The 56,032-nt window shown below is 75.7% G+C and carries 53 protein-coding genes and 1 pseudogene (1 of these 54 cut by a window edge); 23 read left to right on the top strand and 31 right to left on the bottom strand.

What is annotated here, in order from left to right; all coding sequences use genetic code 11:
• The 8 genes from IEY75_RS13940 to IEY75_RS13905 all read right to left on the bottom strand — a co-directional run.
• Positions 1-548: the 5' portion of a helix-turn-helix transcriptional regulator gene (locus tag IEY75_RS13940; RefSeq protein ID WP_189114766.1), read on the bottom strand. Its footprint begins 94 nt before the window's first position; the window shows 548 of its 642 coding nt (coding positions 1-548); the start codon lies at positions 546-548; its stop codon lies off the left edge, out of view.
• Positions 549-630: 82 nt separating this feature from the next.
• Positions 631-1,236, bottom strand: a complete 606-nt coding sequence (locus tag IEY75_RS13935; RefSeq protein ID WP_189114765.1) for a TetR/AcrR family transcriptional regulator — start codon at positions 1,234-1,236, stop codon at positions 631-633.
• 49 nt (positions 1,237-1,285) lie between these two features.
• The gene (locus IEY75_RS13930; protein WP_189114764.1) at positions 1,286-2,407 is read right to left on the bottom strand and encodes an insulinase family protein; all 1,122 of its coding nucleotides are present in this window, start codon (positions 2,405-2,407) and stop codon (positions 1,286-1,288) included.
• Positions 2,404-3,462: a M16 family metallopeptidase gene (locus IEY75_RS13925; RefSeq protein ID WP_189114763.1), complete on the bottom strand. Its 1,059-nt coding sequence runs from the start codon at positions 3,460-3,462 to the stop codon at positions 2,404-2,406. Before IEY75_RS13925 ends, IEY75_RS13930 begins: the two co-directional genes overlap by 4 nt.
• A 5-nt stretch (positions 3,463-3,467) precedes the next feature.
• Positions 3,468-4,232: a DUF5944 family protein gene (locus tag IEY75_RS13920; RefSeq protein WP_189114762.1), complete on the bottom strand. Its 765-nt coding sequence runs from the start codon at positions 4,230-4,232 to the stop codon at positions 3,468-3,470.
• 8 nt (positions 4,233-4,240) lie between these two features.
• On the bottom strand, positions 4,241-6,418 hold the full coding sequence (locus IEY75_RS13915; RefSeq protein WP_189114761.1) for a YcaO-like family protein: 2,178 nt from the start codon (positions 6,416-6,418) through the stop codon (positions 4,241-4,243).
• Positions 6,415-8,187 carry a SagB/ThcOx family dehydrogenase gene (locus IEY75_RS13910; protein WP_189114760.1) on the bottom strand — a complete coding sequence of 591 codons (1,773 nt, stop codon included), beginning with the start codon at positions 8,185-8,187 and terminating at the stop codon, positions 6,415-6,417. Before IEY75_RS13910 ends, IEY75_RS13915 begins: the two co-directional genes overlap by 4 nt.
• Positions 8,184-9,170, bottom strand: coding sequence for a hypothetical protein (locus tag IEY75_RS13905; protein WP_189114759.1), 987 nt, complete (start codon positions 9,168-9,170; stop codon positions 8,184-8,186). Before IEY75_RS13905 ends, IEY75_RS13910 begins: the two co-directional genes overlap by 4 nt.
• 214 nt (positions 9,171-9,384) lie before the next feature.
• Between IEY75_RS13905 and IEY75_RS13900 the strand changes: the two genes are divergently transcribed.
• The 4 genes from IEY75_RS13900 to IEY75_RS13885 all read left to right on the top strand — a co-directional run bounded on the left by IEY75_RS13900 (position 9,385) and on the right by IEY75_RS13885 (position 15,798).
• Positions 9,385-11,355 (top strand): methyl-accepting chemotaxis protein, encoded by a 1,971-nt coding sequence (locus tag IEY75_RS13900; RefSeq protein WP_189114758.1) that lies wholly within the window; start codon positions 9,385-9,387, stop codon positions 11,353-11,355.
• Positions 11,356-11,612: 257 nt separating this feature from the next.
• Complete coding sequence (locus tag IEY75_RS13895; protein WP_189114757.1) at positions 11,613-13,127, top strand: S8 family serine peptidase; 1,515 nt, start codon at positions 11,613-11,615, stop codon at positions 13,125-13,127.
• Positions 13,128-13,294: 167 nt separating this feature from the next.
• Positions 13,295-15,031 (top strand): hypothetical protein, encoded by a 1,737-nt coding sequence (locus IEY75_RS13890; protein ID WP_189114756.1) that lies wholly within the window; start codon positions 13,295-13,297, stop codon positions 15,029-15,031.
• A 161-nt stretch (positions 15,032-15,192) separates the two neighbouring features.
• Positions 15,193-15,798, top strand: a complete 606-nt coding sequence (locus IEY75_RS13885; RefSeq protein WP_189114755.1) for a hypothetical protein — start codon at positions 15,193-15,195, stop codon at positions 15,796-15,798.
• A gap of 42 nt (positions 15,799-15,840) precedes the next feature.
• Here the strand turns inward: IEY75_RS13885 and IEY75_RS13880 are convergent, their stop codons facing one another.
• The gene (locus IEY75_RS13880) at positions 15,841-16,854 is read right to left on the bottom strand and encodes an ABC transporter ATP-binding protein (protein ID WP_189114754.1); all 1,014 of its coding nucleotides are present in this window, start codon (positions 16,852-16,854) and stop codon (positions 15,841-15,843) included.
• Positions 16,855-16,857: 3 nt separating this feature from the next.
• Between IEY75_RS13880 and IEY75_RS13875 the strand changes: the two genes are divergently transcribed.
• The 5 genes from IEY75_RS13875 (at position 16,858) to IEY75_RS13855 (ending at position 20,321) form a co-directional block, all read left to right on the top strand.
• Positions 16,858-17,556 (top strand): ABC transporter permease, encoded by a 699-nt coding sequence (locus IEY75_RS13875; RefSeq protein WP_189114753.1) that lies wholly within the window; start codon positions 16,858-16,860, stop codon positions 17,554-17,556.
• Complete coding sequence (locus tag IEY75_RS13870) at positions 17,553-18,233, top strand: ABC transporter permease (RefSeq protein ID WP_189114752.1); 681 nt, start codon at positions 17,553-17,555, stop codon at positions 18,231-18,233. Before IEY75_RS13875 ends, IEY75_RS13870 begins: the two co-directional genes overlap by 4 nt.
• Before the next feature lie 173 nt (positions 18,234-18,406).
• On the top strand, positions 18,407-19,438 hold the full coding sequence (locus tag IEY75_RS13865; protein WP_189114751.1) for a glycine betaine ABC transporter substrate-binding protein: 1,032 nt from the start codon (positions 18,407-18,409) through the stop codon (positions 19,436-19,438).
• Between the two features lie 54 nt (positions 19,439-19,492).
• Positions 19,493-19,834, top strand: a complete 342-nt coding sequence (locus tag IEY75_RS13860; protein ID WP_229789678.1) for an ArsR/SmtB family transcription factor — start codon at positions 19,493-19,495, stop codon at positions 19,832-19,834.
• A gap of 1 nt (position 19,835) precedes the next feature.
• On the top strand, positions 19,836-20,321 hold the full coding sequence (locus IEY75_RS13855) for an SRPBCC family protein (RefSeq protein WP_189114750.1): 486 nt from the start codon (positions 19,836-19,838) through the stop codon (positions 20,319-20,321).
• 76 nt (positions 20,322-20,397) lie between these two features.
• Here IEY75_RS13855 and helR read toward each other — a convergent pair whose 3' ends face one another.
• Positions 20,398-22,554, bottom strand: a complete 2,157-nt coding sequence (helR, locus tag IEY75_RS13850) for an RNA polymerase recycling motor ATPase HelR (RefSeq protein ID WP_189114749.1) — start codon at positions 22,552-22,554, stop codon at positions 20,398-20,400.
• A gap of 340 nt (positions 22,555-22,894) precedes the next feature.
• Here helR and IEY75_RS13845 point away from each other — a divergent pair, with 340 nt between their 5' ends.
• A complete protein-coding gene (locus IEY75_RS13845; RefSeq protein ID WP_189114748.1) occupies positions 22,895-23,050 on the top strand; it encodes a hypothetical protein in 156 nt (51 codons plus the stop codon).
• A gap of 13 nt (positions 23,051-23,063) precedes the next feature.
• On the opposite strand, the gene IEY75_RS13840 is transcribed toward IEY75_RS13845, so the two are convergent.
• Complete coding sequence (locus IEY75_RS13840; RefSeq protein WP_189114747.1) at positions 23,064-23,558, bottom strand: YbhB/YbcL family Raf kinase inhibitor-like protein; 495 nt, start codon at positions 23,556-23,558, stop codon at positions 23,064-23,066.
• Positions 23,559-23,862: 304 nt separating this feature from the next.
• Between IEY75_RS13840 and IEY75_RS13835 the strand changes: the two genes are divergently transcribed.
• Both IEY75_RS13835 and IEY75_RS13830 read left to right on the top strand, forming a co-directional pair.
• Entirely contained in the window at positions 23,863-25,539 is a 1,677-nt protein-coding gene (locus IEY75_RS13835) for a GGDEF domain-containing protein (protein ID WP_189114746.1), read from the top strand.
• Positions 25,540-25,567: 28 nt separating this feature from the next.
• The gene (locus IEY75_RS13830) at positions 25,568-26,023 is read left to right on the top strand and encodes an RICIN domain-containing protein (protein WP_189114745.1); all 456 of its coding nucleotides are present in this window, start codon (positions 25,568-25,570) and stop codon (positions 26,021-26,023) included.
• 128 nt (positions 26,024-26,151) lie between these two features.
• Here IEY75_RS13830 and IEY75_RS13825 read toward each other — a convergent pair whose 3' ends face one another.
• The 6 genes from IEY75_RS13825 to IEY75_RS13800 all read right to left on the bottom strand — a co-directional run bounded on the left by IEY75_RS13825 (position 26,152) and on the right by IEY75_RS13800 (position 32,538).
• Positions 26,152-27,300: an RNA polymerase sigma factor gene (locus IEY75_RS13825; RefSeq protein WP_229789698.1), complete on the bottom strand. Its 1,149-nt coding sequence runs from the start codon at positions 27,298-27,300 to the stop codon at positions 26,152-26,154.
• An 8-nt stretch (positions 27,301-27,308) separates the two neighbouring features.
• Positions 27,309-27,716, bottom strand: a complete 408-nt coding sequence (locus IEY75_RS13820) for a YciI family protein (protein WP_189114743.1) — start codon at positions 27,714-27,716, stop codon at positions 27,309-27,311.
• A gap of 111 nt (positions 27,717-27,827) precedes the next feature.
• A complete protein-coding gene (locus IEY75_RS13815; RefSeq protein ID WP_189114742.1) occupies positions 27,828-28,580 on the bottom strand; it encodes a class I SAM-dependent methyltransferase in 753 nt (250 codons plus the stop codon).
• Between the two features lie 83 nt (positions 28,581-28,663).
• On the bottom strand, positions 28,664-29,815 hold the full coding sequence (locus tag IEY75_RS13810) for a DUF418 domain-containing protein (RefSeq protein ID WP_229789676.1): 1,152 nt from the start codon (positions 29,813-29,815) through the stop codon (positions 28,664-28,666).
• The gene (gene katG, locus IEY75_RS13805) at positions 29,808-32,087 is read right to left on the bottom strand and encodes a catalase/peroxidase HPI (RefSeq protein WP_189114741.1); all 2,280 of its coding nucleotides are present in this window, start codon (positions 32,085-32,087) and stop codon (positions 29,808-29,810) included. Before katG ends, IEY75_RS13810 begins: the two co-directional genes overlap by 8 nt.
• Before the next feature lie 22 nt (positions 32,088-32,109).
• The gene (locus tag IEY75_RS13800) at positions 32,110-32,538 is read right to left on the bottom strand and encodes a Fur family transcriptional regulator (RefSeq protein ID WP_189114740.1); all 429 of its coding nucleotides are present in this window, start codon (positions 32,536-32,538) and stop codon (positions 32,110-32,112) included.
• Between the two features lie 187 nt (positions 32,539-32,725).
• On the opposite strand from IEY75_RS13800, the gene IEY75_RS13795 reads away from it, so the two are divergent.
• Positions 32,726-34,987 carry a catalase gene (locus IEY75_RS13795; RefSeq protein ID WP_189114739.1) on the top strand — a complete coding sequence of 754 codons (2,262 nt, stop codon included), beginning with the start codon at positions 32,726-32,728 and terminating at the stop codon, positions 34,985-34,987.
• Between the two features lie 28 nt (positions 34,988-35,015).
• Here the strand turns inward: IEY75_RS13795 and IEY75_RS13790 are convergent, their stop codons facing one another.
• Positions 35,016-36,032, bottom strand: a complete 1,017-nt coding sequence (locus IEY75_RS13790; RefSeq protein ID WP_189114738.1) for a DUF2867 domain-containing protein — start codon at positions 36,030-36,032, stop codon at positions 35,016-35,018.
• A 54-nt stretch (positions 36,033-36,086) separates the two neighbouring features.
• Between IEY75_RS13790 and IEY75_RS13785 the strand changes: the two genes are divergently transcribed.
• The 4 genes from IEY75_RS13785 to IEY75_RS13770 all read left to right on the top strand — a co-directional run bounded on the left by IEY75_RS13785 (position 36,087) and on the right by IEY75_RS13770 (position 38,972).
• Positions 36,087-36,665, top strand: coding sequence for a TetR/AcrR family transcriptional regulator (locus IEY75_RS13785; RefSeq protein WP_189114737.1), 579 nt, complete (start codon positions 36,087-36,089; stop codon positions 36,663-36,665).
• A gap of 92 nt (positions 36,666-36,757) precedes the next feature.
• Positions 36,758-37,282: a YlcI/YnfO family protein gene (locus tag IEY75_RS13780; RefSeq protein ID WP_189114736.1), complete on the top strand. Its 525-nt coding sequence runs from the start codon at positions 36,758-36,760 to the stop codon at positions 37,280-37,282.
• 68 nt (positions 37,283-37,350) lie between these two features.
• Positions 37,351-38,196 (top strand): DUF4097 family beta strand repeat-containing protein, encoded by an 846-nt coding sequence (locus IEY75_RS13775; protein WP_189114735.1) that lies wholly within the window; start codon positions 37,351-37,353, stop codon positions 38,194-38,196.
• A gap of 254 nt (positions 38,197-38,450) precedes the next feature.
• Positions 38,451-38,972: a DUF1360 domain-containing protein gene (locus IEY75_RS13770; RefSeq protein WP_373290277.1), complete on the top strand. Its 522-nt coding sequence runs from the start codon at positions 38,451-38,453 to the stop codon at positions 38,970-38,972.
• Positions 38,973-39,044: 72 nt separating this feature from the next.
• On the opposite strand, the gene IEY75_RS13765 is transcribed toward IEY75_RS13770, so the two are convergent.
• A complete protein-coding gene (locus IEY75_RS13765) occupies positions 39,045-39,410 on the bottom strand; it encodes an anti-sigma factor antagonist (protein ID WP_189114733.1) in 366 nt (121 codons plus the stop codon).
• 218 nt (positions 39,411-39,628) lie between these two features.
• A complete protein-coding gene (locus IEY75_RS13760; protein ID WP_229789675.1) occupies positions 39,629-41,263 on the bottom strand; it encodes an ATP-binding SpoIIE family protein phosphatase in 1,635 nt (544 codons plus the stop codon).
• A gap of 241 nt (positions 41,264-41,504) precedes the next feature.
• On the opposite strand from IEY75_RS13760, the gene IEY75_RS13755 reads away from it, so the two are divergent.
• The 3 genes from IEY75_RS13755 (at position 41,505) to IEY75_RS13745 (ending at position 43,002) form a co-directional block, all read left to right on the top strand.
• Entirely contained in the window at positions 41,505-41,975 is a 471-nt protein-coding gene (locus IEY75_RS13755; protein ID WP_189114731.1) for an Hsp20/alpha crystallin family protein, read from the top strand.
• A 79-nt stretch (positions 41,976-42,054) separates the two neighbouring features.
• Positions 42,055-42,417: a MerR family transcriptional regulator gene (locus tag IEY75_RS13750; RefSeq protein ID WP_189114730.1), complete on the top strand. Its 363-nt coding sequence runs from the start codon at positions 42,055-42,057 to the stop codon at positions 42,415-42,417.
• Between the two features lie 54 nt (positions 42,418-42,471).
• Positions 42,472-43,002, top strand: coding sequence for a histidine phosphatase family protein (locus tag IEY75_RS13745; protein ID WP_189114729.1), 531 nt, complete (start codon positions 42,472-42,474; stop codon positions 43,000-43,002).
• A 48-nt stretch (positions 43,003-43,050) separates the two neighbouring features.
• On the opposite strand, the gene IEY75_RS13740 is transcribed toward IEY75_RS13745, so the two are convergent.
• The 5 genes from IEY75_RS13740 to IEY75_RS13720 all read right to left on the bottom strand — a co-directional run bounded on the left by IEY75_RS13740 (position 43,051) and on the right by IEY75_RS13720 (position 48,394).
• Positions 43,051-44,817 carry a sensor histidine kinase gene (locus tag IEY75_RS13740; RefSeq protein WP_189114728.1) on the bottom strand — a complete coding sequence of 589 codons (1,767 nt, stop codon included), beginning with the start codon at positions 44,815-44,817 and terminating at the stop codon, positions 43,051-43,053.
• A 123-nt stretch (positions 44,818-44,940) separates the two neighbouring features.
• A complete protein-coding gene (locus tag IEY75_RS13735) occupies positions 44,941-45,723 on the bottom strand; it encodes a signal peptidase I (protein ID WP_189114727.1) in 783 nt (260 codons plus the stop codon).
• Between the two features lie 8 nt (positions 45,724-45,731).
• Positions 45,732-46,331, bottom strand: a complete 600-nt coding sequence (locus IEY75_RS13730; protein WP_189114726.1) for a hypothetical protein — start codon at positions 46,329-46,331, stop codon at positions 45,732-45,734.
• Positions 46,332-46,333: 2 nt separating this feature from the next.
• The gene (locus tag IEY75_RS13725; RefSeq protein WP_189114725.1) at positions 46,334-46,945 is read right to left on the bottom strand and encodes a hypothetical protein; all 612 of its coding nucleotides are present in this window, start codon (positions 46,943-46,945) and stop codon (positions 46,334-46,336) included.
• Positions 46,946-47,155: 210 nt separating this feature from the next.
• Positions 47,156-48,394 (bottom strand): serine hydrolase domain-containing protein, encoded by a 1,239-nt coding sequence (locus IEY75_RS13720; RefSeq protein WP_189114724.1) that lies wholly within the window; start codon positions 48,392-48,394, stop codon positions 47,156-47,158.
• A gap of 104 nt (positions 48,395-48,498) precedes the next feature.
• Here IEY75_RS13720 and IEY75_RS13715 point away from each other — a divergent pair, with 104 nt between their 5' ends.
• Both IEY75_RS13715 and IEY75_RS20915 read left to right on the top strand, forming a co-directional pair.
• A complete protein-coding gene (locus IEY75_RS13715) occupies positions 48,499-48,930 on the top strand; it encodes a VOC family protein (protein WP_189114723.1) in 432 nt (143 codons plus the stop codon).
• A gap of 131 nt (positions 48,931-49,061) precedes the next feature.
• Positions 49,062-50,612 (top strand): GAF domain-containing protein, encoded by a 1,551-nt coding sequence (locus IEY75_RS20915; protein WP_308425705.1) that lies wholly within the window; start codon positions 49,062-49,064, stop codon positions 50,610-50,612.
• Between the two features lie 17 nt (positions 50,613-50,629).
• Here the strand turns inward: IEY75_RS20915 and IEY75_RS13705 are convergent, their stop codons facing one another.
• Positions 50,630-51,856 (bottom strand): RCC1 domain-containing protein, encoded by a 1,227-nt coding sequence (locus tag IEY75_RS13705; protein WP_189114721.1) that lies wholly within the window; start codon positions 51,854-51,856, stop codon positions 50,630-50,632.
• A 468-nt stretch (positions 51,857-52,324) separates the two neighbouring features.
• On the opposite strand from IEY75_RS13705, the gene IEY75_RS13700 reads away from it, so the two are divergent.
• Positions 52,325-53,161 (top strand): serine protease, encoded by an 837-nt coding sequence (locus tag IEY75_RS13700; RefSeq protein ID WP_189114720.1) that lies wholly within the window; start codon positions 52,325-52,327, stop codon positions 53,159-53,161.
• 104 nt (positions 53,162-53,265) lie between these two features.
• Here IEY75_RS13700 and IEY75_RS13695 read toward each other — a convergent pair whose 3' ends face one another.
• The 5 genes and pseudogenes from IEY75_RS13695 to IEY75_RS13675 all read right to left on the bottom strand — a co-directional run.
• Positions 53,266-53,601 carry a hypothetical protein gene (locus IEY75_RS13695; RefSeq protein WP_229789673.1) on the bottom strand — a complete coding sequence of 112 codons (336 nt, stop codon included), beginning with the start codon at positions 53,599-53,601 and terminating at the stop codon, positions 53,266-53,268.
• A gap of 195 nt (positions 53,602-53,796) precedes the next feature.
• Entirely contained in the window at positions 53,797-54,363 is a 567-nt protein-coding gene (locus IEY75_RS13690; RefSeq protein WP_189114719.1) for a hemerythrin domain-containing protein, read from the bottom strand.
• A gap of 178 nt (positions 54,364-54,541) precedes the next feature.
• Positions 54,542-55,159: a DUF3618 domain-containing protein gene (locus IEY75_RS13685; protein ID WP_189114718.1), complete on the bottom strand. Its 618-nt coding sequence runs from the start codon at positions 55,157-55,159 to the stop codon at positions 54,542-54,544.
• Positions 55,156-55,587: a phage holin family protein gene (locus IEY75_RS13680; RefSeq protein ID WP_229789671.1), complete on the bottom strand. Its 432-nt coding sequence runs from the start codon at positions 55,585-55,587 to the stop codon at positions 55,156-55,158. The genes IEY75_RS13685 and IEY75_RS13680 overlap by 4 nt, the downstream gene beginning before the upstream one ends.
• A pseudogene (locus IEY75_RS13675) lies at positions 55,584-56,032 on the bottom strand (hypothetical protein); the annotation flags it as partial. The gene IEY75_RS13680 and the pseudogene IEY75_RS13675, both read right to left, overlap by 4 nt.

Raw genomic sequence — 56,032 nt, 5'->3', positions numbered from 1 at the left:
GTGTTCTCGGTGACGTGCAGGGTGCGGGCGATGTCGCGGTTGCGCAGCCCGCGCCGGACCAGGTCGAGGACTTCGCGCTCGCGCCGGGTGAGGTGCGGCATGGTGCCCGCCGCCCGCTCCTGGAGCGTCTGGTGGAACGCCCGGTCCACGACGTTCACCTCCAGCGTGTGTGCGGTGTGGATCGCGCGGGCGGCCCGGCGGAGGCTGATCGACTCCTCCAGGTAGGCCCGGCAGCCCCGGCGCATCCAGCGTTCGCAGCGCCGCCAGTCGTGGCGTTCGCCGAGGATCGCCAGCCGGACGTCCTCGCGGATCGCCTTCGCCGCCGCGAGCGCGCCCTGGATCTGCCCGTCGTCGAAGTCCTGCGCCGCCAGCAGCCACTCCGCCTCGATCATCATGACCGTCAGCGACACGGAGTCGATGTCGGCCTGCCGCACGAGAACGCCGTGGCACCGGCTCTCCGGTGCGTTGCGGGTGGCGCGCCACGAGCCCAGGAGAACCACGCCGTGCGCGTGGGTCCTGGTGGAGCCTGGATCCGGCAGACTGTTCAATCGTGTACCCAGCACGTTGTCCCCTGTCACGGGCTAGTGGAAAAGGAGAACTCGCGCGCCCGGCGTCACCCGGCGCCGACGGTCAGGGACCTTTCATGATCGCGCGAACCACCGCGTCGCCGACTTCCGCGTCGTTCTCGGGGAAGGTCAGCGGCCACGGTTCCCACGGCAGAATGCCCACCATTCCGGTGAGCGAGACGACCGCGATCTCCGCCGCCAGCCGCGGAGTCAGGCCGTCCCGGAGGTCTCCGGTCCGCGCCGCCTCGTCACACAGCTTCTCCAAGCGGGTGGCGAGACCGTGCAGTGCGTCGTGCTTGCGGCTCAGGCCGGCGTCCGCGGGCAGGTCGCGGGCACCGATCGTCAGCGTCAGCAGCAGTCGCGTCTCCTCCTGCCTCAGCGAGCGGCAGAAGGCGCCGACCAGTTCGCGGAGCCGCGCGGCCGGCGGGGCGGGGGAGTCCAGCGCCACCCACATGTCGGCGGCGATGCGTTGCCAGTGTGCGGACACGCACGCGACATAGAGATCGGACTTGCGCGGAAAATGGTGATAGATGGCACCGCGGGTCAGGCCGGCCGTTTCGCTGACCTCCGCCATCGTGGTGGCGACGTAGCCTTTCGCAGCGAAAACCCGAAGCGCGACGGAGCACAAGGTGGCGCGGGTGCGCGCCGCCTCCTCCGCCGTCCGCTTCATGATCTAATGATACACGGGGACACGTATCGATCTGTGACAATCTCAGTCCCTATCGGATACCCGACAGAACTGTTGCCGTGGTCAGTGCGGCGGCAACCTCCTCGGCGGTAACCTGATCCACTGTAGACGGATATGCCACCAGATCGGCCGGGGACAGGCCCGCCGCCTCGTACCGGGCCGCCCGCTCGGTCACCCCGCGGCCCGTCTCCAGCGCCGCGTGGTGCGCGACGACCAGGCGCTCGGCGGCCCCCCGCACTAGGTGCGCCGGTACACCCCCGCGCGCGGCGTCGAGGACCGCCTGGACCCGGTCGGCGACCTCCCCGGCGGTTCCCGGCGCGCAGGCGGCGTAGACGACGGCGTACCCGCCCTCGGCCAGCTCCCGGCTGAACGCCGCCAGGGAGTAGGTCAGGCCGCCGTCCAGCCGCAGGCTGCGGTCCAGCATTCCCTCCCGGCCGCCGAGCAGGGACCACGCGACGTGGTGCGCGCACTTCGTCGGCGCGCCCAGGGCCACGCCGGGCAGGCCCAGGACGTAGTACGCCGCGGCGCGCTGCTCGGTGGCGGCCGGCCGCGGCGCCGGCGGGCCGGCCCCGGCATCCGGCCCGCGGTGGTCCAGGGCGGCCAGGCCCGCCGCGAGCACGTCGACGTGCGTCCCCTCGGCCTGCGCGGCCAGCACCGGCGGGACCGCCGCCAGTGCCCGGGCGGCCCGGCGCAGGCCGCCGGGCCGCTGGGCGGCCCGCGCCCGGTCGGCGGGCGTGAGGCCGTACCGGTGGCCGGACCCGAACAGCGCCCGCCGCACCGGGTGCGACCAGCGGTCGTCGGCCGGCGCCCGCGGGTCGGCCGGCGGTGCCAGCGGGTCAGGCAGCGCCGCCGCGGCGTCCCGGAACCACCGGGGCACCGCGGCGAGCAGCGCCGGGTCCAGCGCCTCGACGGTGAACCCGGCCGCGTCCGGCGTACTCACCGGGTCGACCCGGACGACCGCGTCCTCGGCCCGCGCGGCCGCGCGGAGCTCCGCCGCCCACCGCGCGGCGACCGCGGGCGCGCAGGCGGCCGTCTCCAGCGTGACGCCCGCCAGCGGGACGGCGACCGTCGCCGCCACCACGCCGGGGCGCGGGGGGACGACCACCAGGCGGGCGCCGTTGGGCAGCGCGCGCCGGGTGCCGTGGGCGCTCACCGCGGTACCCCCGCCGCCGCCCGCCAGCTCCCGACCAGCGCGGCCACCGCCGCCGCGGTCGGCCGGCCCGCGTCCGGGCGGGCGGCCCGGGCCGGGTCGGCCAGCGCGCTCGCCGTGCCGGCGGCGCGCAGGGCGGGGATCACCGCCTCGGCGGCCAGCCAGGCGTCCCCGTCCGGCGCCGCGAGCCGGTGCGCGCAGGCGTCCAGCGCGCGCCGCAGGTCCGCCGCCGCGGCGCGCCGGTCCCGGCCGCGCAGCATGAACCACAGGCAGGTGTCCCGGGCCAGGTCCAGCCGGTGGACCACCAGGCCGGAGGCGGCGCGGACGGCCCGGCAGGCCAGCCCGAGCCAGTCGGGCACCTCGGGCGCCGGTACCGCGAAGGCGACGCCGTGCACCGGGGTCGGCCCGGCCAGGGACGCCCACACCGCGCCGCGCCGCGGCCGCCCGTGGTCCGGCCGCCCGGCCGGCCGGGGCGGGACGGCCGGCGGCACCGCGCGGGCCGCGTCCGGGACCGGGCCGGGGGCGACGACGAGCACCGCGTTGTCGGGCCGGTACCAGCGCCGGTGCAGTTCCCGGGCGACGGCCACCGTGCAGCGGTCCACGACGGCCGGGTCGCCGAGCGTCGGGTGCGCGTGCGAGGTCCCCGCCCACAGCGCCGCGAACAGCTTCTCCTGGAGTACCCAGGCCGGCTGGGCCAGCCGCTCCGCCCGCTCGCGCCGGATCCCCGCCCGCTCGGCGTCCAGCGCGGCCGGCGAGTCGGCCAGCGGCGCCAGCGCGCGCAGGAGCATCCGCGCCGCCCGGTCCGCGTCGGGGGACCGCACGAGCAGCGAGTAGTGCGTACTCTCCCGGCCGGTGCGCGCGGTGACCATCGGGCCGTCGTCGACCCGCCCGCCGGCCATGGCGCAGCGCACCACCAGGTGCTCCAGCACGTGGGCCAGTCCCTCCTGCCCGGGCTGCTCGTCGGCGCTGCCGTACCGGATCTCCAGCCGCAGCGCCGTCAGCGGCCCCCGGGGCGCGTCGACCAGCGCGACCCCGAGCCCGCTGTCCAGGTGGCGCACGCCGGTCAGTCCACGATGGGCTGGAGCGTGACCAGCGCCTGCGCGAGGAAGCGCTCCTGGTCGTCCACGGCGACGACCACCCAGTCGCCGGGCGCGAGCGCGGGGTTGTCGTCGAGGGCCAGCTCCCGGTGGACCTCCGGCCGGTCCGGCGTACAGATGAGCGTGGCCCGGTCGATCCGGCCGATCGCCTGCCAGGCCAGCACCACGGGCTGCGGCCCGGACAGGCCGCGCAGGGCGACGGCGAACCGCAGCGCCCGCTGCCCGCCCGCGGTGCGGGTCTCGGACAGCTCCGCCCGGTCCAGCGCGTGCGGGGAGACGTACCTGTCCGTGAACGGGTAGGGCACCGTCCGGCCGGCGCTGTCGAAGACGACCGCGTCGGTGGCGAGCAGCCGGTTCTCGCTGTCGTAGACCGACGCATGGCAGTAGTCGCGGTCGGTGCCGTCGAACATCACCAGCAGTTCGGAGGCTCCCTCCGGCTGGTCGGGGGTCAGGTGGTGCAGGCGGGTGCGGACCTCCTCGCGGTCGATGAAGAAGACCTTGTGCACGACCGTGGTCGGCCGGTCCAGGCCGGCGACCCGGCTGCGGAAGGTGAGGCGGACGCCGCCCTCGACCGCCTCCGAGGTGGTCCGGCACGTCACGGGGTACCGGTCGGCCGGCAGCACCCGGCTGACGACCTGGTCGCCGAACACCTCGGAGATGCTGGCGGTCGCCGCGAAGTGGTCGTTGCGCGCGACCGCGCTCGAAAGGTAGGCGGCAAAGGACGGCGTCACGGGCGCTCCTACGGGAGAGGGTGCGGGAACGGGTTGTCCGGCGCCGAGGCGAGCGCGAGCCGCTCGGCCACCTGCGCCAGCCGGGGGGAGCCGAGGAAGCGCTGGCGGTGCGTACCGGACAGGTGCTGGAGCCCGGGCACCAGCACCCGGACGACGTGCACGCCCAACTGCCGCACGTCGGGGGTGCTGAGGTCGAGTACCGCGATGTCGTGGCCGGCGGCGCGGACCGCGCCGGCCACCGCGGCCAGCTCGTCGGCGGGGCCGAGGTCCGCCGGCACCTCGGTGACCGACGGCGGCCGGGTGCAGGCGACGGGCTCGGTCGGGTGGACCAGGTACCCGGCCCGGGTGCGCAGCTCCGGGTACCTGGAGTAGAGGATCGCGTGCAGGTTGAAGTCGTCCACGTTGCTGAAGTCGGGCGCGACCTGCCAGTCCTCGTGCTGGCGCAGCAGCCGGCGGACGTAGGTGAGACCCTGGGCCGCCTCCAGGAACGCCTTCTCCACCGCCCGCACCGGCGACCACCGGCACGCGCTGCCGAACGACATGATCGCGCCGTGCGCCCCCCGGTGCTCCATGACGGCCGCGACCACCGGCGCGCGCAGGTCCAGCGACAGGTCGTAGAAGCGCACCCGCCACGACGTGGCCTCCCGGAGCAGGTGCGACACCGCGGACGAGGCGGCGACGACCCCGGGGGCGACGGGCCGGGGCGGCAGCCGGTACAGCCAGGAGACGGCCAGCGCGTCGCGCTCCACCACCTCGCACAGGCCGCCCAGCACCGCCTGCTCCCAGCTCGGCCCCGCGGCCAGGCCGGTCGAGATCGAGGGGCCGATCGCCGCCTCGCCGGGGACGCGGCGGTAGTGCAGGTGGGCCTGGGAGGCGGGCACCCACACCGGCTCGTCCGTGCCGAGCCGGGCGGCGCGGGCCCACCGCAGCGGGGTGTCGGCGGCGAAGGGGACGAACGGGAAGTCGGGCTCGGCGTACTGCGCCGGGCTGAACAGGCCGAACCGGTCCGGGTGGACGGCCTCCTCGCCGGCCGCGGCCAGCGCGGTCCAGGTCGCCAGCCGCAGCGTGTCGCGGCGGTACAGGCCGGCCGCGTACCGCTCCAGCGACTCGCCGACGGTCGACGCCAGCGCCGCCGCCCGGGTGAACCCGGCGCCGCCGTTGCGGGTGACCCGCATCGGCTCGCGCAGCAGCGCGAAGTTGGCCGAGGTACTGCCGCCGAGGTAGATCGCCGGCCCGCTCTCGGCCCGGCGCACGCTGACCGCGTGCACGATGCCGACGACCGGGTCCTCGGCGTCGGCCAGGCCGGCCACGGGCTCGGGCGGCGGGGCGCCGTCGGCGCAGGCGCAGGTGGGTACGGGCAGCAGCCGGCGGGTGCCCCCCTCGTCGTCGGGGCCGGCGCACCAGCGCAGCTCCTGCGCGTCGTCGGCCTCCGGCGCGGCCGACCAGGCCAGCGCCCGGCGCGCGACGGCCCCGATCAGCCGGGCCACCGTCCAGGGCGGCGCGGCCTGCGGCACCGGCGCGGCGCCGGACTCGGCCAGGAAGCGGGCGTACGCCCGCAGCGTCGGCCCGTTCACCGCGTGCGAGAACAGGCGGGTGCGCAGGCAGTGGAAGCAGGCCGACAGCCGCGTCGGGGTCCACAGCGGGCCGACGAAGGCGGCGCCGTCCTGCGCGAGGCCGTACGCCAGGTGCGGCCGGCGCTGCGCGACCAGCGCGGCGTGCAGGGCGCCGGTGCGGGGGTCGAACAGCGAGGTGGTCCCGACGACGGCCAGTTCGCCGTCGCGGGCCGGCGCCGGCTCCTCGCCCGCGGACCGCACCTCGGTCCCGGGCAGCCGGCCCAGCAGCGCGACAAGCTGGTCGGTCAAGGCGGGCGGGCCGTGGACCGCGAAGCGCCCGGCCGGGCGACCGTCCACCGGCCGGGCGCCGGTGCTCAGCACGCCGTGCGCGGACAGCCCCCGCAGGAGCATCGTCAGCTCCTCCTCGGGTACCTCGGCGGCCAGGTCCCGGACGAGCTGGCCGACGGCCGTCGGGGTGCGCAGCCGCGGCAGCAGCCGCTCGGCCAGCACCGTCAGCCGCGCGCCCCGGATGCGCCGGACCTGGGCGGCGGTCTCCAGGAACCCCTCGCGGTCGTCGAGCACGTGCAGGCGTACGTCGTCCGCGACGTAGACCACGTCCGATGGGGCGGTCACGGGTTCTCCTTCCTGGCGGGAGTGCCGGCCGGGCCGAGCAGCGTGAGGTACAGGGCGGCGTCGTCCACCCCGTCGACGCCGACGAGGCGGTTCAGGTCGTCGTCCACGAAGGCGACCATGGGGTGGGCGGCGAGCCCGGCGGCGTTGGCGGTGAGCACGACGCTCTGCGCCAGGTGGCCGCAGTCCAGCAGCGCCATCCGGTAGCCGCGCTCCCAGTACTTCCACTGGGTCCGGCGCAGCGCGGCGACGTACACGACGACGGCCGCGGCCTGGGTGACCCGCGCGCCGTAGCCGGTGGCGCCGGCCAGGTCGGCGAGGCGGACGTCGGACCGGACGAGCTGGAGTTCGCCGGCCGCCGGGTGGAAGTAGTAGAGGCCCGGCGCCACGCCCTCGACGCGCTCGACCAGCAGGAACAGGTCCACCGCGTACAGCCCGCCCGCGGCGGGGGTGGCCCGCAGCGGGAGGGTGACGTCGTCCCCGGTGGCCCCCGCGCCGGTGACCCCGTAGGTGAGGTGCAGGACACCGGCCAGGGCCGCCCGGTCGATGGACCCGCCCGTCATGGGCGTCCACGAGCGGCGGCGCAGGATGGTCTCCCGCAGCCCGCGGACCGGCAGGTCGGGGTCGGGGCGCAGCCGGTACCGGAGCCGGGCGTGCCGGAAGTCCCGGTAGGCGCGCCCGATCAGCAGGCGGGTCGGCCGGCCCATGTCCCGGATGTCGACCCGCGGCAGGGTGCCGAAGGCGGCGCGGACCTTGGAGTGCTCGTGGTAGGTCCGGCCCGCGGCGACCCGGGAGCCGGCGAAGGCCAGCGAGAGCTGCGTCGGGGCGGTCAGCCGCAGCGCCGGTACGTCCGGCTCGTCCCAGGGGCCCGGCTGCCCGTCGCCGTCGGCGTGCCGGCCCGGCGGGCCGGGCCGGCACGGGGTCGGCGCGCCGTCGTCGAGCCGGACCTGCACGAGGGCGGCGTCGTCGGCGGCGCGCAGCACCCGGGCCGAGGGCCGCAGGCCGTGCCGGCGCAGGAGGTCCCCCAGCTCGGCCCGGTCGGCCCCGTCCTGCCGCAGGCCGCCCAGGTCGACCTCGCCGGCCGCGCCGGGCGCGGCCCGGCCGCGCGCCGTCGGGTCCTCGCCCCGGGCACCCCGGTCGCCTCGGGTGCCCCGGTCGGCGTGGTCGGCCCGGTCGGTGTGGTCGTTGCGGTCGGTGCGGGTCAGGTCGGCGACCGCGAGCGCGCGCCGCACGCCGTCGAGGGCGGCGGCGACGGCCCCCGGTACGCCGAGGTCGCAGGCCAGCGCCGCGTACCCGCGCGGGTCGCCGTCGAGCCGGGCGACCGCCCCCACGACCGGCACCCCGCACACGTCGCCGAGCAGGTAGCACGCGACGCTGCCGGCGACGTCCGCCGGGTGGCGCCAGGGCCCGGGCAGGGCCGGCTCCCAGCCGGTGAGCCGCCGGACCGGGCCCGCGCCGGGCGCGAACCGCCGGGCGAGGGCCCGGTACAGCGCCCGGACCACCGCCGCGTCGACGTCGCCGGCCGCGGCCACGGCGTCCGCGCCGGGGGTGCGCAGCCGGGCGGCCGCGGCGGCCAGGTCCCAGCCGACCGTGCCGGCGTCGGCGGCGGCGGCGACCTCCAGCACGGGGACGGGGTGGCCGTGCAGGTCCAGGTCGCCGCCGCCGTGGGCCGCCGGGACCAGCGCGGCGGCGTGGCCGGCGCGGTACAGCGGCACCGGCAGGTCCCGGACCGCCAGGCCGAGCGCGGCCACGCACCGGGCGGCCGGGGTCACGCCGGGACCCACGCGTCGGTGACCGCGCCGGCCGGCGCGCAGTCGGGGCAGTACGGGTCGCGCCAGTACGCGACGGACGCCTGCTCACCGGTGAGCGCGTCGAGCGTGGTCGCCCGCCCCCACGGGTGGCTGTCGCCCATCGGCACGTACGTGCGGAACGCGAGGTGGCTCAGCAGCCCGGCCAGCCAGCGGACGCAGCCGGGCTGGAGCGTGAGCCACGTGTCGGCCACCCCGACCGGCCCGCCGTCCCCCGGCGCCGCGCCGGGCGCCGGGGCCGGCCGGCCGTCGCCGGCCGCGTCCTCCGGCGGGCGGTGCGGGTCGGCGGGCAGGCAGCGCAGGCAGGCCGTCTGGCCCGGCATGATCCACGGGCCGAGGCGCACCCGGCGCGGGTCCACCAGGACCGGGACCCAGGCGGCGCCCGCCGCGCAGTACCCCTTGTTCGCGGCGCGCAGGCCGGCGGGCCCGCCGGTCTCGAAGACCACGGTCAGCGCGGTGTCGTCGCCCGGTCCGGCCGCGGGCGCGACGGTCAGCCCCTGCGCGGCCAGCGCCTCGGCGGCGGGGCCGGTCAGCGCCGCCGGGCCGCGCAGCGCGACGGGCCGGGCCTTCACCGACGTGAACAGCGGGTCCGGCCGCGCCACCCGCCGGGCCAGGAAGGTGTACAGCCGCCGGTCGCCCTCGGACTCCACCGGCGCCGTGCCCGGGGCGGGGGTGAGCAGCACGCCGAGCTTGACGAGCTGGGTCACGTACGGGCGGATCCGCGCGACCTCGGCCGGCTTGAGCTGGGCGTCGATCGGCCGGCTGCGGCGCAGCCGCGGGACCAGCGCGGCGACAACGTCGCGCAGCGGCCCGACCTGCTCCGGTGCCATCCGCAGCACGTACCGCGCCGCGCCCACGCGCAGCTCGACCTGCCCGCGGGCGGCCGGCGCGCAGGCCACGTCGGTGGCGCCCACCGCGATCGTCCGGCAAACCTCGTCACTGGTCACGTACAGACCGTAACGACGGACCACAGTGGCGCTCGACCTGGAAAGCCTCAGCCCTTTCCTACGGATCCCCGTGGGCGTTGCTGTCCAGGACCCCGGTTGTCTGATGAATTGTCCGGTATCTGGGACGGGTGCCCGGGGCCCGCGGCCGGGAGCCGGTGCGGCGGGATTCGGTGAATGCCGGGTATCCGTGCGCTGGAGCGGCGAGGCTGTGGGCATGGACGCCCTGTTCGCGCCGGCCGCCGCCCTGCTCGGCCGCCTGCGGTACGCGCAGAAGGCCATGGTGGTGGCCGCCGTGCTGTTCCTGCCGCTGGCCTTCGTGACGCTGGGTTACGTCAACATCCAGCGCGGGCAGGTGGCGTTCAGTGCGCTGGAGCGGGAGGGGATCGCCTACCTGCGGCCGCTCCAGGAGCTGGGCGCGCGGGCGGTCGACGCCCGGCACCGCGCGGTCACCGGCGCCGCCCCCGCCGGGGCGGAGGTGGCCGCGGCGGTCGCCGCCGTGGACGCCGTGGACCGGCGCCACGGCGCCACGCTGGAGACCACCGCGGCCTGGACCGCGGCGAAGGAGAAGCTGTCCGCGGCCGGGCGGGCCGCGCCGGGCCAGCCGACGCTGACGGCCTACGGGGAGGCGCTGGACGGGCTGCTCGGGCTGGTCGTGCGGGTGTCGGACAAGTCGAACCTGACCCTGGACCCGGACCTGGACACCTACTACATCATGGACGCCCTGATGTTCCGGCTGCCCGTGCTGCTGGACGCGACCGGCCGGGCGGTCGACACCGCCGCGGTGCACGCGGCCGGGCCGGAGCCGGCCCGCCGGGCCGCCCAGTTCGACCTCGCGGTGGCCAGCGGCGCGATCCGCGGCACCCGCGACGCGGTCGCCACCGGCATGGAGACCGGGATGGCCAACACCGCCAGCGCCGAGTTCCGGGCGGCCGGGCCGGTGGTGGAGCGGACGCTGGCCGCGGTCACCGCGGTCCTGGACGAGATCACCGCGGCGGCCCGGACCGGCGAGCTGAACCGGGTGCGGCCCGCCTCGGCCGACCGGGTGCGCACGGAGGTCGCCGGCCTGGCGGGGCTGCTCGCCCCGCTGGAGGACCGGTTGATCGCGGTCCGCATCGACGGCTTCGAGGCCAACGCCGCCCTGGTCATCGGCGCCGGCATCCTGGGCGTGCTGGTGGTGGCGTACCTGCTGGTGGGGTTCTACCGGTCCTCGACCGCGCCGCTGCGCCGGATGGTGGCGGCCCTGCGCGGCCTGGCCGAGGGCGACCTGACGGTCCGGGTGGAGAGCGACACCCGCGACGAGGTCGGCGACATGGCCACCGGGCTGCGGGCGGCGATCGACCGGGTCCGCGACCTGCTCACCGCCCTGCGCGACAACGCGCGGGACCTGACCGGGGCGTCCGCGGAGCTGTCCGCAGTCGCCGACGGGCTGGGCGGCACCGTCACCGACACCTCGGCGCGGGTCGCCCAGGTCCGCGGTGCCTCGACCCTGGTGGGCCACAACGTCGAGACGGTGACCGAGGGCACGGCGCAGATGAGCAACGCCATCACCGAGATCTCCAGCGCCGTCACCGCCGCCCGGGAGGTCGCCGACGACGCGGTGCGCGCCGCCGGGGTCTCGCACACCTCCGTCGCCCACCTCGACCGCAGCACCGCCAAGATCGAGGATGTGGTGGCGGTGATCAGCGGGATCGCCAACCAGATCAACCTGCTCGCCCTCAACGCCACCATCGAGGCGGTCCGGGCCGGCGCGGCCGGCCGCGGCTTCGCCGTGGTCGCCGACGAGGTCAAGCAGCTCTCCAGCAACGCGGCCCGGGCCACCGAGGACATCACCGGCCGGGTCCGGGCCATCCAGCAGGACACCGGCGCCGCCGTCGACGCCATCGCGCACATCACCGCCGTGATCGGCCGGATCAGCGACATCCAGGCCTCGATCACCTCCGCGGTGGAGGAGCAGACGGCCACCACCGCCGAGATGGCCCGCAGCGTCCGCGAGGTGGCCGCCGGCTCCCGGGCCATCAGCGGCGAGCTGGACGGCGTCGCGCACAGCGCCACCCGGACCGCCGAGTCCGCCACGGTCACCCAGCAGGCGGCCACCCGGCTCACCCGGGCGGCCCAGAGCCTGGACGAACTGGTCGGCCAGTTCCGCACGGGACCGCCCGAGGACGGCGGCCGCACCCGGGGCTGAGCCGGCCCGGCGCTCCGGCATATGTATGTCTGTGAATATCTGAGCCTCCGGCAGACATCGATGTCGGTCTAACCTACGAGCACCGCCGGATCGGCGACGCCGCGCTGGCAGCGCCCCGCGCCCGCATGCCGACCACGCTGTGGGTCGACGCCCGGGGCGGGGTCGCCCGGGTCGGCGTGCCTGTCCGGCCGTCGCCGTCCGCGGGCCGCGTCCCGCCACCCCCGGACGCGGTCGATCCGATCCCTGGAGGAATGGACATGACCCGCGACTTCCGCCGCCGCGAGGCGCGCCGCACCCGCCGCCTCGCCCTCCTCGCCGTCCTCGCCGTGCTGGCGCCGACCGCGGTCCTGCCGGGGGCGGCACCGGCCGGCGCGGCGCCCGGCGCGGTGTACCGGCCGTTCGACAAGCCCGCCCGCACGGTGCTGCACACCGGCGACAGCCGCAGCCACCTGCACGTCAAGTTCGCCGAGGGCACCGACGTGCGGCTGCGCGCCGGCCGGCTGACCGCGCCGGGGGCCGACCTCGGCGCCGTCCGCGCGGTGGTGGGCCGGTCCACCCGCGCGGTGGAGCGCCTGTTCCGGCAGTCCGAGCAGGACCTGGCCGACCTGACCGCGACGGCCGCGCAGCGCTCCGGCCGCCGGCAGGCCGACCTCAACCTGTGGTACCGCGCGGAGCTGTCCCCGGGCGCCGACCCCGCCGCCGTGCTGGACGCGCTGAACGCGCTCCCGCAGGTCGAGATCGCGGTGGCCGAGCCGCTGCCGACGCCGCTGCCGGCCGCGCCGGTCGCGGCGCCCGGCGCGGCGGCCCGCCCCACCCCGGACTTCGTGCCGACCCAGCGGTACCGCAACGCGGGCGACGGCATCGACGCCGACTACGCGGCCACCGTCCCGGGCGGGACCGGCCGCAATGTGCGCGTGCACGACATCGAGTACGGCTGGACGATGGACCACGAGGACCTCACCAAGCTGGCCCGCCCCGGGGCGCTGGTGCCCAACGGCACGCCGAAGATGTCCGACCCCAACCACGGTACGGCGGCGATGGGCGAGCTGATCGCCGACGCCAACGCCTTCGGGGTCACCGGCCTGGTCCCCGACGCCCAGGCGCAGCTCACCAACGCGATCAACGAACGCGGGCTGGACCTCGCCGCGGCGATCGTCACCGCGACCCGGGCGCTGCGGCCCGGCGACGTCATGCAGTTGGAGCAGCAGATGAACGGCTGTGCCAACCAGTACGTGGCGGTCGAGTGGAGCCCGGCGGTGTACGACGCCATCGTCGCGGCGACGTCCTCGGGGGTCATCGTCGTGCAGGCCGCCGGCAACGGCGGCGTCAGCCTGGACGCGGCCTGCAACGGCAGCCCGTTCCCGCGCGGCAAGCCCGACTCGGGGGCGATCATCGTGGGTGCCGGCGGCGCGGGCGCGGGCCAGAAGTGCGGCAAGCCGCGCGAGCGGCTCGGCTTCTCCACCCACGGCGCCCGGGTGGACCTGCAGGGCTGGGGCGAGTGCGTCGTGACGGCCGGGTACGGCAACCTCCAGGGCGGTGCGGTGACCAGCCAGTACACGGCGCGGTTCTCCGGTACCTCCAGCGCGTCGCCGATCGTCAGCGGGGCCGCGGCCGCGCTGTCCAGCGTCGCCCGGGAGCGCGGCCGGACGCTGCGGCCGACCGAGGTCCGCGACCTGCTCAAGCGCACCGGGACGCCGCAGGTCGGCGGTACCGGCAGCAACAACATCGGCCCGCTGCCCAACCTGAGGGCGGCGATCGCGGCCCTCGGCTGACCTCGGCCGACCCACTCGGCGGTGCCGGCGAAATGGTCGTGATGCGGTAGTTCGGTCCCAGGGTCGAGCCGCCGGCGGGCTGTTCGGCGCGGTATTGGGGCCGCGGGCGGCGGAACGCCCCGGCCCGGCCGACAGACAGCGGCGGGCGCGCCGTCGATCGTATGGCGATGCGAATCACATTCGCGTTCATCGGTCGACGGCTCGCCGCGACGCTGGCCGCGGTGGCGGCGGCGACCGCCGCGGGCGGCGCCGCGGTGCCGGCCGCCGCCGCGGCCGCCGGCACGCCCCGGGTCACCCTCACCGCCCTGCCCACCACGCTGGTCGTCGGCCGCAGCTACCCGGTGACGGTCACCGTCACCGGGCTGCCCGCCGCCGCCCGCACCGTGTCGCTGGGCCTGCGCGGCACCGGCCACACCGGCTGCGCGCCCGCGCGGGTCGCCGCCGCGCGCCTGCGGGCCACACTGAGCTGCCGGCTGCGGGTGACCCCCGGCGCCACGCTGTTCGCCCAGGCGGCGGCCACCGTGGGCGACCGGCGGTACGCCGGCAGCGCCGTGCGCCGCACCGTTCGCACCCCGGTGACCACGACGATCGCGGTACCGGCGACGCTGCGCTGGCGGACGGGCGCCACCCTGCGCCTGACCGTGGACGCCCCCCTGCTGCGCGCCGGCACCCGGCTGACGGTGGGGGTCGGCGGGAGCGGGGTGCACCGCTGTCCGACCCGGACGCTCGCCCTGCCCGGCACGCACCGGCTGACGGTCGCCTGCGCCGTCCTGCCCATGCAGGTGGCCGTCGCCCGCCTCCGGGTGGCGGTCACCGCCCCGGCCGCGACGCTGCTCGCCACCGGCAACACCGAGCGGCGCCCGGTGCACGACGCGGTCGCGGTCAGCGCGGAGGCCGCGCGCGCCGAGTGGGAGGAGCGCACCGACAGCCAGCTCGCCCGGGACCTCGCCGCCGCCGGTGCGCCCGTCCTCACCGGGATCGGCCAGGTGGCCATGTGGCTGGAGCTGCACACCGGCGGCGCCGGCTGGCGCAACGCGCGGGCCCGCGACCTGCGCGACCGGCTGCTGGCGCTGCGCACCCCCGACGGCGGGTACGGCATCGGGCGGGCCTGGGACGCGTTCGGCGACGGCTCCACCAACCCCGCCGACACCACGTACAGCTACACCATCGCCAACGTCGCCGGCCCGCTGCTGCTGCGCGCGTGGCTGGCCGGCGAGCTGCCGGACCGGTACCTGCGCGAGCCGGTGGACGCGCTGCTGCGGGCGCCGGCCGCGCCCACCCGCACGCCGGGCGGCGCGTGCATCGGGTACTCCGCCCTGCCCGAGGACGCCCGGGTGTGCGTCCCGAACGTGTCGTTCGGCAGCGCCCGCTTTCTCGCCGACGTGGCCCGGGAGACCGGGTGGGAGGTACCGGGCCTCGCCGACCGGGTGGCGGCCGTGACGCGGACGATCCCCGAGCTGTACCTTCCGGCCTCCGGCGCCTGGCCGTACCTGGCGGGGCGCACGAGGCCGCAGGACCACTCGCACAACGCGTACACGATCCGCTCCGTCCTGGCGCTCGACCCGGCGTTCGGGCGGCGGGCGCTGGCCGCGTTCACGGCCCACCCGCTGTGGTGGCTGCCCGCCACCGCTACCCAGGGCTCCAGCACCCCGTACCACCGGCACATCGGACTGGTGCAGGTCGCGTGGACCGACTGCCGGTACGCCCGGCACGCCCAGGTCCGCGACGCGTTCGCGCAGATCTCCGCGCAGTACTCGGGCGCGAACGTGGCGCTGTGGGGGTACCGCGTCCTGGAGACGTGCGGCTACCCGCCGCTGACCGCCGTCCGCGGGACGATCTGGGAGCGGGCCGGGCCGGCCGCCGCCGCCACCGCCCGCCCGCGGGCACCCGCCCGCCCAGGCTGACCGGTCCGCCGGGGCTGGGTCGGCGCCGCGCGGGGCCGGTGTCCTCGTAGGAGTGGTCGGCCGGCGCCCCGGTGGGAGAGTCGCGCGTTCGCCCGCGCGGCCGGCGGGGGCGGCGTAGTGTCCGCGCTGGCTACGGATGCCGATCCTGACGTGGAGGTGCCATGTTCATCCAGTTCATCCTGGGAAAGGCCGCGGACCGCGCGGCCCTCAAGGAGTCGTTCGCGCGGTGGGCGACCGAGCTGGGGCCGGGCGCCGGGGGCTGGCTCGGCAGCACCGCCGGCATCGCCGCGGACGGCACGTTCGTCGCGACGGCCATGTTCGACTCCGCCGAGGCGGCGCGCCGCAACAGCGAGCGCCCCGAGCAGGGCCAGTGGTGGAGCCGGACGGCGGCGGCGTTCGCGGGCGAGCCGACGTTCGTCGACTGCACCCACTGCGGGACGGTGGGCGAGGGCGCCACCCCGGCGGCCGGCTTCGTCCAGGTCATGCGCGGCACCAGCACCGACCCGGCGCGCGCCTACCGGCTGATGGCCGAGTCCGAGCAGCAGATGCGCGACTTCCGGCCCGACGTGCTCGGCGCAGTGTACGGCTACACCGACGACGGGGCCACCCTCGACGTCATCTACTTCGCCTCCGAGGCGCAGGCCCGCGAGGGCGAGCGCAAGGAGCCGCCGGCCGAGGCGACCGAGATGATGGCGGAGATGGGCCAGTTGTCCAAGGTCGACCAGTTCATCGACCTGCCGGAGCCCTGGCACCTCGCCCCGCGCTGAGCCGCCGTCGGCGCCCGCGCCGCCGGTGGGCGCCGGCCCGCGTCAGGCGGTGCCGCCGGCCGCGCCCGCGGCGAACAGGTCCGCGCGGCTGACGGTACCGACGGTCCGGTCGCCGTCGCGGACGGCCACGGCGGGCGCGTCGGCGGCGAGCATCGCGCTCAGCGCGTCGTACAGCGACGCGCCCAGCGGCACCGCCGGCAGGTCCGCCGCCCCGGGCGCGGGTGACCCGTCCGCGGCCGCGGGGCGCAGCGCGGCGGCCACCGGGGTGACCGCGAGGCGCCGGACGCCGCGGTCGGCCCCGACGAAGTCGGCCACGAACGCGGTGCCCGGCGCGCCGAGCAGGTCCGCGGGCCGGGCGTACTGCTCCAGCCGCCCGCCGGCCGACAGCACCGCGATGCGGTCCCCGAGCCGGACGGCCTCGTCCAGGTCGTGGGTGACCAGGACGATCGTCTTGCGCACCTCGGCCTGGAGCCGGCGGAACTCGTCGCGCAGCCGGCCCCGGGTGACCGGGTCGACCGCGGAGAACGGCTCGTCCATCAGCAGGACCACCGGGTCCGCGGCGAGCGCCCGCGCGACCCCGACCCGCTGCCGCTGGCCGCCGGACAGCTCGTGCGGGTACCGCCGCCCGTGCGTGGCCGGGTCCAGGCCGACCAGCTCCAGCAGCTCGTCGGCGCGGCGCCGGATCCGGGAGCGGGGCCAGCCGAGCAGCCGGGGTACCGCGCCCACGTTGGCGCGCACGCTCTGGTGCGGGAACAGCCCGACGTGCTGGATCACGTAGCCGATCCGCCGCCGCAGGGCGACGGGGTCGGCTTCGGCGGTGTCGGCGCCGTCGATCAGCACCCGGCCCGCCGTGGGCGTGACCAGTCGGTTGATCATGCGGAGGACGGTCGACTTCCCGCACCCCGAGGGGCCGATCAGCACCACCAGCTCGCCGGCCGGCACCTCCAGGGACAGCCCGGTCACCGCCTGGGTCCCGTCGTCGTACCGCTTGGCCAGCCCCTCCAGCGTGATCGCGGCGGGGCGGAGCGTGGGGGCGGGGTCCGCGGTACGGTCCACGTCATGTCCCTTCCGGTCGCCGGGGCGGCGCGGGTCGCGCCGGACAACCCGTGGTTCTCCTGGCGGTACGCCCAGGACAATGCCGACGCGGTCCTGGCGGCGCTGCGCGAGCACGTCGGCCTGACCGTGACGGCGGTGCTGGTCGCGGCCGTGGTGGCGGTGCCGCTGGCCGTCGCCGCGTACTGGTTCCGGCCGCTGACCGGGCCGATTCTCGCACTCGCCGGGGTGCTGTACACGGTGCCCTCGCTGGCGTTGTTCGCCTTCCTCGGGCCGTACCTGGGCATCCGGCCGCGCACGGTGCTGGTCGGCCTGGTGATCTACGCGCTGCTCGTCCTGGTCCGCGGCACGCTCGTGGGCCTGCGCGCGGTCCCGGAGCACGTGCGCGACGCCGCCCGCGGGCTCGGCTACGGCCGGCTGGCCCGGCTGCTGCGGGTGGAGCTGCCGCTGGCCCTGCCGGGCATCATGACCGGGCTGCGCCTGGCGACCGTGTCCACCGTGGCGCTGACCACCGTCGGCGTCCTCGTCGGCTACGGCGGCCTCGGCCAGCTCATCCTCGGCGGCTTCGACAACAACTTCTACCGCGCCCAGATCATGACCGGCACCGTGCTGTGCGTCGCGCTCGCGCTGGTCCTGGACCTGCTGCTGGCCGGCCTGGGCCACCTGGTCACGCCCTGGCTACGGCGCGCCGGGGGCCTCGGGTGAACCCGCTGGAGCAGGCCGCCCGCTGGCTCAACGACCCGCTGAACTGGACCAATCCGGACGGGATCCTCGCCCGGCTCGGCGAGCACCTGGCGCTGGCCGGGTCCGCGACGGCGCTGGCCTGCGCGGTCGGCCTGCCGCTGGGGCTGTGGCTCGGCCACCGGCACCGGGGCGGCGGCGCGCTCGTCACGGCCTCGAACGTGACGCTCGCGGTACCGACCCTGGCGCTGCTGACGATCCTGCCGCTGACGCCCCTGGGGTTCGGCCGGCCGGCGGTGGTGCTGGCGCTGACCGTCTTCGGGGTGCCGCCGCTGCTGGCCCACGCGTACACCGGCGTCCGCGAGGTGGACCCGCAGGTGCGCGACGCCGCCCGGGGGATGGGCCTGTCCGGCTGGCAGGTGTTCGCCCGGGTGGAGCTGCCGCTGGCGGTCCCGTACCTGGTCGGCGGGCTGCGCACGGCGGCGCTCCAGATCGTCGCGACGACCGCGCTGGCGGCGCTGGTCGGCGGCGGCGGGCTCGGGCAGATCATCAGCGCCGGCTTCGGTCTGACGATCGCCGCGGGCGGCGGCCAGATCCTGGCCGGCGGCCTGCTCGTGGCGGCCCTCGCCCTACTGGTGGAGGGCGGGCTCGCCGGGGCGCAGCGGCTGGTCGCGCCGCACCGCCGCCGGCCGGCGCCCTGAAACGACGGCGCGCCGGTCCCCCGGGCTCCGGTTGTGGGTCGCCCGGTCCGCGGGTCGCCAGTTGTGGGTGGCCCGGTCCGCGGGTCGCCAGTTGTGGGCGGCCCGGTCCGCGGGTCGCCCGGTCCCGCGCGGCGCGGCCGGCGCGGGTGCCCGCGGCGCGGTAGCGTCGGCGGATGCGGACGTCCTCGCGCGGCCCGGCCGCCCCCGCCCGCCGGCTCCCGGCGCGCCTCGCCCTGGCCCTCGCACTGGCCGCCGGACCGCTGGCCGGCTGCGGCGACCCCGGCTCGTCCGGCACCACCGCGGCGCCCGGCGCCAGCACCGGCGCCGGCTGCGCCCCGATGGCCGGCGACCGGCTGGTGATCCTGGCCGACGACCGCAGGCTCCAGACGGTCGACAACGTCGTCCCGGCAATCTTCGCCCCGGCGGCCACCCCGCCGCTGGTCGCGGCGCTGGACGCGGTCTCGGCCGCGCTGGACACGCCGAAGCTGGTCGCCCTCAACAAGGCCGTCGGAATCGACCGCGTCCCGGTGGCCGGGGCGGCGCGCGGCTTCGCCGAGACCGCCGGCCTGGCCGCCGCGGTGCGCGGCGGCGGCAGCGGCCCCGTCGTCATCGGCGCCGCCAACTTCCCGGAGAGCCAGACCCTGGGCGAGCTGTACCGGATCGCGCTGTCGGCCGCCGGCTTCCGGCCGACGGTGCGCGCGATCGGCAACCGCGAACTGTACGAGCCGGCGCTGGAGCGCGGGGAGATCCAGGTGGTGCCGGAGTACGTGGGCAGCCTGGCGGAGTTCCTCAACAAGAAGGTCAACGGCCCTGCCGCCGCACCGGTGGCCAGCAGCGACCTGGACCGGAGCATGGCCGCCCTGACCGCGCTGGGCGGCGGGGTCAAGCTGGCCTTCGGCAGGCCGTCGGCCGCGGCCGACCAGAACGCGTTCGCCGTCACCGCGGCGTTCGCCGACCGGTACGGCGTGCGGACCCTGTCGGAGTTCGCCGCGAAGTGCACGGGCGCCGCCACCGTCCTGGGCGGGCCGGCGGAGTGCCCGCAGCGCCCGTTCTGCCAGCAGGGCCTGGCGACGACGTACGGGCTCACGGTGGGCCGGTTCAGCGCGCTGGACGCGGGCGGGCCGCGGGTCAAGACCGCCCTGGCCAAGGGCGAGGTCACGATCGGGCTGGTGCTGACCTCCGACGCCCAGTTCGCGGCCGGCTGACCCCGGCGGCGAGGCCCTTGACAACGTACAACCGATCGGTTGTATATTGGAGTCGTGACCGAGGAGAGCGCCGACCGGGCGGACGCGATGTTCCACGCGCTCGCCGACCGGACCCGGCGGGACATCCTGCGCCGCGTGCTGGCGGGGGAGCACTCGGTCTCGGCGCTCGCGGCGGCGTACGACATGAGCTTCGCCGCGGTCCAGAAGCACGTCGCCGTGCTGGCGAAGGCCGGCCTGCTGACCAAGCGCCGCCGCGGCCGCGAGCAGTTGGCCAGCGGCGACGTGGCGGCGGTGCGGTCGGTGGCGTCCATGCTCACCGCGCTCGAACAGGTCTGGCGCGGCCGCATCGCCCGGATCGACGTACTCATCGCGCCCGACCCCGACCAGGAGGATTGACATGCCCGTCACCGACGTCCGACACGACCTCGACGCCCTGACCCTGACCATCACGGCCGACTTCGCCGCCCCCGTGGCGCGGATCTGGCAGGTCTACGCCGACGCCCGCCAACTGGAGAAGGTGTGGGGTCCGCCGACGTACCCCGCCACCGTGGTCGACCACGACCTGCGGCCCGGCGGCCGCGTGACGTACTACATGACCGGCCCCGAGGGCGACAAGCACGCCGGCTACTGGCTGGTCACGGCCGTCGACGAGCCGGTCAGCTTCGCCTTCGAGGACGGCTTCGCCGACCTGGACTTCCAGCCGAACCCGGACCTGCCGGTCTCCCGCAACGTCTTCACCTTCGCCGCGCGCGACGGCGGCACCCGGGCGACGTACGTCAGCACGTACACCTCGGCCGAGGCGCTCCAGCAGGTCCTCGACATGGGCATCGTAGAGGGCGCCTCCGCGGCGATCGCCCAGATCGACGACCTGCTCGCCGCCTGACCGCCGCCGCCCGCGGCCCGGCCCGGGCGGCCCGCGGCGGCGGCCGGCCCGGCGGTCAGGGCGGCCGGCCGGGCGGTCAGGGCCGGGTGAGGACGACGAGCTGCCGGGTCGCCCGGGTCATGGCGACGTACCGGTCGACGGCGCCCGCGACCCCGCCGCCGAACGCCGCCGGGTCGACCAGCACCACCAGGTCGAACTCCAGCCCCTTGGCCAGCTCCGGGGTCAGCGACCGGACGCGGGGCGCCGCGGGGAACGCGCGGTCGCCGATGACGCAGGCGACGCCCCCGGGGTGGGCGGCGAGCCAGTCGTCGACGATCCCGGGCAGGTCGTCCACGGACCCGTGGACGACGGGGACCCCGGTGCGCCGGACGGAGGTCGGCACGTTGGCGTCCGGCAGCGCGGCCCGGATGACCGGCGCGGCCTCCGCCATGACCTCCTCGGGCGTCCGGTAGTTGATGCTCAGGGAGGCCAGGTCGACCCGGTCGAGCCCGACCCGGGCGAGCCGCTCCCGCCACGTCTCCGCGAACCCGTCCCGGGCCTGGGCGCGGTCGCCGACGACGGTGAAGCTGCGCGACGGGCAGCGCAGCAGCAGCATCTGCCACTGCGCGTCGGTCAGCTCCTGGGCCTCGTCCACGACGACGTGGGCGAACGGCCCGGTCCGCGGGTCGGGTGCCGCCCCGGGCGCGGCGGACCCGTCGACCAGGGCGTCGTGGAAGTCGTCGCCGCGCAGCATCGTGACCAGGCCGACGCCGTACTCGTCGTCGACGGACTCGATCAGGTCGTCCACGACCCGGGTCATCCGCGCCCGCGCGGTGGCCACCGCGGCCTCCTGCCGGCGCCGCCGCCCCGCCGCCGCCGGGTCGCCGAGCCGCTGCCGCGCCGCGTCCAGCAGCGGCAGGTCCGCCACCGTCCACGCCCGCGGTGCGGCGCGCTGGAGCGCGCGGACCTGCGCGTTGTCCAGCCACGGGGCGCACCGGCGCAGGTAGGCGGGCACCGACCACAGGTCCCCGACCAGCTCGGCGGGGTCGAGCAGCGGCCAGGCGCGGTGCAGCGCCGCGCGCAGCGCCCGGTTCCCGTGCAGCGACCGGCGCAGCAGGTGCGCCGGCTCGTCGCCGTCGTACCGGTCCACCAGGATCCCGACCAGCGCGTCCCAGATCCGCTCGCGCGCCTCGTTGTGCGGGGTGCCGGGCTCCGGCGCGTCGAAGGCGTCGGCCCAGTCGTCGGCGGTCAGCCGGATGTCGGCGTCGTCGGTGGCCACCGTCATCGGCGCGCGCGGCGGCTCCTCGTAGAACCGGACCGCCGCCTCGACCGCCCGCACCATGTCCGCCGACGACTTCAGGCGGGCGACCCGCGGGTCGGTCTCCGCGACCGCCGCGGCTCCCTCCGGGACGAGGTCGCGCAGGGTGCAGGTCTGCACGCCCTCCTCGCCGAGGCTGGGCAGGACGTCGGCGACGTAGGTCAGGTACGGCTGGTGCGGGCCGACGAACAGCAGGCCGCCCCGGCGGTGCCGCAGGCGCGGGTCGGCGTACAGCAGGTACGCGGCCCGGTGCAGGGCGACGACGGTCTTGCCGGTACCCGGGCCGCCGTCGACCACCAGCGTGCCGCGGGAGCCCGCCCGGATGACGGCGTCCTGGTCGGCCTGGATGGTGCCGAGCACGTCCCGCATCCGGGCCGAGCGGTCGGCGCCGAGGCTGGCGATGAACGCGGACTGGTCGTCCAGCGCCGCGAGCCCCTGCGCCGCGTCCGCGGCGAACACCTCGTCCCAGTAGTCGGTGATCCGGCCGCCGGTCCAGCGGTACCGGCGGCGGCGCGCCAGGCCCATCGGGTCGGCGTGGGTCGCGGCAAAGAACGGGGCGGCCGCCGGGGACCGCCAGTCGAGCAGCAGCGGGTTGCCGGCGCCGTCCTTAAGCCCCAGGCGTCCGATGTAGACGGGGGCGGAGCCGTCCGCGCCGACGGTGTGCCCCAGGCACAGGTCCACGCTGAACCGCCGCAGCAGGCGCAGGCGGTCGGTCAGCCGGCGGACCTCCTGGTCCCGGTCCAGTGCCTGCTGGCCCAGCCCGCCGGGGGCGCGGCGGGCGGCGGCGAGGCGGTCGGACAGGTCGGCCAGCAGCGACTCCAGGCTCGCCGCGACCGCGGCGAGGTGCCGGTCGTCGGCGTCGACCAGGCGCGGGTCGGCCTTGGCGGACAGGTGCGGGGGGAGGTCGAACGCGCTGGTGGCGGTCGGGGAGTTCACGGCGTCGGCTCCGATCTGTGTCGCTGGCGACCGCGGCGCCGGCAATTTGCCGGTGGCCGCCGTGCGCGGCACGTCCTGCATTTCTGCGGATTCTGCCCTGGGCCGATGATTCTGGGGCATTACCGGGGCCTTGCCGCAAGCCCCCCTCGGTGCTATAAATTAGAAATGGAGAGGGACGCCCCTCTCCATTTTTCTTTGCCTGTTCCTGCGAACGGTGCGCACCGTCGCGGCTCCGAATCCGTGGCTTTCGAATCCCCGCATCGACGCGCGTCTGTGTCGTCATGCGCCCGGCGGGGTACCAGGGGAGCCAGTGGCACCCAGGGACAGGGAGAAATGCGCGATGGACATCGAAGCCTACGAGCCGGACCTCGACGAAGTACTGGAGCGGGTCGTACCCGCGCCGCTGGGCCTGCACCACGCCCCCGCGCCGATGCCGGGCACCCACGAGGTCCGGGGGCCGCACGCGGCCGACCTCCCCGTCGAGACCTACGCCTGAGCCGCCGCGGGCGTCAGGTCGCGTAGGGGGTGACCAGCACGGCCCGGCCGACGGTGTGCCTGGTCAGGTGGAACGCGACCATCGCCGCCGAGGCGTCCGCCGGCACCTCCAGCGCCGGCACCGCGACCGCGTGCACCGCGAAGACGTACCGGTGCCCCGGCCCCGGCGGCGGCGCCGCGCCGCAGTAGCGGGCCTCGCCGAAGTCGTTGCGGACGGCGCGCGCGCCCGGCGGCGGCGGCGCGCCCCGCTCCACGGCCGTGACCGCGGCGGGGACGTCGACCGTCAGCCAGTGCCAGAAGCCGCAGCCGGTGGGCGCGTCCGGGTCGTAGCAGGTGAGGGCGAAGCTGCGGGTCGGGGCGGGGAAGCCCGCCCAGGCGAACTGCGGCGAGAGGTTGTCGTGGTCCAACGCGTGCCGGTCCGGCAGCGGCACCCCGTCGGCGATGTCGGCGCTCGTCAGTGCGAAGCCGGGGACGGGCGGGAGGAAGTCGTAGGGCAGCGGGGCGCGCATCGGGACTCCTCGGGATTGTCGGATCCACCGCGATCCTGACACGGGCGCCCGGAACCGTTCGCCGGAACGGGCACATCGCCGGGGTGGCCTCCGCGTCCATTCGCAGTGTCGGGACTTTCGATTGTCGGAGCAGGAGCGGCTTCGACAGAATTCAGTCGCCTCTTTCTGGCGGTACGGGACGACGTGGTCGATGTCGCCCGGAACCGTTGCACCGCGACCTTTCTCACGGATTCCGAGCCCCGGGTCGGGCCCGCATCTGCTGCGCTCCGGCGGCCCGCTGCCGATACGGTACGCAGGGGTACTCATGGAGAACATCACGGCGCACGCCGTCCGGCTGCTGGAGGAGACGCAGAGCGGCGCGGTGGACGAGGTGCTGCCGTTGGCCGAGCGCCTCCTGCGGGCCGAGACCGGCGACCTGGCCGACGGGCGCGCGGCGTACCACTTCGTCCGCGCCGTCTCGTTCGCCGTCCTGCACCAGTGCCGCGAGGGCATCGCCGCCGCGGACCTGATGATCGCCGCCGCCGCGCGCGAGGGCAGCGCCGGCTGGTCGGCCTGCGCGCTGTCGCTGCGCGGCGAGCTGCGGCTGCGGCTCGGCGAGGACGAGATCGGCGAGTACGACATCGACGCCGTCCTGCGCGACCTGGTCGCCGCCGACGCCGCCCTGAACCGGGCCGAGCCCGACCTGGTGGTCCTGGGAAACGCCCATACCGGCCTCGCGCTGACCTACCACACCCTGCGCCTGTACGAACTGGCCGGACCGCACTACCTGGCGGCGTACGAGGCGAGCGTCCAGGCGCCGGTCGAGACCGGGAACCCGTCGATGTGGCTCGTCAACCTGGCCAACCTCCACCTGGAGTGGGCCATGGAGCTGTACCAGGTCGACCAGGTCGCGGACGCCGAGAAGCACGTCGCCGAGTCCGGCGCGTACGGGCTGCGGGCCGCCGCGGAGGCCGCCGGCCCCGCCGCGGCCGGCTGGCGCGCGCGGGGGCTGCTCTACGACGCCTGCCGGCGCGCGGCCGGCGACGACCCCGCCGAGGGGGCCGCCGACATCGCCCGGCTGCTGGCGGAGATCGGGGCCGCCGGGGAGACGGGCGAGGAGCTCGGCCTGGCGCCCGTGTGCCAGGCGTGGGGGCTGGACCGGGCGGGGCGGCCGGCCGAGGCGCTCGCCGTCCTGGACGCCGCCCTCGCGCAGGTCGCCGGGTCGGGCGACTGGCTGCCCACGGCCGCCGCCCGGCGGACCCAGGTCACGCTGCTCGCCGCCCGGGGCGCGGCGGGCGCCGCCGCCGGGCTGGCCTACGGCGACCTGCTGGCCGCCGCGATGTGGCGGCAGCGCCAGCGGACCCTGCACACGGTGGCGACGATGGTCTCGTACGAGGCCCTGCGCGGCGAGCACGAGACGGTCGCCCGGGCCGCGGAGACCGATCCGTTGACCGGGGTGGCCAACCGGCGCGGGCTCGACCGGGCGGTGGCGGCGCTGGTCCGCCAGTCCGGCCCGGCGGCCGGCCGACCGGTCGCCGCGCTGGCCATCGACCTGGACAAGTTCAAGCCGGTCAACGACTCGCGGGGCCACGCCGCGGGCGACGCCGCGCTGCGCGCCGTGGCGCGGACCCTGGCGGCCTGCGTCCGCGACGGCGACCTGGTGGCCCGGATCGGCGGCGACGAGTTCGCCGCCCTGCTGCCCGGGGTCGAGCTGGCCGGCGCCGCGGCCGTCGCCCGGCGGATGGTCGACGCCGTCCGGGCGGCGGCCGACTGCCCGGTGACCCTGAGCATCGGGGTGGCCGGCGGCGCGGCGGGGCAGGTGCCGGCCACTCTCGACCGCGCCGACCACGCGATGTACGTCGCCAAGCGGGCCGGCGGCGACCGTGCCGCGGCGGACCCGCCGGTGCCCGAGGCGGGCGTCACAGTTTCCCCGGGTATCGACCGGTCGCCTTCCTCCACTGTGGCACCTAGGCTGACGGGTAGCCCGGACGACACTGCCTAGCCGTCCGGCACCACGGGAGGAACCTCAAATGATCAGCATCAGGAGCACGCTCGTGTCCGCTGCCGCGGCCGCGGCGCTCGTCTTTACCGGTGTGGCGGTCGCTTCGCCCGCGAGCGCGGCCGAAGCCCGCTCCGTGCAGACCTTCAGGAACGTGGCGACGGGCTTCTGCCTGGACAGCAACGCCGCGAAGGCCGCCTACACGCACGACTGCAACGGCGGCAACTACCAGAAGTGGAACGTCAGCTCCGGGGGCGGCGTCGTCCTCAGGAACGTGGCGACGGGCTTCTGCCTGGACAGCAACGCCGCGAAGGCCGCCTACACGCACAGCTGCAACGGCGGCAACTACCAGAAGTGGACGGTGCTCCGCCGCGGCGGCGACGTCGGCTTCAAGAACGTCGCCACCGGCTTCTGTCTCGACAGCAACGCCGCCAAGCAGCTCTACACGCACGACTGCAACGGCGGCAACTACCAGTGGTGGAGGTGATCGGCTCACCCTGAGCTGATCCTCCTGTCTCCCCGTGCCGGCGTCCCTCAGGGGCGCGGGTGCGGGGAGACCCCGTTGCGGCGCCCCGGCACCTGTCCGCGCGCGGCCACCCGCCCGGGCGGGCAGCGTCAGGAATCCGCGCCCCGCGCGTGGAGCCGGGCGGCCTGGCGCGTCAGGTGGTCGCGCTCGGCGAGCGTGGTCGCCTGGCGGGCCGCCTCCGCGTACAACCGCGCGGCCGTCACCGCGTCCCCGTCGCGCTCGTGCAGGTACGCCGCCACGGCGGTGTGCCGCGGCAGCGTGTCGTCCAGCGCGGCGAGCGCCGCCAACCCGGCGCGCGGCCCGTCGGCCTCGCCGACGGCCACCGCCCGGTTGAGCCGGACGACCGGGCTGTCGGTCAACCCCGCGAGCACGTCGTACCACTCCACGATCTGTACCCAGTCGGTCTCCGCCGCCGCGGGCGCGTCGGCGTGCAGCGCCGCGACCGCCGCCTGGGCCTGGAACTCGCCCACCCGGTCCCGGGCGAGCGCGCCCTGGAGAATGGCGACGCCCTCGGCGATCGCCGCGGTGTCCCACCGACCGCGGTCCTGGTCGGCGAGCGGCACGAGGCTGCCGTCGGGCGCGGTCCGGCTCGCCCGCCGCGCGTGGTGCAGCAGCATCAGGGCCAGCAGCCCGGCCACCTCGGGGTGGTCGCTCGCGGCCGCGAGCTGCCGGGTGAGCCGGATGGCCTCGGCGGCGAGGTCGACGTCGCCGGAGTAGCCCTCGTTGAAGACGAGGTAGAGCACGCGCAGCACGGTGGCCACGTCGCCGGGCCGGTCGAACCGCACGCCGGACACGGTCCGCTTGGCCCGGCTGATCCGCTGCGCCATGGTCGCCTCGGGCACCAGGTACGCCCGGGCGATCTGGCGGGTGGTCAGCCCGCCGACGGCGCGCAGGGTGAGCGCGACCGCGGATGACGGCGTCAGCGACGGGTGGGCGCACAGGAAGTAGAGCCGGAGCGTGTCGTCCACCGCGGTCGCCGGGCCGGGCGCCGGCTCGTCGCCGACGGCGCTCTCCCGCCGGCGCCGGGCGGCGTCCGCGCGGGTGGCGTCGAGGAACCGGCGCCAGCCCACGGTGACCAGCCAGCCGGTCGGGTCCCGCGGCGGGTCGGCCGGCCAGGCGTGGACCGCCTCGACCAGCGCCTCCTGGACGGCGTCCTCGGCCGCCGCGAAGTCGGCCCCGCGGCGGACGAGGACGCCGAGCACGACCGGCGCGAGGCGCCGCAGCAGCGCCTCGTCCAGCGCGGGGGTCACTCCGTGATGGTGGGCGGGGAGGTGAGGAAGGGGCGTACCTCCAGCCACTCGTGGATGGGGCGCCCGCCCGCGCCGGGGGCGGCCGACAGCTCCCCGGCCAGCGCGACGGCGCGGTCGCGGCTGTCGACGTCGATCACCATCCAGCCGGCGATGAGGTCCTTGGTCTCGGCGAACGGGCCGTCGGTGACCGGCGGCCGGCCCTCGCCGTCGTACCGGACGAACATCCCGTCGGGGGCGAGCGCCTGGCCGTCGACGAACTCGCCGGTCTCCTCCAGCCGGTGCGCGAAGTCGTTCATGTACTGCACGTGCGCCGCGATCTCCTCCGGCGTCCACCTGTCCATGGGGACGTCGTTGACCGGGGCAGGGGCGCCGCGGTAGTGCTTGAGCAGCAGGTACTTCGCCATCGTGTCTCTCCTCGGTACGGCTGCGACCCATTGTGGCCGCGGGTACCCGGGGGACGGAGCCGGTCCGGGGTTCTCGACATCCGGCGCCGCGAATTTTTTCCGCGGCGCCGCTCAGCGCAGGGCGACCAGTACCGTGTCGTCGCCGGACCGCCACACCACCCCGACCTCGGCGAAGCCCGCCGCCCGCAGCAGCCGGGCGTGGGTGGCCGTGCTCAGGTCCGCCTCGTCGGAGTGGGCGTAGCCGCGGGCGCGCCGCTGCGCGACCGGCCCGGCCAGCTCGGGCGCCGCCTCGACGGCGGCCCACCAGGCAGCCCAGTCCTCGTTCTCCTCGACCCCGGCGCGCGCCGCCCGGGCCTTGCGCACCAGCCGGGCCAGCGCCCGCACGCCGGGCTGGTCGTCGTACAGGTGGTCGGCGTTGACCAGCACCCCGCCCGGCCGGACCAGCGCGCCCAGCCGCCGGTACAGCGCGCCGAGGTCGGACTCGCTGAGCCAGTGCAGCGCGGTGGTGGAGAGCGCGGCGTCCAGCGGCCCGGCGAGCCCCGCCTGCGCGGGCCAGTCGGCGGCGCGCAGGTCGGCGTGCGCGAAGCGGGCCGCCGCCGGGTGCGCGGCCTCCGCCAGGGCCAGCAGGACCGGGTCGGCGTCGACGCCGACGATCTCGGCGGCGGGCAGCCGGCGGGCCAGCCGGGCGGCGAGCGAGCCGGGTCCGCAGCCGACGTCGAGGATGCGCGGGGCGGGCCGGTCGGCCAGGGCGGCGGTGACCACGTCGCCGATGACGGTGAACCGCTCCTCCCGGTCGGCCAGGTACCGCTCCTGCTGCCGGTCCCAGCGGGCCACCCAGTCCCGTGCCCTCGTCGCGTCCAGCATCGGCCACTCCTCCCCGTCGGTAATGAGCCGATGCTAGTACGGCTCATTACCGCGGCGGTAGGGGCGAGGCGCGGTCCCGGTGGTCAGCGCGGCGGCGCGCCGTAGGTGACGCGGCGGACCAGCGACTCGAACGGCCCCCGTCGCCCCGTCCGGCGCAGCCACCCGGCCAGCAGGACGGTCGCCGCCCAGGTCGCGGCGGCCAGCAGGGCGGTACCGGCGACGGTCAGCGTGCCGGAGAGGTCCAGCAGGAACGGGGTGAACACCAGCGCCCAGACCGGGGACTGGGCCAGGTAGCAGGTCATCGACCGCTGGCCGGTGGCGGCGACCGCGTCGGTGACCGGCCGGCGCGCCCGGGTAGGGAGCCAGTCGGCGAGCAGGGCGAACAGCGCGGCGTAGCCGAGGCCGCCGAGCACCCCCGTCACCCCGTGCAGCGAGCTGTACAGCGCGGCCGTCCCGTCGCCGGGCACCGGCGTCGCGCCCGCGAGCACCAGCGCCACCGGCTGCGCGCCGAGGATCGCCGCCCCGAGGCCGGCGGCGGCGGTGACCCGCAGCAGCGTCCGGTGCCGGGACGGCGCCTCCAGGACGCGGCGGCGGCCCGCCCACAGGCCGAGCACGAACGGGCCCAGGAAGCCGATCGGTCCGGCCAGCGCCACGACCAGCGACAACTGGGCGCGGAGCACGACCGCGGCGGCCGGGTCGGGGGGCAGCAGCGCGGGCTCGGGCGGTGCGACGTGCAGGGCGGAGTCGCCCGGTAGCGCCAGGAGCAGCAGGTGCAGCACGGCGACCACCAGCAGCCACCGGTCCCGCCAGCGCACCAGGAGCGCGCCGACGAGCAGCAGCACGCCGTACGCGGTCAGGATGTCCCCGGCGAAGAGCAGGACCGCGTGGAGCAGGCCGACCGCGACCAGCACCAGGCTGCGCCGCCACAGCAGCCGGCGCACCCGCCGCGGGCCGGCGGCCCGCTGCCGGTCGGCGATCCGGGCGACGCCGTAGCCGAACAGGAGCCCGAACATCGGGAAGGCGCGGCCGTCGACGAAGGTTGACAGCAGCCAGGTGACCGCCGAGTCCAGCCCCGACCCGTCCTGGGGGTAGCCGCCGCGCACGGTGGCGCCCCGCAGGAAGTGGTGCGAGTTGGCCAGGGCGATGAACAGCAGCATGAACCCCCGGGCCAGGTCCGGCCCGGGGGCCCGGGCGGCGAGCGGCGTCGCCCGGGCCGGCCCGGCCGGTTCAGTCAACGAGGTCGAACCGGTCGAGCTCCATGACCTTGCTCCACGCGGCGACGAAGTCGGTCACGAACTTCTCGTCGGCGTCCCGGCTGGCGTAGACCTCGGCGAGGGACCGTAGCTGCGAGTGGGAACCGAAGGCCAGGTCGACGGCGGTGGCCGTCCAGCGCAGGTCGTCGGTGGCCGCGTCGCGGATCTCGTAGACGTGCTCCCGGTCCGCCGACGCCCGCCACCGGGTCCCCGGGGCGAGCAGGTTGGCGAAGAAGTCGGTGGTCAGCGCGCCGGGCCGGTCGGTCAGCACGCCGTGCGGACTGCCGTCGGCGTTGGCCCCGAGGACGCGCAGGCCGCCGACGAGCACGGTCATCTCCGGCGCGGTCAGGCCGAGCAGGTACGCCCGCTCGACCAGCAGCGTCTCCGGCGGCAGCTTCTCGCCCGGCCGCAGGTAGTTGCGGAACCCGTCGGCGCGCGGCTCCAGGACCCGGAAGGACTCGGCGTCGGTCTGCTCCGCGGCGGCGTCGGTGCGGCCCGGCCGGAACGGCACGGTCACCTTGACCCCGGCGGCGTGCGCCGCCTGCTCGACGGCCGCCGCACCGGCCAGCACGACGAGGTCGGCCAGCGAGATCCGCGCGCCGCCGGAGTCGTGGAACTCCCGCCGCACCTCCTCCAGCGTGTCCAGCACCCGCGCGAGCTGGGCGGGCTGGTTGACCTCCCAACTGCGTTGGGGTTCGAGGCGGATCCGGCCGCCGTTGGCGCCGCCCCGCTTGTCGGTGGACCGGAAGCTCGCCGCGGCCGCCCAGGCGGTGGCGACCAGTTCGGCAGTGGTGAGGCCGGAGGCCAGGACCCGGGCCTTGAGGGCGGCGATGTCGGCGTCGCCGACCAGGGCGTGGTCGACGGCCGGCACCGGGTCCTGCCAGAGCTGCGGTGCGGGGACCCACGGGCCGAGGAAGCGGGTCACCGGGCCCATGTCGCGGTGCAGCAGCTTGTACCAGGCCTTGGCGAAGGCCAGCGCGAACGCGTCGGGGTGCGCCAGGAAGTGGCGGGAGATCTTCTCGTACGCCGGGTCGACGCGCAGCGCCAGGTCGGTCGTGAGCATCGTCGGCCGGTGCCGGCGGGCCGGGTCGTACGGGTCCGGGATGATCGCCTCGGCGTCCCGGGCGACCCACTGCTTCGCCCCGGCCGGGCTGGTGGTCAGCTCCCACTCGTACCCGAACAGGATCTCGAAGAAGCGGTTGCTCCACTGTGTCGGGCGGTCGGTCCAGGTCACCTCCAGGCCGCTGGTGATCGTGTCGGCACCCCGCCCGCTGCCGTGGCTGCTCAGCCAGCCGAGTCCCTGCGCCTCCAGCGGGGCGGCCTCGGGCTCGGGTCCGACGTGGTCGTCGGCGCTGCCGGCGCCGTGGGTCTTGCCGAAGGTGTGGCCCCCGGCGATGAGGGCGACGGTCTCCTCGTCGTTCATCGCCATCCGCGCGAACGTCTCCCGGATGAAGTGGGCCGCCGCCGCCGGGTCGGCGTTGCCGCGCGGCCCCTCCGGGTTGACGTAGATCAGCCCCATCTCGGTCGCGCCGACCTCGTCCGCCATCGTCGCGTCGCCGACGTACCGCTCGTCGCCGAGCCAGGCGTCCTCGGGGCCCCAGAAGATCTCTTCGGGCTCCCAGACGTCCGCGCGGCCGAAGCCGAAGCCGAAGGTCTCGAAGCCCATCGACTCCAGGGCCACGTTCCCGGCGAGCACCAGCAGGTCGGCCCAGGAGACCCGCTGGCCGTACTTCTGCTTGACCGGCCACAGCAGCCGGCGGGCCTTGTCGAGGTTGGCGTTGTCGGGCCAGCTGTTGAGCGGGGCGAACCGCTGGCTGCCGTCGCCGGCCCCGCCCCGGCCGTCGTGGATGCGGTACGTGCCGGCGGCGTGCCAGCTCAGCCGGATCATCAGACCGCCGTAGTGGCCGAAGTCCGCCGGCCACCAGTCCTGGGAGGTGGTGAGCACCTCGGCGACGTCCCGCTTCAGGGCCTCGACGTCGAGCTTGGCGAACTCCCGCGGGTACCGGAAGTCCGCGCCCAGCGGATTGCCCCGGGGGGAGTGGGCGTGCAGTACCGACAGGTCCACCTGGTTCGGCCACCAGTCCCGGTTGGTGCGCGGGCGCCCGCCGGTCCTCGGCGTCGGCGAGTCGATCACCGGGTTCTCGCTCTCGCTGCCGTGCGCGGTCGCGGACTCCGGCGCGACCGGGCAGCCGGCCGCCGCCTTCTGGTCCACCCCCTGCGCGCTGGAGGGGGCGTTGTCCTGTGGGTTGCTCATCTGCTTCCTTCCCAAGGTCGGCTCACTGGGCGGTGCGTGCGGTGGCGCAGTCCGGGCAGGTGCCCCAGTAGACGACCTCCGCCTCGTCGATGACGAAGTCGTGGTCGTCGGCAGCGGTGAGGCAGGGGGCGTGGCCGACGGCGCAGTCGACGTCGGCGATCGCGCCGCAGGAGCGGCACACGACGTGGTGGTGGTTGTCCCCGACCCGCGACTCGTAGCGGGCGGTGGCACCGGCGGGCTGGATGCGCCGGACCAGGCCGGCGGCGGTGAGTGCCCGCAGTACGTCGTAGACGGCCTGGTGCGACACCCGCGGGTGGTCGGCCCGGACCAGCGCGATCACCGTGTCGGTGTCGACGTGCGGGTGGTCCCGGAGCGCGGCGAGCACCGCCAGCCGAGGCCGGGTCACCCGCAGCGAGACCCCCCGCAACTGCGCCGCGAGGTCGGACGTCATGCGGCCCACGATAGCCCACTTATCTAGAGCTGTTCAAGATTTCGCCGTCGGTCGATCCCGCCGTCACCGACCGGCGCGGCGGCGGCGGTCATCCGTCCACACAGGGCGCGTTTCGCCGCGCGGCCCCGCGGGTAGCCCGGCTGAGTCGGGTCAGTCCTGCACAGTCCGCCCAAGAGGAGCAGGTCAGGTGGAATCCAACAAGCCGGTCGAAGTGATCAAGGAAGCGGTGGAGGCCGTGGCGGAGGCCGTCGCCGGTACCCCGCCCGTCGTGGTGCCCGGGGCGCCGGGCAGCGAGTCGCCGCCGGTGGCGGAGCCCACCGCGCCGCGGGATCCGCCGCCCCCGGGGCCCGAGCAGGGCGCCCCGGAGACGCGCTCGCCGACCGGCGCCGACACCGGCGCGCCGCGGGCGGCGTGCGGCCAGCAGGGCGCGTACCTCACCACCGCGCAGGGCGCCCGCCTGCGCGACACCGACCACTCCCTCAAGGCCGGCCCGCGCGGCCCCGTGCTCCTGCAGGACCACCACCTGCGCGAGAAGATCACCCACTTCGACCACGAGCGGATCCCCGAGCGCGTCGTCCACGCGCGCGGCGCGGGCGCGCACGGCCGGTTCCGCGCCTACGGCACCGCCGCGGAGGTGACCCGGGCCGGGTTCCTCCAGCGGGACCGCGAGACGCCGGTGTTCGTCCGGTTCTCCACGGTGCTCGGGTCGCGCGGCTCCGCCGACACGGTGCGGGACACCCGCGGCTTCGCGACGAAGTTCTACACCGACGAGGGCACCTTCGACCTGGTCGGCAACAACATGCCCGTCTTCTTCGTCCAGGACGCCATCAAGTTCCCCGACATCATCCACGCGGCCAAGCCGCACCCGGACCGCGAGATCCCGCAGGCGCAGAGCGCCCACGACACATTCTGGGACTTCGTCTCGCTGCACACCGAGGCGCAGCACCACGCCCTCTGGAACATGTCCGACCGGGGCATCCCGCGCTCGTACCGGACCATGGAGGGCTTCGGCGTCCACACCTTCCGGCTGGTCAACGAGGCGGGACAGACGTCGCTGGCCAAGTTCCACTGGAAGCCGAAGCTCGGCGTGCACTCCCTGGTCTGGGAGGAGGCCCAGCTCCTGGGCGGCGTCGACCCGGACTACCACCGCCGGGACCTGTACGACGCGATCGAGGCCGGCGCGCTGCCCGAGTGGGAGCTGGGCCTGCAGGTCTTCCCGGACACGCCGGAGGAGACCTTCGCCGGCATCGACCTGCTCGACGCCACCAAGCTGGTCCCGGAGGAGCTGGCCCCGGTACAGCCGGTCGGGCGCCTGACCCTCACCCACACGCCGACGAACTTCTTCGCCGAGACCGAGCAGGTCGCCTTCCACCTCGGCAACCTGACCCCCGGCATCGACGTCACCAACGACCCGCTGCTGCAGGGCCGGCTGTTCTCCTACCTGGACACCCAGCTCACCCGCCTCGCCGGCCCGAACTTCCCGCAGATCCCGATCAACCGGCCGCACGCGCCGGTCAACGACATGCTGCGCGACGGCTTCCACCAGCAGGCGGTGCACACCGGCGTGGCCCCCTACCGGCCGAACACCCTCGACGGCGGCAACCCGTTCCCCGCCGACGACGCCACGCACGCGTTCCTCGACGTGCCGGTGACCGTCGCGGAGGCACCCAAGGTCCGGGCCGCCCCGGCGTCCTTCGACGACCACTACAGCCAGGCCCGGCTGTTCTGGCTGAGCATGACGCCGGTGGAGCGCGCGCACATCGTGCAGGCGTACACGTTCGAGCTGGGCAAGTGTCACCACCAGGCGATCCGGGAGCGGCAGCTCCAGTGTCTGGCCAACATCGACGCCGTGCTGTGCGCGCAGGTCGCCGCCGGGCTCGGGCTCCCGGCGCCAGAGCCGACCGCGCCGCCCGCGCAGGTCCAGCCGAGCCCCGCGCTGTCGCAGGTCGGCGGCCGCTGGCCGGTCGACGGGCGCACCGTCGGCATCGTGGTGGACGCCGACGGCGACCTCGACGGCGTCGAGGCGGTGCGGGCGGCGGTGTCGGCCGCCGCGATGGTGCCGCTGCTGATCGCGGTGCGCGGCGGCGCGGCGGGCGGAATGCCGGTGCAGCGGACGTTCGCCACCGCCCGCTCGGTCGAGTACGACGCGCTCGTCCTCGCCGGGGCGCCGGCACCCGGGCCCGACGCGACGCCCGCCCGGGACGCCAAGGCCGGCGCGGCGGGGGCCGCGCCGGTGGACCCGCGGGTCCTGCTGCTGGTCGACGAGTGCTGGCGGCACGGCAAGGCGGTCGGGGCGTGGGGGGAGGGCGCCGCGGTACTGCGGCAGGCCGGCGTCGCCGGCACCCCCGGCGTGGTCACCGCGGACACCGGGACCGCGGCGCTCGACGCCGTCGTGGACCTGCTGGGCGCGCACCGGGTCTGGCAGCGCTTCCCCGCCCCGCCGGCCTGACCGGCGGCGCGGGTCCGCCGCCCGGCGGCTACCGGGCGGCTTCGCGCGCGCGGGCCGGCGGGCGGCGGACCACCTGCGGCGCCGTCGCCTCCCGGCCGGCGTGCCGCAGCATCGCCCGGACCACCGCCGGGTGCGCCAGCCGCACCAGGGCCAGGTACCCGCGCCCGACCCGGGTGCGCGCCGCGGCCACGGTGGAGACCGTGACCGTGGTGGCCCCGGGTCCCGGCGCGACGAGGACGCTGACCCGGAAGTCCAGGTGCGCGGCGTCGGTGCCCAGCAGCACCTCGCCGTCGCCGGTCGCCAGGGTGTCGAACGCCGTCGCGCCCTCGGGCGCCACCCCGACCAGCGGCGCGAGGGCGTTGCGCAGCCGCAGGAGCGCGGCGACGGCCGGCGGCGGCCTGCGGAAGACGGCGTCCGCCCAGTCCTGGGGGTCCGCGGACGTCCCGGGCGGGACGCGCAGGGAGTACGCGTCGGCGAGGTCGCGGCGCGCCGGGCACTCCCGCAGCAGCCGGGCCCCGGCCGGGACCGGCACCGCCCGGACGCGGACGCTCTCGGCGGCCGCCGCCCGGCGCACCGGCCACGGGTACCGCACCGGCGCGCGGACGCCGCCCGTGACGTGCCGCTCGGCGTTGTCGAGCAGGTGCTCCACCACCGCGTCGTGGCACTGCCGAACCAGCAGCGGCCAGAGCAGCCGCATGGCGCCGGTGGGCCGGCCCTCCAGCCGGTGCCGGATCACGCAGCGGTCCGGCCCGCGCTCCTGTACCTCGAAGACGTGGACGCCGGTCAGCCCGATGGCCGGGTCGAACGCGCACGCGAGGAGGCGACCCGGCTCGTAGCGGGTGACCCGGTAGCGGATGGCGCCGTGGCCGCCGGCCGCGCCGACGCCGAGCGGCCGATCCAGGAGTACGGGCCGCCAGGTCGGGGACGGCCAGAGCGGGTCGTCGGCCGAGGCGAGCCGGTCCAGCAGGCGGCCGACCCGGTCGGCCGGGACGGGCAGCGCGCGTTCGTGGACGTTGCGGATCGCCGGGGTGTCGCCGGTAGCCATGGTGACCTCCGTACGGTGCCGTATGGTCTCTCCTCCGTACGGTACCGTACGGAAATGCCCCGACCACCCGTGAGCCGCCTCACCGCCGACGACTGGGCCGGGGCCGCGCTCGACGCGATCGGCCGCGGCGGCCTCGCCGCGGTCGCGGTCGAGCCGCTCGCCGCCCGGCTCGGCGCCACCAAGGGCAGCTTCTACTGGCACTTCGCCAACCGCGACGCGCTGGTCGCCGCCGCGCTGCGGCGCTGGGAGGACGGGCACACCGAGGCGGTCATCCGGTTCGTGGACGCCGAGCCGGACCCCCGGGCGCGGATCCGGCTGCTCCTGGCCACGGTCCTGACCTCCACCGACCACGACCCCGTGGAGGTGGCCGTGCTGGCCTCGGCCGCCCACCCGCTGGTGGCCCCGGCGCTGGCGCGCGTCAGCCGACGCCGCCTCGACTACACCGCGCAGCTCTTCCGCGACCTGGGCTTCCCCGCCGCCGAGGCGCACCGCCGCGGCCTGCTGGCGTTCACCGCGTACCTTGGCCACGCCCAGCTCGCCCACGCGACGCCCGCGCTGGTCCCGCGGGGCCGGGCCGACCGCCAGCGGTACATCGACGAGGTGGTGGCCCTGCTCACGGCGCCGGCAGCCTGACGCACCCCGCTCGCGGACGGGTGTGCCAAAGTGCTGCCACAATGTGTGCGCACTGCCTTGTTCGTGGCACCGCTGTGTGCCATCATGGTGCCATGGACCTGACCTCGCATGTGAACAACCTCGGCCGCGAGTTCGCCACGCTGGCCGAAGCCGGCGGCGACGAGGCGCGCGCGCTGGTCGAGCGCCTGACCGGGCCGCTGGAGTCGGCGATCCGCATGGCCCTGCTGGACGCGCTGTCGGCGGCCGCCGACGAGGTCACCCGGGACCTCGCGCCGGGATCGGTGGAGCTGCGCCTGCGCGGGCGAGACCCGCACTTCGTCGTGACCCCGCCGCCCGTCGAGCCGCCTACCCCGACGGACGGGCCGGCGGCCGGCGGCGGGCCGGACAGCGACCTGCCGGTCGCCGAGGACGGTCCCGCCGCGCGGATCAACGTACGCCTGCCCGAGCAGCTCAAGGCGGCCATCGAGGAGGCCGCCGCCAGGGAGGGCCGGTCGGTCAACGCCTGGCTGGTCCGGGCGGCCGCCGCCGCCCTGCCGCGGGCCGGGCACGACCGGCGGCCCGAGGAGCACGACACCGCCAGGCGGACCAGACAGCGCTTCACCGGCTGGGTGCGCTGACCGCACCCCGTTCTCCTTCCGCCCCCGCCCTGGGGGACGACGCGCCTACCCATGATGTGGAGACCTCCATGCCCGAATTCGAGACCCCCGGCCCCATCTCCGTCACGCTCGAACTCGGCGTCGGCAACGTGCGGATCAGCGCGAGCGACCGCACCGACACCGTCGTCGAGGTCCGCCCCAGCAACGACGCCGACGAGTCCGACGTGCAGGCGGCCCGGCAGGTCCGGGTCGACTACGCCGACGGCGCGCTGCGGGTGACCGGCCCGCGGTCGCGCGCCTTCGACTTCTCCCGCAAGAGCCGGTCGGTCGAGGTCTCCGTCGCCCTGCCCAGCGGCTCCCAGGTGGCCGCCCAGACGCAGCTCGGCGACCTGCACGGCACCGGCCGGCTCGGGGAGTGCCGGCTCAGGACCTCGGCCGGGCACGTCCGGTTCGAACACACGGGCCCGCTGCGGCTGGACACCTCGGCCGGCCACGTCACCGCCGGGGACGTCGCGGGCGACGCCGAGGTCTCCACCGGTACCGGGCACGTCCAGCTCGGCAAGGTCGAGGGTGCCGCCGTGGTCAAGAACTCCAATGGCGACACCACGATCGACGCGGTCGGCGGCGACGTGCGGATCCGCGCGGCCAACGGCCACATCCGCGTCGGGCGGGCCGGTGCCGGGGTCGACGCGAAGACGTCCAACGGCGGCGTCCACGTCGGCGAGGTGGTCCGCGGCGCGGTGGTCCTCGGCACCGCCTGCGGCGACCTGGAGATCGGCGTCGCCGAGGGCACCGCCGCGTGGCTGGAGGTGAACACCGGGTTCGGGCACGTGCGCAACCTGCTGGAAGGCGCCGCCCGGCCCGAGCGCACCGACCAGACCGTCGAGGTGCGGGGCCGCACGTCCTACGGCGACATCACGGTCCGCCGCGCCTGAGCCGCGTCCGGAGAGGGCTTACGGGCCTGTCCTGAGAGCGCGGTCCCGCCGAACGGGTGTGGATGGCGCGCGGATGGGCATGGCTGGGGACAGGCCCCCGGCGACGCCGGTGGCCGCGACACACCGGCGCGGTGCGCCGCAGGGATCGGGGGCGGTCACCGCATGATGATCGAGATGGGTCTGTCATGACATCGCATGTCGAGGTGCGGCCCGCGGTCGGGACGCAGGAGCGCCCGGCGGGCCTGCGCGGCGCCCTGGGCCGGATCGCCGCCGCCGGCCGGCGGGTCTCGTCCGCGTACAGCCCGGACGCGCCCCGCCCGCTGGCGGGCTACGTCGGCGAGCTGGCGGCGTACGCGGCGGTGCTCGGGCTGGTCGGCGCCCGGGTCCGGGCCGGCGGCCGGCTCCCGCGCGGCCTGGGCGCCGCCGACGTGGCGCTGCTGGGCGCGGCCACCCACAAGCTCAGCCGGCTGCTCGCCAAGTCCTCGGTGACCAGTCCGCTGCGCGCGCCGTTCACCCGCTTCCGGGAGCCCGCGGGGCCGGGGGAGGTCACCGAGGAGGTACGCCTGCGGCACCCGGCCGGGCACGCCGTCGGCGAGCTGGTCACCTGCCCGTTCTGCCTGGGCGTCTGGGTCTGCACGGGCCTGGCCGCCGGGTTCGTCCTCGCGCCCCGGGTCACCCGGACGGCCGCCGGGGCCCTGGCGGCGGTGACGGTCGCCGACTTCCTGCACCTGGCCTACGCCGCCGCGGAGCGGCTGGCCGAGCCCGACTCCGCCTGACCGACGCGTCGCCGGGCTCGCAGTCGGTCGGACCTTTCGGTGGTCGCTCCGGCGCCGGTCCGACCTTTTCGGTCAGTCGCGCCCGTCCGGGCGGTCGAGGCCGCGGCGGACGCCGAGAACGTCCAGCAGGCCGGTGACGTCCAGCACGCGGTACACGGGGGGCGGCGGCCCGTCCAGGACCAGCGCGACGCCCCGGCGCCGGGCGGCGGCGCGGCACGCCAGGAGCGTGTTGATCCCGGCCGCCGACAGGAACGACACCTCGCTCACGTCGACGACGACCTCGCCGCCGTCCCGGTGGCGCAGTGTCTCGATCAGGCAACGGTGCAGGGTCGCGCAGGTACCGAGGTCGATCTCGCCGACGGCCCGCAGGACGGTCCGGGCAGTGTCGCGGTGCACGTGCTGGATGTCCAGCGGCGGGGGGAGAATGGTGGCGACCATGGCAAATATGCCTTTCGTCGGGCGGAGGCGGTCCATGGGTGCAATCGGTCCCCGAAGCCCGCGCGGTGGGCGGGCGGTACCGATGCCGAGAGGACAAGCCCCGGAAGGGGATCAGCGACCCGACGATGAGATGTCTCCGTCGACGCTACACCCGATTGCCCCCGGCGTGCTGAGGGGAAAGCCCCCGGCGGCCGCGAACCGGCGGGTCCGGGCGGGCCTCAGGCGGGCGGTGCGGCGCCGGGCCGGGCGGCGATGACGACCGTCGTGCCGTCGGCGTCGCTGTCCAGGCTGACGACCTCCGCCATCTGCCGCACGATCCACAGGCCCATCCCGCCGGTGGGCGAGACGACCGGCCGGGTGGCCCGGTCGAGGTACGGCGCGGCGGCGAAGCCGGCGCCGCGGTCGCGGACCCGGCAGGTGAGCCGGTCGGCGAGCCGGAGCGTCACGTGGCCGGCGCCGCCGCCGTGGCGCACCGCGTTGACCATCAGCTCGTTGACGGCCGTCACCCAGTCGTCGAGGGCCTCGGCGTCCAGCCCGTGCCGCCGGGAGACCGCCTCGACCTCGTGCCGGACGGCCCCGACCGCGTCGGCGGTGAAGCCGGCGTCGAGGAGCTGCCGGCCCCCGCCGTCGTCGCCGTCGCCGTCCGGCGCGCGCCGGACGGCGAGGAGCGCGATGTCGTCGGTGGGTCGCGCCACGTCCGTGGTCAGCATGATCCGGCCGCAGATCTCCTCGGCCGGGCCGGTCCGCACCGCGGCCACCAGGCGCGCCAGTCCCACGTCGATGACCTCGTCCCGGCGCTCGACCAGCCCGTCGGTGTAGCAGACGAGCGCGGCGCCCGGGGGGAAGGCGATGTCGGTGCTGTGCCGGACGGGCCGCACCGACCCGATGCCCAGCGGCGGGTCGACCGGCGCCGAGACCAGCTCCGCCTCGCGCCCGGCGGCGGCGAGGACGGGCGGCAGGTGTCCGGCCAGCGACAGCCGCACCGTCGCGCAGTCCGGCGAGACCATCGCGTACAGCGCCGTGGCGAGGTTCCCCGCCTCGAAGTGGTGGATCTTGCGGTCCAGCATGTCCAGGGTCTCGGCCGGGTCGTCGCAGATCAGCGCGTACGACCGCAGGGCGCTGCGGAGCCGACCCATGATCACGGCCGACCGCAGCCCGTGGCCCGACACGTCGCCGATCACCACGCCGGTCCAGCCCGAGGGCAGCGGGAACACGTCGTACCAGTCGCCGCCGATGCCCAGGTCGTGCCCGGGTACGTAGCGGGCGGCCAGGTCGACGCCCGGTACGCGGGGAAGCTGGGGCGGCAGCAGGCTGCGCTGCAGCGCGAGTGCCGCCGCCTGCTCCAGGCCCCGGGAGCGGACCTGCGCGGCCATCCCGGCCCGGTCGGCGGCCAACTGGAGCAGGTACACGTCGTCGTCGGTGAACCGGCGGGGCGCGAGGGTGCCCACGTGCAGGACGCCGACCAGGACCCCGCCGGCCAGCATCGGGACCCCCAGCAGGGAGCGGATGCCCTTATTCAGCAGTACCTGGCTCACCACGTCCGCGCTGGTGACGTCGGCGACGACCACCGGCTGCTTGGTCTGGGCGACCCGGCCGGCGAACCCGTCGCCCACCCCGACCCGGAAGCCCTCCCAGACCTCCTCCTCCAGCCCCTTGGCCGCCGCCGCCACCAACTGCCGGGCGTGGGCGTCGAGGACGAGGATCGCGGCGGTGTCGACCACCAGCAGCTCCCGGAGCCGGTCGAGCAGCTCGTCGAGGAGCCCCGACGCGTCGAGCCGCGACAGCGCCGCATCCGTGATCACCTGGATCCGGTGCAGCCGCTGCGCGTCCGCCACAGTGCCCTCGCCCGCCACAACGGAAGCGTAGCGACCGCGCCGGTCCTCGTCCGGCCACCCCTGCGCCCGGCCGCGGGACGCGGCGCCGCCGACCGCGTCACCCTGGGGAGAACCTCTCTCGTCCGATGCAGATTTTATTTGTCGTGAGGCTTGCAATGGCTGAGCGGCCAGAGCTATCTTTTCTGTGCGGGTCCGCCACGAGGTTGCTCGGCCGGGCCCCGCCCACTGCCACGATCGGACCGACCCGGAGGTGACCAAGATGACGGGAATGCTTCGCTTCGACCCGTTCCGCGACTTCGACCGGCTGGCCGGCGAGGTCCTCAGCGGCCAGCGCACGCCCCGCCCGATGCCCATGGACGTCTACCGCCACGGCGAGCACTACGTCGTGGAGCTGGACTGCCCCGGCATCGACGCCGACTCGCTCGACCTGACCGCGGAGAACAACACGCTGACGGTCAGCGCGACCCGGCGCAGCCGCGCCCCCGAGGGCACGAAGTTCCTCATCGCCGAGCGGTCGAGCGGCTCGTTCAACCGCCAGTTGGTGCTCGGCGACGGCCTGGACCTGGACGCCGTCGACGCGTCCTACCGCGACGGTGTCCTCACCGTCACCATCCCGATCGCCGCCCAGGCCAAGCCGCGGCGGATCTCGATCGGCCGCGGCGAGGACGACGGCCACCAGGTCATCACGGGCGAGTCCCGCGAGCGGCAGCTTGCCGGATCGTCCGCCTGACCCGACGCCCCCGGCGGCCGGGGCGGGAACCGGCGCGAGCCGGCCCGCCCCGGCCGCCGTCCCGTGGAGGAGGAGCGACATGCTGCCCGGCCAGCCGCTGCACGACGGGGACTACCCCGCGTACTCGATGAGCGCCGCCTCCGGGATGCTCGGCGTCACCCCGGCGTTCCTGCGCGGCCTGGGCGCGCACGGGCTGCTCTCGCCGGGCCGGTCGCAGGGCGGGCACCGCCGGTACAGCCAGAACGAGCTGCACCTGGCCAGCCGGGCCCGCCAGGTGGTCAACGACGGCTTCGACCTGGTGGCGGCGTGCCGCATCGTGGCCCTCGAACACGAGCTGGCCGCCGCCCGCGCCACCATCGCCGCGCTCCAGGCCCAGCTCGGCGCCGCCCGGCGCGCGCACCCGACCCGCCCCGGCGCGCCGCCCGGCCCCGACGGCGGGTAGCCCCGGCGCGGCGCGCCCCGATTGGCGCCGCGGCGCCCAGGGTACGCACCGGCCATGGCGCAGTTGGGCTGGCTCGGGGTGGTCAGGCACGGACAGAGCGCGGGCAACGTGGCCGCCGCCGCCGCGGAGGAAGCGGGCCACGAGGCCATCGACCTGGCCGAGCGGGACGCGGACGTGCCGCTGTCCACGCTGGGCCGCGAGCAGGCCGCGGCGGTCGCCCGCTGGCTGGGGGACCTGCCACCGGAGCGCACGCCGCAGCTCGCCGTCGTCTCGCCCTACCTGCGCACCCGCCAGACCGCGGACCTGGCCCTGGCGGACGCCGACCTGCCCGTCGCGTACGACGAGCGGCTGCGCGACCGGGAGCTGGGCGTCCTGGACCTGCTCACCGCCACCGGCGTGCGCGCGCGCCTGCCGGGCGAGGAGGAGCGCCGCCGCCGGCTGGGCAAGTTCTACTACCGGCCGCCCGGCGGCGAGTCGTGGGCCGACGCCGCCAGCGGGCGCCGGCTGACGCCCCGGCACGGCGACACCGGCTACCTCGCCCGGGAGATCGTCGACGAGGTCGCGCACACCATCGCCGCGGTGTGACGGCCCGCGCCGGGGCGCTGACCGAAACCGCCGGGTCCGACCCGCCCCTCAGGCGGTGACCCGGGGACCGGAGTCGGCGGCCCGCGGTACCTCGGCCGCCGGGGGCGCGTCGGGTGCCAGCGGCAGGTCGACGCGCGCGGTCGTCTCCCGGTCGGGTACGGAGGTGAGGTGGAGCTGCCCGCCGTGCCGTTCGACGATGCCCCTGCTGATGACGAGGCCGAGACCGCGCCCCTGGACCGCCTGCGCGGTCGCGGTGGCCGCGCGGAAGAAGGGGGTGAACAGCCGTTCCTGCTCCTGCGGTAGGACGCCGGGGCCGGAGTTGGTGATCGTGACGACCGCGCGGCCGCCGCCGGTGGCGACGTCGACGGCGACGGCGCCCCCGGGCGGGGAGAACTTGGTGGCGTTCCAGAGCAGCTCCTCCAGCGCCTTGGCCAGCTCGTCGCGGTTGCCGACGGCGGGCACCGGCCGGTCGGGGGCGGTGAGGGCGATGTCGGCGCGCCCGGGCGCGCGGCGGCGCACCGCGGCGGCGGCCTCGGCGACCAGCGCGGCCACGTCGACGGCCGCGCCGTTGCGCTGGAGGTCGACGCCGCCGAGGCCGGAGGCGGACAGCAGATCGGAGACCAGCCCGGAGAGCCGGTGGCTGTTGCGGGAGATGGCGTCGATGTTGCGCCTCGTGCGGGGGGCCGCGTCGGCGGGCGTGGACTCGGCCAGCTCCTCGACGCGGCCCAGGATCGTGGTCAGGGGCGTGCGCAGCTCGTGGGACAGCAGGGTGATGAACTCGTTCTTGAGCCGGTCGTGCTCCTGGAGGCGGACGTTGCTGCCGGCGAGGGCCTCGGCGCGCCGGTCCAGCTCGCCGACCTGCTGCTGGATGCGGTGCAGCAGGTGGTCGTTGTCGCGCAGGGTGAGGAACTGCCGCAGGACCACCAGCGCCGCCAGGCCGCCGGCCATCGTCCGGTGGGTGAGCGGGGCCCCCGCCGGGGTCAGCGACGCCGCCATCGCCAGGACGAAGGGGACGTAGGGCAGCGCCAGCCCGACCTGGGTCGGCCGGTGCCGGTGGGCGGGCGCCCCCGCCGGGGGGTCCGGGACGGTGGCCGCGGCGCCGGCCAGGGCGAAGGCGCACAGGTGGGCGATGTCGGCGGCCCAGCCCGCCGCCTGGTCACCGGCGCCCACCTCGTGGACGGCGGCGAGGTCGCCCACGATCAGCGCGGCCAGGCCCAGCGCCAGCAGGGACACCGTGTGGTTGCGGAAGCCCACCCGGGTGAGGACGAAAATGATCAGCGTGGTGACCGCGAGGTCGCCGAGGACCAGCGCGACGTCGAACCCCGTGCCGGCCGGGTAGCCGCCCCGCGGCGGATCCCACGGGGTGAAGAGCAGGGTGGTGTACAGCAGCAGCAGCGACGCCGACAGGATCACGCCGTCCAGCAGCACCCGGCCCACGGGGATCCGGCCGAACGCGTGCCGCAGGAAGATCGACAGGCCGACCGCGGTCAGCAGCGGGAACAGGCACAGCGTGCCCTGTCCGAGCAGGTGCGGGAACGACCCGACCGGGGCGAACGCGACCAGGGCGTGTCCGGCGGCCCAGGTCAGCACACCGGCGGCGAACACCCGCCAGGCGACCGCGCCGCGGTCGTCGTAGCGGCGGCCGCGCTGTACGCAGCGGAGCACCGCGAGCAGCGCCACCGCCACGGCGCCCACCTGGAGCGTCACCTCGGCGCGGGCGAGCCGGCCGTCGGCGGCGAGCGCCCCCGCCAGACCGGCGACGCCGGCCACCAGCGGCAGCTCGCACCGCAGCGGCATCGGAAGCATCCAGGCCATGGCCACCCGTCCCTCGCGGTACGCAGGGCCGAACAATCGTCGGTCACATTACTCCCGGCGCATTGCCGATCCGCCGCGAAATTCGTACGGGCAAACGTCCGATGATTGGGTGGGCCGGCGCGTTCAGCGGGACGAGGGCACCAGGTCGGTGAGGTCGTCCAGCACGCCGGTGAGCCGGAGGGCGTGGTCGTTGATCCGGCGGGCCATGTCGGACTCGCGGGCGGGCATCGCGTCGCCGGCCTCGCTCAGCACCTCGCCGTACCCGATGATGGTGGTCAGCCGGTGCCGCATCTCCTGGCTGGCCAGGCGGACGGCCTCGGTCAGGTCCTCGTCGGCCGCCTCGGCCGGCGCGGTCTCCACGGTCGCCCGGCGGCGCAGGAGCCGGCTGGCCACGGCCCCGGCGACCAGCATCAGGGCGATCCCGCCCCACAGGCGGGCGGCGCCCAGGTCGCTGACGCTGCGGTGCAGGCCCTGGTAGAGGGCACCGAGCCGGGGGACGCTGGCGTTCACCCGGTACAGCGCGGACCGGTTCAGGTCCAGGGTCCAGGGGTCGTTGCCGCTGTTGGCGTCCCCGCGGGTGTGGGCGAGCGAGGCGCCGTCACGGGTGAACCGCTCGACGACCCGGTGCATGACGCTGGGGGCGCCGGCCGTCGCGTCGGGCCGCTGGAACATGATGACGTCGCCGACGCGCACGTGGTCGGCGGCCACCGGTACGGCCACCACCAGGGCGTGGGTCGGGATGGTCGGCTCCATCGAGCCGCTGAGGACCGCCTCGACCCGTCCCTGCGTGGCCATGATGCCGACGCTGGCGGCGAGGAAGGCGAGCGAGACGCTCATGGTGAGCGCGAGGAAGGCGCGGTGCAGCCGGTGGCGCACGGTGCGGCGGGTGCGGACGGATGCTGTCATGCGTCTCCCTATCCTGCGGTGCGGTTGGCGCCGCCGGTGGGCAGCGTCCCGGTCAACGGAAGCAAGGTGACAGTGCCGCTGAGCACCGCCAGCGCGGTCACGGTGATCTTCAGGTGAATGGTCTGGTTGGCGGCCAGGGTGGAGCCGTTGCCGTAGGCGACGACCGGGTCGCCGCTGAGCGCCGCCGAGTTGACGAGGGTCGCCTGGCCGCTGGCGCAGGCGCCGCCGCTGAAGGCGACGGCGCAGCGGACGAGGGTGACCCGGGCCGCCGAGGGCACGCCGGTGGCGTCGACGCCACCGGAGAAGCGGGCCGCGGTACTGCCGGTGTTGCGCAGGCTCGCGTATCCGGTGGTGCTCAGCAGGGCCACGGGCAGCGGCAGCGAGAAGCTGGCCGGGTCGCTGCCGCCGAACGCGTACGAGGTGCTGGCCATGGTGAACGTGCCGCTGTCCCGGCTGGCCTTGGGTACCACCCACGGCGCCGCGTGCGCGGGGGCCGGGGCGAGCGGGACGGCGAGCAGGGTCGCCGCCACCGCGGCGAGGCGACGCCCCGCCCCGCCGCCCGGGCGGGTACCCGGGCGGCGGCGCGGCGGCGTGATGGCGGCGGTCACGGTCAGCCCGCGGTCCGGTTCCGGTTGCCGTTGGAGGCGGTGGTACCGGTGATCGTCACGTTGACGGCACCCTGCTTGCCCTGGAACGTGCTCTGGTCGGCGGTGCCGTTGAGCTGGACCTTGTAGCGCAGGTACCTGACCCCGTTGGCGGCCACGGTGCCGAGACTGACCGGGGTCGCGCCGGCGACGTCGGTGGTGGCGGCGACGACGGCGACGGTGCCGGAGCAGGTGCCGTCGCTGGCCCAGGCGGCGGGGCAGGTGTCGACGGCGAACTGGAGCCCGCCGGCACCGGCGAGCACCCCGGTGCCCGCGGCGGTGGCGGTGAACACCTCGCTCGCGGAGCCGGTGTTGGTCAGATTGGCGTAGCGGTACACGTAGTCGCCCGGCAGCAGGTTGGCGACTCCGGTGCTGAACGTCGTGCCGTTGGTGTCCACGTGGGCCATGCCCACGTTGGTCGCCTCGTTGGTACCGCCGGCCGCGTTGGCCGTGCTGGTCCACGCGGCGAATACTCCACCGCCGGCCAGCAGCGCACCACCGGCGGCGAGCGTGGCGACTGCCGTCCAGCCGGTGACGAGGGACCAACGCCCGCCCGCCGCTACGATCTTCTCTGCCATTCAGACCCTTCCGTCGTCGGCCGCGTGGCCGCTCAGCCCATCCGTACGGCCACTCCCATCGGAGGCGGCCGGCCGGCCCTGAGCCGTTGGCCAGACGAAAAACCAGACGTCGGGGATGCGGGGTCCACCCCTGCCCGGCCGGGAACCGGACGCGATTCCCGGCCGGGCGTACAGGTGACAGACCCCTGCGTACGGGGCGGGGCGCGGCGGTCAGCCCAGCAGGCCGGCGGGCTGGCGGTGGCGCAGGGACCGCAGGCCGGCGGAGTCCGCGGGCGGGGCGGCGTTGCACAGCGCGCCGAACACCACCCGCGCCCGGGCGGCCAGCACCCGGTCGGTCTCCGCCTCGCTGGCCCAGATGTTCTGGTTGTCCGCGGACGTCACCTGCCGGGCTCCGTCGGCGCTGTGCAGCGACTCGGTGAGGTGCCCGATCACGGCGCCGCCGTGGCCGTAGAACCACTGGGCGCCGGCCGGGCAGCCGACCTGGACGGCGGCCAGCCCGAGCCCGTACCGCTGGCCCGGCGTCCCGGTCTCCGCCATCCCGAGCATCTCCGCCTGCTGGGCGGGGGCGAGCAGCCCGCCGGTCAGCAGGGCGCGGAAGAAGACGTTCAGGTCGGCGGTCGTGGAGACCAGCTCGCCGGCCGCCCACGCCCACGACATGTTGAAGTCGGTGTAGTCGCGCCGCCCGGCCGCGTCGTAGGCGATGTACGCCCGGTCGTGGGCCCCGCGGATCCGCTCCGCGCTGCCCGGCAGGTAGGTGTCGGCCAGCTTCAGGGGGGTCAGGATCCGGCTCTGCACCGCCGCCCCGTACGGCTGCCCGGTGACCTTCTCCACCACCAGCCCCGCCAGCAGGTAGTTGGTGTTCGAGTACGACCAGCCCTTGCCCGGCGCGAAGACCTGCGCCCCGTTGACGCCGATGGAGGCCAGCACCCGCGGCGGGATCGTGGTGTGCCGGGCCCAGTCGATCGCCGCCAGGTCCGCGGTCAGCACCTCGGTGTAGTTGGACAGGCCGCTGGTGTGCTGCAGCAGCATCCGCACCGTGATCTGCGCCCCGCGGTCCGGCGAACCGTCGGGCTTCGTCGCCGGCAGCAGCTCGGGCAGGTAGGTGGCGACCGGGGCGTCGAGCGCGACGCGGCCCTCGGCGACGAGTTGCAGCACGGTCACCGCGACGAACGTCTTGGTGATGCTGCCGACGCGGTGGCGCAGGTGCGTCGCCATCGGACGCTCGGACTCCACGTCGGCGAGCCCGTGCGCCATCCGGGCCCGCTCCTCGCCGGCCCGGATCTCCGTGAACACGCCGGGCATCCCGGCGCCGACCTCGGCCTTGAGCAGCGAGCGGACCAACTTCCTGTCGATGGTGGACGGGGTCGCTGCGGCGGGCGCGGCGACACCCAGCGGTGCGGCGAGCGCGAGTGCGAGCACGGCGGCGAGACGGGCGGTCGGCAGTGGCACGCGAAACCTCCGGGACTGGGGCAGCATCGCCGCCAGGCTATCGACCGGCGGCCGGACCCGCCGCCCCCTCCCGCTCGCGCCGCGGCTTGCGTAGCGTCGTGCCCATGACCTCCGCGCACCCGCCGATTCCGCGTTTCCACCTGGCCGTGCCGGTCGACGACCTGGCGGCGGCGAGGCACTTCTACGGGGAGGTCCTGGGCCTGCGGCAGGGCCGCAGCGCCGACACCTGGGTCGACTGGGACCTGCACGGCCACCAGTTCGTCACCCACCTGGCGCCCGCGCCGGCCCGGCGCACCCACAACCCGGTCGACGGCCACGACGTACCGGTGCCGCACTTCGGACTCATCCTGCCCGTACCCGAGTTCCACCTGCTCGCCGCGCGGCTGCGCGCCGCGGGCAGCGTGTTCACCATCGCGCCGCACGTGCGCTTCCCCGGCGGGGCCGGCGAGCAGTGGACGATGTTCCTGCTCGACCCGGCCGGCAACGCCCTGGAGTTCAAGGCGTTCCGCGACGAGTCCCAGATCTTCGCCGGCTGACCAGCCACCCCGCGACCCCCGCGCCGGCCAGTAAGTCGCGCCGTACCGGCAGTTCAGCCTCAGGTTCCGGGCTACGGTGCCGTTGGGTGAGCGGATGGGTGTCGGATCGGGTGAGGGTGGTCATGCTTCGTATGCGCAACAGGGACGCGCTCGCCGCGGTGACAGCCGCCGAGGAGGCCCGGCGCGACACGCACGCGGTCACCGCGGTGGTGCGCGCCCTGGCTGAGGTGCGGACGTCGGCCGACGCGGCGCAGGTCGCGCTGGACGCGGTGCGGCGCTGCTTCGGCTGGGCGTACGGCTCGTACTGGCGGATCGACAGGGACGCGGACGTCCTGCGGTTCGCGGTCGAGTCCGGCGACGCCGGTCCCGAGTTCCGCCAGGTCACCCTCGCGGCGTCGTTCGCGCCCGGGGTGGGGCTGTCGGGGCAGGTGTGGCGGCGGCGGGAACTGGTGTTCGTCCAGGACATCGGCGAGGTGACCGACTGCGTGCGGGCGCCCGTCGCCCAGCGCGTCGGCGTCCGCAGCGGCGTCTGCTTCCCGCTGTTCGAGGGCGACGCCGTGGTCGCGACGATGGACTTCTTCGCCACCGAGGTGCTGGACCCCTCCCCGGAGCGGCTGGACGCGCTGCGCGCCATCGGGCTGCTGGTGTCGCAGGCGCTGGAGCGGATCACCGACGCCGAGCGCCAGGGCGCCGCCGCGGTCGACCTGGCCGCCGTGAACACGGTGCTCCGCGACGTGGCCGACGCCGGTACCGTCGAGGCCGCCACGGGCTCCGCGCTGGAGACCATCCGCCGGGAGTTCGGCTGGGAGTACGGCTCGTACTGGTCGATCGACGAACACGAGCAGGCGCTGCGGTTCGTCCTGGAGTCCGGCAGCGCCGGGGCCGAGTTCCGGCGGGTCACCACCCAGGCCAGCTTCGCCCGGGGAGTCGGCCTGGCGGGCCGCGCCTGGGCCGCGAAGGACATGATCTTCGTGCCCGACCTCGCCGAGGTGAGCGACTGCGTGCGCGCGCCGGCCGCCCGCCGCGCGGGCGTCCGCGCCGGGGTGTGCCTGCCGCTGACGGTGCACGGCGAGGTGGTCGGCACCATGGACTTCTTCTCGACCGCGGCCATCCAGCTCTCCGAGAGCCGCGCGGAGGCGCTGCGCAACACGGCGTTCCTGGTGTCGCAGGCCATCGAGCGAATCAAGGACCGCACCGACCGCATCGGCCGGGCCGGCGCCGAACTCGTCAGCTCGATCGAGGAGGCCGAGCGCAACGTGGTCCAGGCGACGGGCGTGACGCACGAGGCCCACGCGCTGACCGGCGAGGCCAACGAGGCCGTCGGCCGGCTGGCCGAGTCCAGCGGCAAGGTGGGCGACGTCGTCAAGGTCATCAACTCGATCGCCGAGCAGACCAACCTGCTGGCCCTCAACGCCACCATCGAGGCCGCCCGCGCGGGCGAGGCCGGCCGCGGGTTCGCCGTCGTCGCCGGGGAGGTCAAGGAGCTGGCCCAGGGTACGGCGAAGGCCACCCGGGACGTCGCCGGGCTCATCGCCGCGATCCAGGGGGACGCGGGCAGCGTCGTGGGGGCACTGGCCGCGATCAGCGCCATCGTGGACCGGATCAACGAGACCCAGACCATGATCAGCGGCGTGCTGACCGAGCAGGCCGCCGTCACCCGCGAGATCGTCACCGACGTCTGAGCGACCCGGCGGCCCCGTCAGCCGATGGCGAGGGTGGTGTGGCTGCCGCTGCCGCCGGCGTAGATGGTGCCGGTACGGCCGGAGACCAGTTTCGGGGCGGTCTCGTCGGAGGTGTCGCCTTGGCCGAGCTGGCCGTAGGCGTTGTCGCCCCAGCAGTAGATGGCCCTGGCGGTGTTGTTGGCGCAGGTGAATTCGTTGCCGGGGGTGACCTTGGCCCAGTCCGTTGCTGAGCCGATCTGTACGGGTGAGGTGCGGTCGCCGGTGACGCCGATGCCGAGTTCGTAGGTGTCGTTGAGTCCCCAGCACCAGAGGCTGCCGCTCTTGAGTCCGCAGTTGTGGTCGCGGCCGGCGACGACGGAGGTCCAGGTGGTGAGGGCGCCGATCTGGGTGGGTGTCTGGGCGGTGGTGTTGTTGCCGCGGCCGAGTTGGCCGGAGTCGTTGAGTCCCCAGCACCACAGGGTTCCGGCGCTGCGTAGGGCGCAGGCGTGCTGTCGGCCGACGGTGATGGCGGTGTGGGTGGTGTTGCTGCTGGTGGTGACGGGCAGGTCCTGGTTGGCGGTGTTGGAGTTGCCGAGCTTGTAGTTGATGCCCTCGCCCCAGCAGTAGACGGCGCCGCCGCGGATGCCGCAGGTCTGGACGTTGGCGGCGGCGATGTCGGTCCAGTTGGTGCCGGTACCGACCTGGCGTGGAGTGTTGTATTCGGTGACGTTGTTCTGGCCGAGTTGGCCGAAGTCGTTCTGTCCCCAGCACCACAGGGTGCCGGCGGTCTTGATCGCGCAGGTGTGGTAGCCGCCGGTGGCGACCGCGGTCCACGCTCCGGTGACCTGGGCGGGTGAGGAGGTGTTGGTGTTGTTTCCACGTCCGAGTTGCCCGCGCGGGTTGGCGCCCCAGCACCACAGGGTGTCGTCCGTGCGGATCGCGCACGTGTGCCCGGTGTCGAGGTCGTCGGCGGGCTGGTTGGAGCTTGCCGCGTACACCCATGTCGTCAGCGCCCCGACCTGCAGCGGGCTGGTCCTCGGGCTCGTGGTGTTGCCGAGGCCGAGCTGACCGGTGGTGTTGTCGCCCCAGCCGTACAGGCTGCCCGCGTTGAAGTACTGGGCGGCGGTGAGGGCGCTGGCGGCGTTCGACGTGGTCCGGCTGAAGGCGCTCCGGACCGGGTGGGCGCAGGCCAGTGCCAGCGCGATGCCCAGGATCAGGCACGCGCCGAGCCACCGCTCACCCGCCCGCGTCATCTCGACCCGCATGTTGGCACTCCTGACGTCGCTTCGCCGATCGGCCGCGCGGCACCGGTGCTTAGCGCCGGCCTGGGGCCAGTTCGGCTCCGTGGGTTGAATTTCGGTTGGCGACCGTTGCGGGAAAGGTGCGGTGAAATGTAACCGGCGCCGGGGTGACTTCCTCGTTTCCGGCGGACGGGGAGCGATCTGTGTGCGGAATTACATGGCCTCGTCCCGGGGAAATCCGTCTCTATATCTTGACCATGCGTTGGGGCTGCTGGGCGGCCGCGCCTCCTGATCCGGTGCGGGTGCGCCCGCCGCAGAGGTGCGCGAGTCGGCGCCTGATTGATGTCCGCCGGTGGTTGAACCAAATGCGAAAGCGTGTCTACTGTGTCCCCGACCCGACCGGGACCCCACGACGTATCCCGGGACTTCGAGGAATCTCCGTTGTGAACGAGTGGACCATTCTGCCTCCACATTCGCTCAGAGGGGAACATGATGACATCACGAAAGGCGATCGCGGCGATCTCCGCCGGCATCGCCGCCAGCATTCCGGTGGCACCGCCCGCACCGGCCTCCGCGGCGCCCGCCCCGGCGGCGCCCGGCGACACCCGCATCGTCGGCGGCGCGGAAGCCGCGGCCGGCGCCTACCCGTGGATGACCTACGTGACCGTCGGCTACCGGGGCATGAGCCGCGTCTGCGGCGGCGCGCTGGTGTCCGCGGACATCGTCCTCACCGCGCAGCACTGCCTGGCCGACAGCGCCACGCACGGCAGGCCCACCAGCCTGACGGCCGACATCGGCGCGCTCGACCACACCGCGGCGGCGCAGGCCGGCACCCGGCGCTTCGGCGGAAAGTACCTGCTCGGCGCCGGTGTCGGCGCCGGGGACTGGGCGGTGATCAAGCTGACCAGGCCGCTCAAGGCCAGGAGCCGCCCGGTCCTGCCTGCCGACGAGGCGTACGACGCCAAGAAGACGATGCGGGCGCTGGGTTGGGGGAGCACCAACGAGTCCGGCCGGCCGGTCCGGAACCTCCGGGAGGTCGACCTGCCCTACGCGCCGGCCGCGGCCTGCGGCCGGAACGCCCACCACGAGATCTGCGCCGGGGACCTCGCCAACGGCGGCGTGGACACCTGCCACGGCGACGGCGGCGGCCCGCTGCTGGCGGCCGCCCTCGGCGGCAGGTGGGTACAGGTGGGCATCACCAGCCACGGCTTCGGCTGCGGCCGCGTGGACCACCCCGGCCACTACACCCGGGTCAGCGCGTTCACCGCCAAGATCCAGGCCGCCATCACCCTGCTGGACGGAGAGGCGGCGCAGACCACAGCCCCGTAAACCGCGTCCGCCCGCCGGGGGCCGCGTGGGACCGCCTCTGCCAAGCGCGGTCCCACGCCACCGCGGCGGGCCGGATCGGCCGCCGCCGGTTTGGGGTCCTCAGCTCACGGGGCGGCCCGGGAGAGCTGCTCCCGGCCGACCTGCAGGTGGACGACGCCGGGGATCCCCGGCTCACTGCCCGCGACCCGCGCCACCTCGTCGCCCGCGGCGAAGGTGTCGTTGGACAGCAGGCCGCTGCCGTCGATGCGCAGGTACCCGGCGGCCATCAGGCGCTCGGCGGCCGGCGTGACGGTGTCGGGGCGCACCGGCGTACCGGGCGGCTGGACGGCGCTCACCGTCCCGGCCTCCGCCCCGGCGGAGTCGACGACGGTCATGCCGACCCCGACCTGCGCGAGGTCGGGCGGCGACTGCGGCACACCGGCCGGTGATGTGTTCGCCATGGGTCTGTCCTTTCGACGGAGTCTGTGGCCTGCATTTCCCGGCCGGGCCCCGCCGGTAAACGTGCCGGCTGCCGGGCGGGGCGGGCCGCCCCCGGGTGGCGGGCCGTCACCCGCCCGACGGGCGGCGCGCCGAGGTGTCCGCCCTGGGTGACGGAGCGTCCGGCCGCGGTGCAGGGAACCCGCGCGGGGCGCGGCTCAGCCGGTGACGCGGCCGCTCAGCTTGTCCCGCAGGCGGTCCACCAGACCGACACCCGGACCGACGACCATGTGGAAGAGCTGGTTGTTCGGCGCCCCGGGGTGGGGCCGGGTGGGGGCGAGCTTCTTGGCGATCTCCACCTGCCCGGCCAGCTCGGCGAGCTCCTCGCGCGGGATGGCGCGCCGCAACTCGGGGAACTGGTCCTGCTCCTCGTCCCGGACGTGGTCGGCCAGCAGCCGCTCCAGCCGGCCCAGCGCGGTGTCGAACTCGGCACTGGAGACGTCGACGTCCTCCAGCCGCTTGAGCGTCACCTCGATTTCCTGGTGCTCGTCGATGTCGTGGGCCACCGCCCGCTCGCCGTCGTCCAGGTACTTGCGCATGACCGGGTACACGTACATCTCCTCGGCCACGGCGTGGCGGACCAGCTCGCTGATGGCGGTGTCGGTCAGGTCCCGGCGCACCATCGGGTCGGTCACGGTCCTGATGTTGGCGATCAGCGCCGTGACCTCCTCGTGGTCCTCGGTCAGTACGTCGATGACATCCTTGCTGATTTGGCTGCTGGTCACGGCTTCCCCCTGGCTCGATCGGTGCTGTCACTGGGCTCGATCGGTACTGTCACCGGGCCTGGTCGCCGGGCGGCGCACCGCCCACCTGTTCCGCCTACCCCCGCCCCGACCGGGCAAACAGGCGCCGACGTGCGGCGGCGCCGCCGGCACCCCCCCGCCGGAGCCCGGGTCGGGCGGGTCAGTTCGCGGGGTGTCGGCTTGCCTGTCGCGTGTCGTCGCGGAGGGCCTGGGCGGCCTGGGTGGTGTCCTCGCGGACGGTGTCGGCGGCCTGGGTGGCGGTGTCCTGGAGAGTGTGGACTGCCTGCTGGGCCGGTTGGCGGAGTTGGTCGGTGATCTCCTGCGCGGCCTGGGTGAGTTCCTGCTTGAGCTGCGGGGCGCGGTCCTGGACGGTGTCCCTGGCCTGGGTGACGGCGCGGCGTTCCGGGTCGGTGCCCGGCAGCAGGGAGGAGGCCAGCCAGCCGGCTCCGAACGCGAGGAGCCCCGCGGCCAGCGGATTGCCCTGGGTCTGGCGGCGGAGGGCGGCAGGGGCGTCGGCGGCGGCCTCGCCGACGGTGTGGGCGGCTTCGCCCACCCGGTCGCCGAGGTCGCCGGTGCCGGTGGCGAGGGTGTGGCCGGCGTGGTGGGCGGTGCCCATGACGGTGTCGCGCAGGGAGCGCAGCGCCCCCGTCACCCGCTGCTTGCGCTCCTCGACCATGCGGGCCGGGCTGGCCTTGTAGGCCAGGGCGTCCACGTCGTGGCTGAGGCTGGCGCGGGTGCGGTCGATGTCGCGGCGGATCTGGTCCGGGCTGGTGGTCATCGGGCTGCTCCTCGGTTCGGCTTGAGCGCGTCTGGGATCTTCTCGACGGTGTCGGCGGTCCGGGGTAGGCCCTTGAGCCGCCGGAGTTGGGTGCGGGCCCTGGCGTAGAGGACGGCCGCGGCGGCGGCCCAGAGGACGGCGACGATCAGGGCGGCCCAGCCGCCGTGCATGAGGCTGGACAGTCCCCACCACAGGGCGATGGACGCGAACAGGAGGGTCATGTGCCCGGCCACGCCGGCTCCGGCGAACATCGCCGAGGCTCTGCCCGCCTTCGCGGCTTCGACCTTCACCTCGGCTTTGGCCAGCTCCATCTCCTGCCTTACCAGCAACGACAGATCCTGGGTCACCGCGCCCAGCATGTCCCCGAACGAACGCGACCCCACGTCGCCGAACCGGTCGGTCAGCGCGGGCGCCTCCTCGGTGTTCACCGCGCCACTCCGGTCTCGGCGACCCCGTTGCCACCGCCGCCCGACAGCCCGTTGCCGGCCCCCGGGCCGTAACCCGGATCCGTCCGGCCGGCGGGGGGCGGGTAGGTGTGGCCCGACGCCGGGCGTACCGGCTCGGGGGAGGGGGTGGCCCGCCCGCTCCCGGCCGGCGCCCGGCCCGCGCCGCCGCCGCCCGGAGTGGTGGCGTTGCGGGTGACCCGGCCGGCGAGCACCCCCAGCGCCGCAGCACCGAGCAGGAACGTGCCCGGACTACGCCGCGCGTACGCACGCACCTCCTCCAACACCGCCCCCGGCTCCCGGCCCTCCAACCAACCCGCCAGATCCGTGATCCGCGTCGACGCCTGCCGGACCAACTCCGTCGCCGTACCGGACTCCGGCGACGCCTCCGACATCCCCCGCAGCTCCTCACCGATCGCCCGCAGACCAC

This window comes from Pilimelia terevasa, assembly GCF_014647915.1.
Taxonomy (GTDB): domain Bacteria; phylum Actinomycetota; class Actinomycetes; order Mycobacteriales; family Micromonosporaceae; genus Pilimelia; species Pilimelia terevasa.
The sequence above is the reverse complement of the archived record's forward strand: the minus strand, read 5'-3'. Positions and strand labels throughout refer to the sequence as shown.

Coding starts and splice junctions, on each gene's coding strand:
- IEY75_RS13935 (WP_189114765.1), bottom strand. CDS start 1,236: ATGAAGCGGACGGCGGAGGAGGCGGCGCGCACCCGCGCCACCTTGTGC.
- IEY75_RS13900 (WP_189114758.1), top strand. CDS start 9,385: ATGGACGCCCTGTTCGCGCCGGCCGCCGCCCTGCTCGGCCGCCTGCGG.
- IEY75_RS13895 (WP_189114757.1), top strand. CDS start 11,613: ATGACCCGCGACTTCCGCCGCCGCGAGGCGCGCCGCACCCGCCGCCTC.
- IEY75_RS13890 (WP_189114756.1), top strand. CDS start 13,295: ATGCGAATCACATTCGCGTTCATCGGTCGACGGCTCGCCGCGACGCTG.
- IEY75_RS13885 (WP_189114755.1), top strand. CDS start 15,193: ATGTTCATCCAGTTCATCCTGGGAAAGGCCGCGGACCGCGCGGCCCTC.
- IEY75_RS13875 (WP_189114753.1), top strand. CDS start 16,858: ATGTCCCTTCCGGTCGCCGGGGCGGCGCGGGTCGCGCCGGACAACCCG.
- IEY75_RS13865 (WP_189114751.1), top strand. CDS start 18,407: ATGCGGACGTCCTCGCGCGGCCCGGCCGCCCCCGCCCGCCGGCTCCCG.
- IEY75_RS13855 (WP_189114750.1), top strand. CDS start 19,836: ATGCCCGTCACCGACGTCCGACACGACCTCGACGCCCTGACCCTGACC.
- IEY75_RS13845 (WP_189114748.1), top strand. CDS start 22,895: ATGGACATCGAAGCCTACGAGCCGGACCTCGACGAAGTACTGGAGCGG.
- IEY75_RS13840 (WP_189114747.1), bottom strand. CDS start 23,558: ATGCGCGCCCCGCTGCCCTACGACTTCCTCCCGCCCGTCCCCGGCTTC.
- IEY75_RS13835 (WP_189114746.1), top strand. CDS start 23,863: ATGGAGAACATCACGGCGCACGCCGTCCGGCTGCTGGAGGAGACGCAG.
- IEY75_RS13830 (WP_189114745.1), top strand. CDS start 25,568: ATGATCAGCATCAGGAGCACGCTCGTGTCCGCTGCCGCGGCCGCGGCG.
- IEY75_RS13820 (WP_189114743.1), bottom strand. CDS start 27,716: ATGGCGAAGTACCTGCTGCTCAAGCACTACCGCGGCGCCCCTGCCCCG.
- IEY75_RS13815 (WP_189114742.1), bottom strand. CDS start 28,580: ATGCTGGACGCGACGAGGGCACGGGACTGGGTGGCCCGCTGGGACCGG.
- katG (WP_189114741.1), bottom strand. CDS start 32,087: ATGAGCAACCCACAGGACAACGCCCCCTCCAGCGCGCAGGGGGTGGAC.
- IEY75_RS13800 (WP_189114740.1), bottom strand. CDS start 32,538: ATGACGTCCGACCTCGCGGCGCAGTTGCGGGGGGTCTCGCTGCGGGTG.
- IEY75_RS13790 (WP_189114738.1), bottom strand. CDS start 36,032: ATGGCTACCGGCGACACCCCGGCGATCCGCAACGTCCACGAACGCGCG.
- IEY75_RS13785 (WP_189114737.1), top strand. CDS start 36,087: ATGCCCCGACCACCCGTGAGCCGCCTCACCGCCGACGACTGGGCCGGG.
- IEY75_RS13780 (WP_189114736.1), top strand. CDS start 36,758: ATGGACCTGACCTCGCATGTGAACAACCTCGGCCGCGAGTTCGCCACG.
- IEY75_RS13775 (WP_189114735.1), top strand. CDS start 37,351: ATGCCCGAATTCGAGACCCCCGGCCCCATCTCCGTCACGCTCGAACTC.
- IEY75_RS13765 (WP_189114733.1), bottom strand. CDS start 39,410: ATGGTCGCCACCATTCTCCCCCCGCCGCTGGACATCCAGCACGTGCAC.
- IEY75_RS13755 (WP_189114731.1), top strand. CDS start 41,505: ATGACGGGAATGCTTCGCTTCGACCCGTTCCGCGACTTCGACCGGCTG.
- IEY75_RS13750 (WP_189114730.1), top strand. CDS start 42,055: ATGCTGCCCGGCCAGCCGCTGCACGACGGGGACTACCCCGCGTACTCG.
- IEY75_RS13745 (WP_189114729.1), top strand. CDS start 42,472: ATGGCGCAGTTGGGCTGGCTCGGGGTGGTCAGGCACGGACAGAGCGCG.
- IEY75_RS13740 (WP_189114728.1), bottom strand. CDS start 44,817: ATGGCCTGGATGCTTCCGATGCCGCTGCGGTGCGAGCTGCCGCTGGTG.
- IEY75_RS13735 (WP_189114727.1), bottom strand. CDS start 45,723: ATGACAGCATCCGTCCGCACCCGCCGCACCGTGCGCCACCGGCTGCAC.
- IEY75_RS13725 (WP_189114725.1), bottom strand. CDS start 46,945: ATGGCAGAGAAGATCGTAGCGGCGGGCGGGCGTTGGTCCCTCGTCACC.
- IEY75_RS13715 (WP_189114723.1), top strand. CDS start 48,499: ATGACCTCCGCGCACCCGCCGATTCCGCGTTTCCACCTGGCCGTGCCG.
- IEY75_RS20915 (WP_308425705.1), top strand. CDS start 49,062: ATGCGCAACAGGGACGCGCTCGCCGCGGTGACAGCCGCCGAGGAGGCC.
- IEY75_RS13705 (WP_189114721.1), bottom strand. CDS start 51,856: ATGCGGGTCGAGATGACGCGGGCGGGTGAGCGGTGGCTCGGCGCGTGC.
- IEY75_RS13700 (WP_189114720.1), top strand. CDS start 52,325: ATGACATCACGAAAGGCGATCGCGGCGATCTCCGCCGGCATCGCCGCC.
- IEY75_RS13695 (WP_229789673.1), bottom strand. CDS start 53,601: ATGGCGAACACATCACCGGCCGGTGTGCCGCAGTCGCCGCCCGACCTC.
- IEY75_RS13685 (WP_189114718.1), bottom strand. CDS start 55,159: ATGACCACCAGCCCGGACCAGATCCGCCGCGACATCGACCGCACCCGC.